Source organism: Streptomyces sp. AK010 (assembly GCF_014207295.1).
GTDB classification, from domain to species: domain Bacteria; phylum Actinomycetota; class Actinomycetes; order Streptomycetales; family Streptomycetaceae; genus Streptomyces; species Streptomyces massasporeus.
Genome location: NZ_JACHCX010000002.1, coordinates 260,169 through 316,127, shown reverse-complemented (window position 1 = coordinate 316,127; position 55,959 = coordinate 260,169). Strand labels below are relative to the sequence as shown.

Genomic DNA, 55,959 nt, shown 5'->3' with positions numbered 1-55,959 from the left:
TTCGGCGTGGACGGCAGCACAAAGCTCGGAAACTCCTTCTTCGAGATCGGCGTGAAGTTCAACACGCAGGAAATCAACATCAAGCGTGACGACACCGCGTCCTCCTTCACCTTCAGCAGGAGCGACACGGTGAAGCCGGATCACATCGCCTTCTTCATGTGGTCCCACAAGCGCACCGACGTGAGCGGATTCTTGCGTGCCACCTACAGGGAAGCGCAGGACGGCCAAACGGTGTTTTTCTCCCCGAGTGAGGGATCCACCGCAGTACACGTCTTCTATCCGCAACTGCTGAAGAACGGAACCCCGGACGGCCGACTGTGGCTGCGCAACGTCAAATGCGGCACGCCGCAGGCCGACGGAATTCTGAACAACCAGAACAGCGCCCGCGCCGAACCCGGATTCAACCAGGGCGGGGAAAACGTCACCGACGTGGAAGTCCCGCTGTCGGAGGTGCAGGTGTCGTAACCGACACCGCTTCGTTCTCAGACGCGAAGCACGGGCGCGGCACCCAGCCACCTGAGGACCGCGTCCGTCCTTCCCCTGGCGTCCAGCTTGGCGTAGATGTTGCTGAGGTTGTTGCGCACGGTCTTCTCGCTCAGCCCTAATCGCAGCCCGATCTCCTGGGCGCCCAGGCCGGTCGAGAGCAGTTCCATGATCTGCCGCTCACGCGGCGCGAGCCGGCCGCGCAGCCGCTCCGTCGCCACGTCCGGGGCGGCTGCCCGCCACTCCCGCTCGCGCAGGGCCGCGCACGCCGCCGGGGAGAGGTAGGTGTGCCCGGCCGGGGCCCCGACGAGGGCCGCGGAGAGCATGCAAGTGCAGTAGTCGCCCTCGACCAGGTATCCGGCGCCTCGCCGGAACACCTCCGCGACGGTCTCGGGGTCTTGGTACGGAGCCACCACGATCACCGGTGCCCCGCCCGTCCGCAACGCCCCCAGATCGTCGACCGGTTCCTTGGAGTACAGGACCACGGCGTCCACCCCCTCCGGTACACGGAAGGGCGATGGCGGGCGCAGCCTCACCGCCCGCTCGACGTACCGGTCGTCCGGGGCGGGCCAGTCGGGATGCGGCCAGGAGCCTCCCGGGCAGGCGAGGGCGACGGAGAGTTTCCGGGAAGTGCGCACGTCATTGTGTCCTTCCGGCGAAGCCGCGCGTGTCCGTACGTGTCCCTACGTCTGTACATACGTGGCCCTGCCGGAATGTGTTCAAGCTTTCAAAAACTCGCTCAGGACAGCAGCGGCGCGACCGAGTCTCCGAACTCCTGTATCTGAGCCATGAGTTCATGTCGCCCACGGCTGCGGAACCGCACCTGCACCTGGTCCACGCCCATCGCCCGGTAGGCCCGCAACGACTCGGCGATCATCTCGGGCGGTCCGCTGAGTGTCCGCCGTCCGACCTCCCAGCGCGCCGCACCGATGTACAGGGGCTCGGCGATGGCGCCGACGGTGAACGGCCCCTGGGCGCCGGCCTCGTCCCGCAGTCGCCGGATCCGCTCGATCTGCTCCGGCAGCCGATCTCGCGGGTCTCCCTGGGACAGCCATCCGTCGCCCTTGAGCGCGGCCCTGCGCAGAGCGGCCGCCGAGGATCCGCCGACCCACACCAAGACGCGTTCCTGCACCGGCCGGGGCCGCTGCCCGAGCCCCTCGAAGTCGTACAGCTTGCCGTGGTGCTCGGGGAACTCGTCGGGCCCGAGGGCGGCACGCAGGGCGTCGAGACACTCGTCGAGGACGGGACCGCGCTGCCGGAAGTCCACACCCAGGGCCTCGAACTCCTCCTGGACGTGCCCGGCGCCGACCCCGAGGATCAGCCGGCCTCCGCTGAGGTGGTCGAGGGTGGCGTACTGCTTGGCGGTGAGCAGGGGATGCCGCAGCCCGACGATCGCGACATGGCTGAGCAGCCGGACGCGTTCGGTGGCGGCGGCGAGGAAGGAGAGCGTGGCGACGGGGTCGTACCAGACGGTGCTCATGGCGGCGGCGAGGCGACGCGGGATGGCGACGTGGTCGCAGCCGGCCAGGTAGTCGAACCCGGCGCGGTCGGCGGCGCGGGCGGTCTCCAGCAGGTCGTCCGGCCCGGCCTCCGCCTCCCAGCCCTCCGCGTAGAGGGTGCTCTGCGACTGGACGGGAAGCTGCATCCCGTACCGCAGGCTCACCGCGCACCACCGCCGCTGCCCGGCCACAGCCCATCCTCTGTCAGCCCGAGCAGCTCGATGGCGTTCCCCCGTACGATCCGCTCGACCACGTCGGGTTCCAGGTGCCCCATCTGCGCCTCGCCGACCTCGCGGGACTTGGGCCAGGTGGAGTCGGAGTGGGGGTAGTCGGTCTCGTAGAGGACGTTGCCGACGCCGATGGAGTCGAGGTTGCGCAGCCCGAAGGCGTCGTCGAAGAAGCAGCCGTGGACGTGCTCGGCGAAGAGCTCGGACGGCGGCCGGTGCACCTTGTCGGCGACGCCGCCCCAGCCGCGGTTCTCCTCCCACACCACGTCGGCCCGCTCCAGGATGTAGGGGATCCAGCCGATCTGCCCCTCGGCGTACATGACCTTGAGGTTCGGGAACTGCTCGAACTTGCCGCTCATCAGCCAGTCGACCATGGAGAAGCAGCAGTTGGCGTACGTGATGGTGGAACCGACGGCGGGCGGGGCGTCGGCGGAGGTGGACGGCATCCGGCTGCTGGAGCCGATGTGCATGGCGACGACGGTCCCGGTCTCGTCGCAGGCCTGGAGGAAGGGGTCCCAGCCGTCGGTGTGGATCGAGGGCAGCCCGAGGAACGGCGGTATCTCGGAGAAGGCGACGGCACGGACCCCGCGGGCGGCGTTGCGCCGGACCTCGGCCGCCGCGAGTTCGGCGTCCCAGAGGGGGATGAGGGGCAGGGGGATGAGCCGCCCGTGCGCGTCCGGGCCGCACCACTCCTCCACCATCCAGTCGTTGTAGGCGCGCACGCAGAGCAGGCCGAGGTCGTGGTCCTTGGCCTCGGTGAAGGTCTGGCCGCAAAAGCGCGGGAAGGTCGGGAAGCACAGGGCGGACTGGACGTGGTTGACGTCCATGTCGGCGAGGCGGGAGGTGACGTCATAAGAACCCGGGCGCATCTGCTCGTACGTGATGACCTCGAGCTTGATCTCGTCCCTGTCGTACCCCACGGCGGTGTCGAGCCGGGTCAGGGGCCGCCGCAGCTCCTCGTAGACCCACCAGTCCCCGACCGGCCCGTCGTCCCCGGGCTGCCCCATCACCGGCTTGAAGCGGCCTCCGAGGAACGTCATTTCCTTCACGGGGGCCCGGACGATACGCGGTCCGACCTCCCGGTACTTGCCCGGAAGCCGGTCCTGCCAGACGCTCGCGGGCTCAACGGTGTGGTCGTCCACGGAGATGATCAGCGGAAACGTGCTGTCGTGGGTGTCCATGCCGCTCACGGTAGCGCTGATCTGACGGGGCGTCAGCTATGTGGTACTGGAGCGCTTGGGCTCCGGCCACCTCCCCGCACCCGGGCACACCCGCGCGGATCCGGCCCATCCGCTCCACTCCCGTCACCCCGAGGCGAGCAGCGCCGCGCGGATCTCCGAGATCATCCGGTCGGGGTGGTGGAAGACGTCCTGGGCGGTGAAGCGCAGCAGGCCGCGCACCTCGGGGCACTGGAGGACCTGGTTGAAACGGGAGATGTCCCGACGGTGCGCCTCGCGGGTGCCGTGGTAGGCGTACCCCTCGATCTCGACCGCCAGCCCCTCGCACCGGAAGAGGAAGTCGAGGACGACACGGCGGCCGGCCGGGGTGATCAGTTCGACCTGGCTCTCGGGCCGGAGCGCGGCGTCGGTCATGCGCAGGCGGGCGACGGTCTCCGCCGGCGAACCCGCCCGGGGGTCGCACAACCCGAGCCGGCGGCGGGCTCTTGCCGCTCCTTGCCCGGGGAGAGCCAGAGCGGCCCCGACGGTGTCCAGCGAGGTGAGCGGCGCCCTCCGCACCTGGCCGACTCTCCGGTAGCCCACCCCTGACTCCAGAGCCACGAGCGCGTCGTCCCTCGGCAGGGAACGCAGCAGGTCGGCGAGGGTCCGTGCCGGGCTCGTGAGCCGCAGACCGTGACGCAGCGCCGTGTCCCCGCGGTCGAGGCGGGCCCGGCGCACCCGCACACCCCGGGCCTTGCCACGGAAGGTGAGTGCGGGGTCGATGAACTCCAGCGGCACCTCGGTGGCCGGAGCAAGAGTCTCGATCCGCCACAAGGCGGCAGCGGAACGGTGACTCACGACGAGTCGGGGATTGAGGAGTTGCACGGCTCGAAGCCGTACGAACAGGTCCGCCTCCCGGCCCGGTTCCGCCCAGGCGCCCGCCTGCAGCCGGCCCCAGCCCTCCGCCCGAAGAGCACGCGTGAGACCCCGCGCGGGCCAGCCGGATTCCAGGGCGCGGCAGGTGAGCAGCACGCCCCCCTCTGCCAGCTCCCGCAGCGCCCTTCGTTCCCTCATGCCCTCAAGATCGCAGAATCCGCCCGGGCGCCTCCGTACCTGTGGACAACCTCCTCAGCCGACGGAATCCCGGTTCCGGACACACCTCGGCCGCGACGGCTCCCCCTCCGCGCCGCCGCGGCCGAACCCCGTGTAACAGTGGCTTACTTCGTCGGCTTGAACGGCTCCGACGTGGCGTGCAGGTCCTTGGTCTCCAGCGGCTCGTCCGTGGCGTGCAGGTCCTGCGTCTTGACGGCGCCCTCGTCCGTGGCGTGCAGATCCTTGGTCTCCAGCGGCTCGTCCGTGGCGTGCAGGTCCTGCGGCTTGAGCTGGTCACCCATGATCGTCAACTCCCCTTGGCGTGGATCAAGCAGTGAGGTCGGCGGGCCCGCCCGGTCACTCCCCCGAGTGTGGCCGGGCGGGACCCACCCGGGCCGCTCGCCCCGAACGTCCGGAGCGAGGCCCGTGCGGTGACCCGTCTGCCCCCCGACGCGACGGATCGACTGCGTCCATCATGGCGCGGGGGGATAAACGAATGATGAACGTCCCGTCCCGTCGCCTCAGGCAGCCTGCACCGGGGACAGCAGCGCACGCACCTCGGCGGCCTCGGGCGAGCCCAACTCCTCGTAGATCCCGGCCGCTTCCTGCCAGCAGACATGGGCCCGGCCGGTCTGGCCGAGGCCGCTCAGCGCGCGTCCGAGGACCGTGAGGACGTTGCCCCGCCGCCACTCCCCGCCGATCCCGCGGAGGACCGTGAGGGCCATCTCGGCGTTGGCGGCGGCCCGCGCCGCACGCCGGGCGGCGAGATCCACCTCGGCCAGCCGGAACAGGCTCATGCCCTCCCAGAGGCGCTGCCTGCTGTCCCGGAACACCTCCAGCGCCTCCTGGAGCCGCTCGGCGGCGCTGTGCAGCTCCCCGCTCTGGGTGAGGGCGAGCCCGAGGGCGTAGCGGGCGTTCGCCCCGCGCAGGGCGTTGCCCATGGCGTCGTAGATGTCGATGCCCTCCCGGGCCAGCGCGACCGCGCTCTGGGTGCGCCCGGTCGCGAGGTGGATCCGGGAGAGGTTGCAGAGCGCGGCGGCCACGCCGGGGCGGTCGCCCAGGGCCCGGAAGCCCTCGATGGCCCGGGAGAGGTGCTCCTCGCCGTCCGCGTGGCGGTTCTGGTAGAGCGCGATGATGCCGCGCGCGTTGCGCGCCCAGCAGACGGGGAGCAGGTCGTCGGACTCCTGCGCGAGGCGGATGGCCCGTTCCGCCTCCTCCTCGGCCCGTTCGAAACGGCCGCTCACGTGGTGGACGTTGACGAGCGTCATCAGTGCCCGGGCCTCCGCCCGGCCGAGGCCGTGCGACCGGGCCGCGCCGACGAGCGCCAGGGCGGTCGCCTCGTACTCCTTGGAGTTGGCCCCCGACTCGGAGAGGTCGTGCGCCGCCCACAGCATGTCGATCGCCCGGGGGAGCGTCTCCGGCCGCCCCGCGGCCTGCCGTACGCAGGCGAGGAGGCAGATGGCCTCCGCGTACAGCCAGTCCTGCGCCGCGTGCCGGTTGTCGAACCGCAGACCCGGGTACGACGTGGGCTCCAGGTGATCCACCAGCCGGTCCCCCGGCCGCTCGATCGCGTACACCCCGGCCGCGGACGCCAGGTAGAAGTCCAGCAGCCGGGACAGCGCCGAGCCCCGTTCGCTCGGGGGGAGTTCGTCCCTTTCCGCACAGGCACGCGCGTAGAGCCGCACCAGGTCGTGGAAGCGGTAGCGGCCGGGGGCCGCCGATTCGAGGAGGGAGGTGTCCACGAGGGACTCCAGCAGGTCCTCCGTGTCCTCCACCGGCAGGTCCAGGACCGCCGCCGCGGCGGCCAGGGAGATGTCGGGGCCGTCCGCGAGGCCCAGCAGGCGGAACGCGCGCGCCTGGGCGGGTTCCAGCTGGCCGTAGCCGAGCTCGAAGGTCGCCTTGACGGCCAGGTCACCGGCCTGGAGCTCGTCCAGGCGGCGGCGCTCGTCGGCGAGCTTCGCCGCGAGGACCGACACCGTCCAGGTACGGCGGGCCGCCAGCCGGGACGCCGCGATGCGGATCGCCAGCGGCAGGAAGCCGCAGGCCGCGACCACGTCGAGCGCGGCCTTCCGCTCGGACGCCACCCGCTCCTCGCCCACGATCTTCGTGAACAGCGCCAGCGCCTCGTCCGGGGACATCACGTCGAGGTCGATCAGGTGGGCGCCCGCCAGGTCCAGCATCCGCACCCGGGAGGTGACCAGCGCGGCGCAGCCGTCCGTGCCGGGCAGCAGGGGCCGCACCTGGGCGGCGTCCCGGGCGTTGTCCAGCAGGACCAGCACCCGGCGCCCGGCGAGGACCGAGCGGTAGAGGGCCGCGCGTTCCTCCAGGGAGTCGGGGATCGCCGAGTCGGCCGTGCCGAGGGCGCGCAGGAAGGAGCCCAGGACCGTCTCCGGCTCCGCCGCCCGGGCCCCCGCCCCCTGGAGGTCGACGTACAGCTGCCCGTCCGGGAAGGCCGCGCGCGCCTGGTGCGCCACGTGCACCGCCAGGGTCGTCTTGCCGACGCCGCCGATGCCGGCCAGGGCCGAGACCGCCATGACCCGGCCCTCGGCGGAGGCCAGGATGTCGCCGAGCTCCCGCACGAAACCGCAGCGGCCGGTGAAGTCCGGCACGGTCGCGGGCAGTTGTGCCGGCCGGACCGGGACGGCGGCCGGCTCGGGCGCCGGGGAGGAGGGCTCCGCCAGCCCGGGGTCCGCCTGGAGGATCCGCTGCTGCAGCTCGCTCAGGCCGGGGCGCGGGTCCACGCCGAGTTCGTCGGCGAGCAGGCGGCGGGTGTCGGCGTAGACGGCCAGTGCCTCGGCCTGGCGGCCGCTGCGGTAGAGCGCCAGCATCAGCAGCTCCCGCAGCCGCTCCCGGAGCGGATGGGCCGCGGTGAGGGCCGTGAGCTCCGAGACCGCTTCGGCGTGGCAGCCCTGCTCCAGGTCCATGTCCAAGCGCGATTCGACGAGTTGGAGCCGCCACTCCTCCAGCCGGACGCGCTGGGTCTCCGCGTACGGGCCCGGCACTGCGGCCAGGGTCTCCCCGTCCCACAGGGCGAGGGCGCGGCGCAGGGTCTCGCGGGCGTGGCAGAGGTCGCCCGCGGAGCGGGCCTTCTCCGCCTCGGTCGCCAGGTCCTGGGCGACGGTGAGATCCAGGGCCTCCTCGGCCAGGTCGCGGACCGCGTAGCCGCCGGACTCGCTGACCAGGACGGCGGTGGCCGCGGTGCCGCCGGACCGGCGGGCCTCGCCGCCCGGGTCCAGCACCTTGCGCAGGCGGGAGGCGTACGTCCGTACCGCCGCCAGCGCCTGCGAGGGCGGTTCCTCGCCCCACAGGGCGTCGATCAGCTCCGCGGCCGTGGCGGTGCGGCCCTCGCGCAGCAGCAGGGCGGCGAGCAGGGCACGTTGCTGGGGGGACCCGGTGGTGACCGGCTCGTCACCGCGCCAGGCGCGCACGGGCCCGAGCACGCTGAAGCGCAGAGCGGCGGTCTCCGCCGGCCGCTCCGCCCCGGGCGTCGCCGACGGCTCCGACGGCGCCGGCGTGGAGTCGGGACGCCGCTGCTCCGGTACGCGCGGCACACCGTCCGGTACACCGTCCATGCAGTCCCCCTAGACATCCTGAGCAACCACGCCAGTTTGCCTTGTTGACGGGGGATACGTCAGCCGTGGGAGACACCGATCACAGGGCGGCACACGGGAGTCCACCAAGTCTGCACACTCTCTCCTCACGTGAGTGGTCAGGGCCCGCTTACGAGGGGGGAGTTGGAGCGTTTGGGCGCATCGACGGGGCTCCGGCCCAGGTCAGGAAACGAGGGCACCGCCCAACTGCTCCAGTTGACTCCTGGTGTCGCGGGGTGCATCCGGGGGTGGCAAGCGATAGTAGGTGGCGGTTCAGGTTCCCGACCGAAGGCGGCCCCCCATGCCCGGCGAGCAGCCCCATCTCTACGAGACCCTCGACGAGCGGTTCCGGACGGGGCGGTGCCAGGCGGGGGACTCGCGGCTGGAGGCCCTTTACGAGGGGTGCCGGTGGGCCGAGGGGCCCGTGTACGTACCCGCCGGGCGGTACCTCGTGTGGAGCGACATCCCCAACGACCGGCTGCTGCGGTGGGACGAGACCACCGGGGCCGTCGGGGTCTTCCGCTCCCCCGCCGGGTACCCGAACGGCAGCACCCTGGACGTCCAGGGCCGTCTCGTCACCTGCGAGCAGGGCAATCGGCGGGTGACCAGGACCGAGCACGACGGCTCGGTCACCGTGCTCGCCGAGCGGTTCCGGGGCAGGCGGCTCAACAGCCCGAACGACGCCGTGGTGAGGTCGGACGGGTCGGTGTGGTTCTCCGACCCCGAGTTCGGGATCGCCACCGACTACGAGGGGCATCGCGCCGAGAGCGAGATCGGTGCCCGCAACGTCTACCGGGTCGACCCCGCGAGCGGCGAGGTGCGGCTGGTCGCCGACGGGTTCCAGGGGCCCAACGGGCTGGTCTTCTCGCCGGACGAGCGGCGGCTGTTCGTGTCCGACAGCGTGGCCAACCACATCCGCGTCTTCGACGTGGGCGAGGACGGGATCTCGCTCTCCGGGGGCGAGGTGTTCACCGCGTGCGCGCGGGGCACCTTCGACAACATCCGGTTCGACGACGAGGGGCGTCTCTGGGCCGCCGCCATGGACGGGGGCGTGCACTGCTACGACCCCGACGGCACGCTCCTGGGCCGCATCCTGGTGCCCGGCACCGTCGCCAACGTGCGGTTCGGCGGGCCCCGGCGCAACCGCCTGTTCATCGCCGCCGACACCACCCTGTACTCCCTGATGATGTCGGTCACCGGCACGCCGGCCCTGCCGCTCGGCCGGTGACCCGGTCCCGCAGGGCGCCCTTCACGACCTTCCCGCTCGCGTTGCGGGGCAGTTCGGCGACGAACTCGACGCTTCTCGGGACCTTGTAGTTCGCCATCTCCCTGCGGGACCAGGCGATCAGGTCGTCGGCGGTCAGCAGGGCGCCGGGGCGCCGTACGACGTAGGCCCGGCCGACCTCGCCGAGCCGGGCGTCCGGTACGCCGATCACCGCCACGTCGGCCACGTCCGGGTGCAGGCCCAGCAGCTGCTCTATCTCGGCGGGGTAGGCGTTGAAGCCGCCGACGATGAACATGTCCTTGAGGCGGTCGGTGATGCGCAGGTTTCCCGCCGCGTCCAGGACGCCGATGTCGCCGGTGCGCAGCCAGCCGTCGGGGGTCAGCACCTCGGCGGTGGCCTGCTCGTCCTCGTAGTAGCCGGACATGACGTTGAAGCCGCGCACCAGGACCTCGCCGGGCAGGCCGGGTTCCAGGGGCCGGTCCTCGGGGTCCACGACCCGGACCCGGGTGCCGGGGACGGCGCGGCCCGACGTGGACGCGATGACCGTCGGGTCGTCGCCGCGCCGGCACATCGTGACGATGCCGCTCGCCTCGGAGAGGCCGTAGGCGGTGAGGACCGTGCCGATGCCGAGTTCGGTGCGCAGGCGTTCCACCAGGCGCAGCGGCACGACCGCCGCTCCCGTCACCACGAGGCGGAGGGCCGAGAGGTCGTGGGCGTCGCGTGCGGGGTGGTCCAGGAGGGACTGGAGGAGGGTCGGGGGGCCGGGGAGTACGGAGACCCGCTCGGCGGCGATGTTGGCCAGGACCGTGTTCACGCTGAACACCGGCTGGGGGATCATCGTCGCGCCCCGCATGAGGCAGGCGATCACCCCGGCCTTGTAGCCGAAGGTGTGGAAGAAGGGGTTGACGATCAGATAGCGGTCGCCCCGGGTGAGGCCCGCGAGATCGCCCCAGATGTCGTAGGCGCGCAGCGTCTGGTCGTGGGTGATGACCGCGCCCTTGGGGCGGCCGGTGGTGCCCGAGGTGAAGATGATGTCCGAGGGCCAGGTCCCCCGTACGGCCGCGGACCTGTCGCGTACGTCCGCCGTTCCCACCCCCTCCCCGCCGGCCAGGAAGTCCTTCCAGGTCAGGAAGTCGGCCGGGGCGTCCTCCGAGAGGACGACCGCGTGCTTCAGGGCGGGCAGCCCGGGCAGGGGGCCGGTGCCCGGGCCGTCTCCGGCGGCCCTGCGCAGGGACGCCACGTACGACGTTCCGAGGAACGTGCCCGTCACGAACAGCAGTCGGGCGCCGCTGCGGCGCAGCACGTCCGCGGCTTCGGCGCCCTTGAACCGGGTGTTCAGCGGCACGAGCACCGCGCCCGCCGACACCGCGCCCAGGGCCGCGACGATCCAGTCGAGGGAGTTGGGGGCCCAGACGGCGACCCGGTCGCCCGGCTCGACGCCGGTGGCCAGGCAGGCCGCCGCCGCGCGCTCCACGCGTGCGCCGAGTTCCGCGTAGGTGACGCGGGTTCGGCCCTCGACGACCGCCTCTACGTCCGCGTAGCGCTCGGCCGCCGCCCTGACCAGGTCCGGAACGCTTTCCCATGCCGTATCCGCTCGCACAGCACGCCTCCCCACGCCATAGGAGCTGACTACCCGTCAGATTATCTGTAACCTGACGGCCTGTCAGCGACTGTTCGGCCCCGGAGGTGCGCGCAACATGGCAGCAGGATCGGGAGGCCTCAAGGACGCCACCGCTCTCGTCGGCATAGGCCAGACGCCCTTCGCCAAGCGGCTGCCGGAGGACGAACGCACCCTGGCCTGCCGGGCCGTCCTGGCCGCTCTCGACGACGCCGGGATCGCGCCCGGCGAGGTCGACGCCCTCGCCTCCTACACCATGGAGGAGACGGACGAGGTGGAGCTGGCCAAGGCCTGCGGCTTCGGCGACCTCACCTTCTTCAGCAAGGTCGGCTTCGGCGGCGGAGGTTCGTGCGCCACCGTCGCCCATCTCGCCGCCGCCATCACGGCCGGGCAGGCGAGCGTCGGGGTCGCCTGGCGGTCCCGCAAGCGGGGCAGCGGTCCGCGGCCCTGGACCAACACCGCCGTCCAGCTCCCGACCCCGGCCCAGTGGACCCGCCCCTACGGGCTGCTGAGGCCCGCCGACGAGATCGCGATGCTCACCCGCCGCTACATGCACGAGTACGGCGCCACCCGCGACCACCTGTTCAACGTCGCCCTGGCCTGCCGCAACCGGGCCAACCAGAACCCCGCCGCGATCATGTACGACCGTCCCCTGACCCGCGAGATGTACATGACCTCCCGCTGGATCAGCGAGCCGCTGTGCCTGTTCGACAACTGCCTGGAGACGGACGGGGCGCTGGCGTGCGTCGTGGTCTGTGCCGAGCGCGCCCGCGACTGCCGGCGCAGACCCGTCTACGTCCATTCCGTCGCCCAGTCGCTCCCCGCCCAGCACCACGGCATGGTCAACTACTGGAACGACGACCCCCTCACCGGCCCCGCCTGGAGCGCCGCCCGGCACCTGTGGAAACACTCCGACCTGGTCCCCGAGGACGTGGACGTCGCCCAGATCTACGACGCCTTCACGCCCCTGGTCCTGCTCTCCCTGGAGGGCTACGGCTTCTGCGGGCGCGGTGAGGGCGGGGCGTTCACCGAGGGCGGGGCGCTGGAGACCGGCGGACTGCTGCCGGTGAACACCGGCGGGGGCGGGCTGTCCGAGGCCTATGTGCACGGCTTCAACCTCATCAACGAAGGGGTCAGGCAGCTGCGCGGGACCAGTACCGCGCAGGTGCCGGGAGCCTCCGCCTGTCTGGTCACCGCCGGGGAAGGGGTCCCGACCTCCGCCCTGCTGCTCAGGAGTTGAGGAGCCGCTCATGCTGCGTCCCGTCCCCGACACCGACGGCGCGCCCTTCTGGGAGTACGCCGCGCAGGGTGAACTCCGCGTCCAGGCCTGCGGCGACTGCGGGGAGCTCCGCTTCCCGCCCCGGCCCTGCTGCCCGCACTGCCAGTCCTTCCAGAGCGAGTGGCGTGCGGTGTCGGGCCGGGGCCGGGTCTGGTCGTACGTCGTCGCCCATCCGCCGCTGCTGCCCGACTACGCGGCGCAGGCGCCGTACAACGTGATCGTCGTCGAACTGGACGAGGCGCCTCGCATCCGGCTGGTGGGCAACCTGGTCGCGGGGGCCGGGCAGCCGCTCGGCGCCTTCCCGCCGCAGAGCGTGCGCATCGGCGCCCGGGTGCGGGCCGTCTTCCACGACGGCCTTCCCCAGTGGGTTCCGGAGCGGCCATGAGCAGCGTGCTCGTGCGGGCCGAGAGGGACAGCGGGGTCGCCGTGGTGACGCTGAACCGGCCCGAGCGGCTCAACGCCGTCGACCTCGCCATGGCCGACGAACTGGCCGCCACCTGGCACGACTTGCGGTTCGACGACGCCGTGCGGGCGATCGTCCTCACCGGGGCCGGTGAACGTGCCTTCTGCACCGGCATCGACCGGGACGCCGTCGTCCCGCAGCCGAACTCGCCCTACGCGCAGGACGATCCGCTGCTCGGCATCGGCCCCAAGGCGAACGACCTGTGGAAACCGGTCGTCGCCGCCGTGCGCGGCATGGCCTGCGGCGGCGCCTTCTACCTGCTGGGCGAGGCCGAGTTCCTCGTCGCGGACACCACCGCCACCTTCTTCGACCCGCACACCACCTACGGCATGGTCAGCGCCTACGAGTCCGTCCTGATGGCACAGCGCATGCCGTACGGGGAGGTCGCGCGGATGGCGTTGATGGGGACGGCGGAACGCATCTCGGCCCGGCGGGCGTACGAGGTCGGGCTGGTGTCGGAACTCGTGGCGGAGGGCGAGGCCCTGGGCGCGGCGACCTCGTGCGCCGCGGTTCTCGCCGGGTATCCGACCGAGGCCGTGCAGGGAACCGTGCGGGCGCTGTGGGCCGCGAGCGAGGCGGGGCGCTCGCAGGGGGTCGCGCAGGCGCCGCACCTCATCGCACTCGGGAACGCGGCGGGCGAGCGGCAGGCCCGGTTGTTCGGGATGCGGTCACGGGAGTACCGGTTGCGCGAGTAAAGTCGTTTCCTCATACATGCGTATGCTCGGGGGGTGGTTGAGCATCGGATGATCGACGTCAATGGCATACAGCTGCACATCGCGGAGCAGGGCGAGGGCCCGCTCGTGGTGCTGCTGCACGGATTCCCGGAGTCCTGGCACTCCTGGCGGCACCAGTTCGGTCCGCTGGCCGAGGCCGGTTTCCGGGTGGTCGCGCCCGACCAGCGTGGGTACGGCGGCAGCGACCGCCCCGAGGACGTGACCGCCTACAGCATCCTCCACCTGGTGGGGGACGTGGTCGGGCTGATCCACGCGCTGGGCGAGGAGCGGGCGTTCGTCGTCGGGCACGACTGGGGGGCGCCGGTGGCCTGGCACACCGCGCTGCTGAGGCCGGACGTGGTGCGCGGGGTGGCGGGGCTGAGCGTGCCGCCGCCGTTCCGCGGGACCCGGCCCCCGCTTCGGACCATGCAGGAGCGGTTCGAGGGCCGCTTCTACTGGAACTACTTCAACCGGCCCGGCGTCGCGGAGGCCGAGTTCGCCGCCGACACCCGCACGACCCTGCGCAAGCTGCTGTACTCCGCCTCCGGTGACGCGCCGGACGCCGGGCGCCCCGAGCAGGCCCTGGTCGACCTGGAGCGCGGCTGGCTCACGGACGCGCCGAACCCCGAAGTGCTGCCGGAGTGGCTGACCGAGGGGGACCTCGACGTGCTCACCGAGAGCTTCGAGCCGGGCTTCACCGGCGCGCTCAACTGGTACCGCAACCTGGACCGCAACTGGGAGCTGACCGCCCCCTGGCAGGGCGCGGTCGTCTCCCCGCCCTCGCTGTACGTGTACGGCGACCGGGACCTGGTCCCGGCCTTCCCGGGCACGCCCGAACTGATCGAGCGGCTGCCGGAGTTGATGCCGGACCTGCGCCGCAAGCCGCTCGTGCTGCCGGGCTGCGGCCACTGGACGCAGCAGGAGCGGCCCGCCGAGGTGAACGAGGCGCTGATCGACTTCCTTACGGAGCTGCGGGGCTGAGCCCCGGTTCCGTCAGTCGTCGACCAGGGCCTGGCGGTCGACCTCGCAGTGGTCGACCGAGTCCACCAGGCCCGAGCCGCCCACCCGGACGTCGACGGTGGCCCTGCCGTTCGCGGGAACCGTGACGTCCCCGTAGCGGCTGACGACGGTGATGCCCTGGGCGTCCTCGAAGGTGACCGAGACGGAGAAGCCGGCCTTGCGGCCGTTGGGGTTGCTCACCTCGACGGTCGCGTACGGCCGGGCGGAGGTCGCGCAGCTCACCAGCCGCGCCGTGCCGTCCTCCAGCGCCTTGCGGCTGCCGGAGCCGGAGGAGGAGGAGGACGTCGGGGTGGAGCCGTAGTCCGGCCTGCGGGTGGAGGAGCTGCCGCCGCCGCTGCTGCCGTGGTCATCGTCGTCGGAGCCGTGGGACCCGCCGCTCGAACCGCCGGAGCCGTACGAGATGCCGCTCGACGTCGACGACCTCGAACGGTCGTGGTCCTGGCTGGAGCTGCTGCACCCGCCGCCGCCTCCACCGCCGTGACCGTGACTGCCGCCGCGGCCCCGGCCGGAGGAGAAACCGGTCAGTGCCAGCACCACCAGGACCAGCACCGCCGTGAACCTGACCCTGCGCCCCCGTGTCTGCATGGCGGAGAGCCTAGTGATCTCCTGTCACGGTCATGTCACTGCGTGGCGACCGGCACGTCCCCGGCGTAGCGTCGTGGGTGGAAGCGGTGAACAGACCGCTTCCCGGCAAGCGACGGCCGCCGTCTGGAGCCCCTTCCGCGGACCGGTACGACGGCCGTCCCGGGCCGGGTCAGGCGGTGCGCGCCGTGCCCGTGCCCTTCTCCGCGTCCAGTGCGTACACACAGCGGTCCTTGCTGCACGCGTACACCACCCCGTCCCGGACGACCGGGGAGCCGGTGATCTCGCCGCCGGTGGCGAGCTTCCAGCGCAGCCGGCCGTCGTCGGCCTTCAGGGTGTAGAGCAGGTGGTCGGTGGAACCGAAGTGGATCCGGCCCTCGGCCACCGAGGGGGCGCCCACGATGTCGCCGCCCGCCTGGAAGCGCCACTTGGGCGTGCCGGTGACCGCGTCGAGGGTGTAGAGGCCCTTGCCGCTGCCCACGTGGACATGTCCGGCCGCGACCAGCACAGGGTCGACGGAGGCACGGGACTCGGTGGCGATGCGCCAGCGGTCGCGGCCGTCGGTGGCGTCGAGGGCGTAGACCGTGCCGAGGTAGTCGGCGAGGTAGATGCCGCCGCCGGTGACGGCCGGGCCGGGGACGAAGGTGGGCGGGCAGAGGAACACGGCCGGGGCCTCGAAGTGCCACTTCACGTGCCCGGCGGCCACGTCCAGGGCGAGGACGCGGGTGCCGGCGCAGACGTAGACGTAGCCGTCGGTGGCCTGGGTGAGCCGGATCGGCACGCCGCCGCAGGAGGCCGCGTCGCCGATCGGGTACGACCAGCGCTCCTCGCCGGTGCGGGCGTCCAGGGCGCGCAGCCGGGCGTCCTGCCACACGTAGACCGTGCCGTCGCGCAGGGCGGGCCCGGCCTCGGGGGACTCGAAGTCGGACTGGCAGCCGGTGATCTCCCAGAGCTTCTGGCCGCCGGAGGCCTCCCAGCCCTGGACGCCGCCGCCGCGGGTGCCGGTGACGACGGTGCCGCGGGCGGCCTGGAGCGTGTAGACCCAGGCGTCCGTCTGCAGCCGCCACAGGTCGGCGCCCTCACGGGCGTCCAGGGCGAAGAGCGTGGGCCCGTCGGAGGCGTGGATACGGCCGTCCGCGACCGCCATGGACCACGCGACCTCCCGGGTCTTGAAGCGGCGGCGGCCGGTGGCGACGTCCAGGGCGTGCACCTCGAAGGAGGTGACGTAGACGAGGTCGTCGGCGACCGAGGGCGTGCCCCAGACGTCGTTGGACATGCGGAAGCGCCAGGGCCGCCAGCCCCCGGCCTGCTCCGGCGGCGCGGCCGGGGCCGGAGGGGTGGTGACCGCGGGGCCGACGGCGGGGTCCGTGCCGTTGACGCCGGGGCGGGGCTTGGACCAGGAGGCGGCGAGGGCGGCCTCCGGCCGGGGCGCCGCGACGGCGGCGGCCCGCACGTCGGCGACGCGCGGGCCCGGGCCGATGGGCACCGGGGCGCCGGCGAGGCGGACCGGGCCGGTGTCGGGGCCGATGGGGGCACCTCCCGGCTCGAGCGAAGCCGAGAGCCTGGGGGAGGGCGCGGGCACGGGGACGACGGGGTCGTGCGAGGGCGGGGGCGGGATGTTCGCGAGGCCGGGGGCGGGGCGTCCACCGCCGCTGCGGCCCGCGCCGGGGGCGGGCTTGCCGGCCGGGCGGCCGTTGCGGCGGGACTCGATCAGGCTCACGGCCCGCTCGGGCAGCCACGCGGAGGCCGTGCCGCTGTCGTCGGAGCCGGAGCCGAAGAGGTGGGGGGCCAGCTGGGACTGGAGGTCGGCCGGGTTGGGGCGGGCCGTCGCGTCCATCTGCATACAGGACTCGATGAGCGGACGCAGTTCGTCCGGGAGGCCTTCCAGGTCCGGGCCCTCGCGCAGCAGCATGAAGACCGTCTCGACCGGGTTGGCGCCGTGGAACGGCGGGTGCCCGGTGGCGGCGAAGACCAGCATCGAGCCGAGGGAGAAGACGTCGCTGGCGCCGGTGACGCTGCGGGAGTCCTTGGCCTGCTCGGGCGACATGTAGGCGGGGGTGCCGACGGCGACGTTCGTCATCGTCAAACGCGTGTTCGACACGCCCGACGCGATACCGAAGTCGATCACCCGGGGGCCGTCCTCGACGACGAGGACGTTCGACGGCTTGAGGTCCCGGTGCACCAGGCCCGCGCCGTGGATGGACTGGAGCGCCTCGGCCACGCCCGCCGCCAGCCAGCGCACCGCCTGGGCCGGCATCGGGCCGCAGTCGTTCACTATCTCCTCGAGGGAGGGCGCGGGGACGTACGCGGTGGCCAGCCACGGCACGGCGGCGCGCGGGTCGGCGTCCACGACCGCGGCCGTGTAGAAGCCGGAGACGGCGCGGGCCGCCTCCACCTCACGCGTGAAGCGGACCCGGAACAGCTGGTCCTCGGCGAGCTCCGTCCGGACGGTCTTGATCGCCACGCGCCGGCCGGACGCCGAACGCGCGAGATAGACCAGCCCCATGCCGCCGGCACCCAGCCGTCCCAGCACCTCGAACGGCCCGATCCGCCGCGGATCGTGCTGCGTCAGCTGATCCACCACTCTGCCTGCCACCTCCCCGTACGAGCCGCGCCAAGCCACATGTTCCACGCGACCTTCGTGCAGCGTCTCACCACCGCACCGCCATGGCGGCACGCACCCTGATTCTTCCTGGCCGGAGCCCCGGTTGCGAACCCGGTGACAATTGGGATGTCTCAATACAGAAGAGATCAAACGCTGATCAAATCATGCCTGGTCAGCGGTGCAGCAGCGCGAAGGACGCCCCCTGATTGTCCGTGACCACGGCGACCTCGCCGTACGACGTCTCGAAAGGCGGCACCTGGACCCGGCCGCCGAGCCGCGTCACGTCCTCCAGCGCGGCCGCCACGTCCTCGACGGCGAAATGCACGAGGAAGTGGGGCGGCATCTCGGCCGGGTACACGTCCAAGACGGGGGCGCGGCCGAAATCGGGTTCGGCGTCCGGCCCGAACAGGGCCTCCCGGAAGAGGTCACCGTAGAAGGTGTTGGCCGCCTCGGTGTCCCGGGCGTACAGCTCGGCCCAGGCGAAGGTGCCCGGTTCGTGCCGCTTGCCGAAGCCGGGGTGCTCCTCCGGCTGCCACAGGGCGAAGACGGCGCCCTCCGGGTCGGTGACGAGCGCGGTGACGCCCAGGTCCCCGGCCGGCACCGGCGCCGAGACGATCTGCCCGCCCGCGTCCCGGATGCGCCGGGCCAGGGCCGGGGCGTCCGGGGTCGCGAAGTACACCGTCCAGACGGTGGGCAGCCGCCCGTCCACCTTGCGGACCAGGGCGGCCACCGGTTCGCCGTCCTTCAGCGCCTCGGTGAAGGAGCCGAACCACTCGTCCTCGAAGGTCCACCCGAAAAGTTCACCGTAGAACCGCTTGCCCGCCTCGACGTCGCGAAGCTGGGCGTCCACCCAGCAGGGGACGCCCTCTACGTATACCGATGCCCTGTTTTCGGCCATGCCGCCAACGTAACCGCGACTGCCGCACCCCGCAGACCAGGCACACCAGCCTCGGAACTCTCCCGCACCCCATTTGCAGTCGGCCGAATCGCGCCCCGATCACGCCTCGGTAAGCTGACGGCATGACAGGACAAGTGCGTACCGTCGACGGCCGCGTGGCCGGCCGACGTGGGCAGGCGACCCGGCAGAAGCTGCTCGACTGCCTCAGCGAGATGCTCAGCTCCTCCCCGTACCGGGACGTCAAAGTCATCGATGTCGCCCGGAAAGCGGGCACTTCGCCCGCGACCTTCTACCAGTACTTCCCGGACGTCGAGGGCGCCGTCCTGGAGATCGCCGAGCAAATGGCCACCGAGGGCGCCGCGTTGACGGAGCTCCTGGAGGGCCGCTCCTGGGCCGGCAAGGCCGGCTGGCAGACGGCGCAGGAACTCGTCGACGGCTTCCTGGAGTTCTGGCGCAGGAACGACGCCATCCTCCGGGTCGTCGATCTCGGTGCCGCCGAGGGCGACAAGCGCTTCTACAAACTCCGGATGAAGATCCTCAACTCGGTGAACAACTCCCTGGCGGACGCCGTCGCCGAGCTCCAGGCCAAGGGCAGGGTCGACAAGGACGTGAACCCGGCGGCCGTCGCCGGTTCGCTGGTCGCGATGCTCGCGGCCGTCGCCTCCCACCAGAAGGGCTTCTCCTCCTGGGGCGTGAAGCAGGCCGAACTGAAACCGAACCTCGCCCTGTTGGTACACCTGGGCGTCACCGGCCGGAAGCCGACGAGATAGCGCGGCGCGACAGCCTCTTACCTCCCCACGTCCTGTCTGGCAGGCGGTGGTCCACCCGGGTGGACCACCGCCTGTCGCGCTCTCCGCGTCCGCGCTACCGCCGCACCAGCCGGAACACCCGGATCTCCCGCTCCACCCGCGCCTGGTACGCCGCGTACGGCGGCCAGAACCGCAGCAGCGCCTGCCAGGCCGCCGCCCGCTCCTCCCCGGCCAGCAGCCGGGCCGTGACCGGGACGTCCCGGCCCTTCCAGCTGATCTCCGCGTCGGGATGCGCGAACAGGTTGTGACTCCAGGCGGGGTGCCCGGGCCGCCCGAAGTTGGACCCGACGAGGATCCAGCCGCGCCCGCCGTCCTCGGGCATGCAGGCCAGGGGGGTACGGCGGGGCAGTCCGCTCCGCGCCCCGGTCGAGGTCAGCACCACCCCGGGGAGCAGTTGCGCGCTGAGCAGCACCTTTCCCCTGGTGAGCCGGTGGACGGCACGGTCCAGGGCGGGCACCACGTGCGGTGCCACGCGGGCGAAGCCCCTGGTCGACGACACCTTCTGCACCACACGCGCACCCCTCATGTGCCGGCCTCCTCGAAGACGTGTGCCGCGTCGGCCGCGTGCGCCCGCAGCCGGTGCACCGGCCCGAACAGCAGCTCGTCGCCCGCGGCACGCTTGAAATACAGGTGAGCCTCGTGCTCCCAGGTGAAGCCGATGCCGCCGTGCAGCTGGATCCCCTCGGCGGCGGCGCGGCGCAGCGCCTCGAGCGCCTGGGCGAGGGCGAGAGCGCCGGCCGTCTCCTCGCGGGCGGTCGCGGCCCCGCTTGCGGTTGTGGCGGCGGTCGCGCCCGTCGTTGCGGTGGTGGTGGCACTTGTGGGTGCGGTGGCTTCCGTGGCGGCCTCCCAGGCCGCGTAGTACGCCGCCGAGCGGGCCGCCTGGACCTGGACGTACGCGTCGGCCAGCCGGTGCTTGACCGCCTGGAAGGAGCCGACCGGACGCCCGAACTGCTCGCGCTGCCCGACGTACTCGACGGTCCGCTCCAGCACCCGGCCGGCCGCCCCCACGGCCTCGGTGGCGAGGCAGGCGGCAGCGGTGTCGCCGAGCCGCGCGAGGGCGGAGAGGGCGTCGGCGGTTTCGTCGCCCAGCAACTCGGCGGGTACGTGGCGCAGTTGGATCCGGCCCTGCGGGCGGGTGGCGTCCAGCGCGGTCTGCCGTACGCGGGTGAGCCCGGTGGCGTCACCGCGCACCAGGAAGAGCAGGACGCGGGAGCGGGCGTACCCCCCGGTGTGCGCAGCGACCACGAGCAACCGGGCGCTGTGCCCGTCGAGGACCTGGTCGACCTGCCCGTACAGCTGCCAGCCGCCCTCGGCCCGCCGGGCCTGGACGCCCCCGGCCCGCCCTCCGCCGGCCCACGCCCCGTGCCGGTCGTGGCCGGTGAGCGCGAGGGCGGTGGCGAGGGCGGGCCCCGGTACGGCGAGGGCGGCGGTGAGTCCGCCGGAGGCGATGCGGGGCAGGAGTGCGGCGCGCTGGGCGTCGGTGCCGAGGGCGAGCAGCAGCGGGGCGGCGAGGACGGCGGTGGCGAGCAGCGGGGTGGGGGCGAGGGTGCGGCCCGTCTCCTCGCAGGCCAGGGCCAGTTCGGTCACCGTACAGCCGACACCGCCGTAGGTCTCGGGGAGGGCCAGTCCGGGCAGGCCGAGTTGCTCGGCGAGGGTGGTCCACAGGGCGGGGTCGTGTCCGGCCGGGGTGTCGACGGCGGCCCGCAGCTCTTCCGGACCGCACCGCTTGCCGAGCAGCTCGCGCAGGGTGCGGCGGATCTCGTCCTGTTCGTCGGTGAAGCGGGCGTCCATGAGGCACCTCTCTCCGCATCTGACGGTGCGTCATATTAGGGCGGCGGAACAGGGAAGCCCAGAGCCCTGCCGCGTCCACAGAAATCTGATGTACCGTCAGATTTATGGTGGCGCGGAGGAAAGTGGCCGTCGTCGGCGTGGCCCTCTCGGACTGCGGCCGTGTGGACGACGCGACCCCGTACGCACTGCACGCCCAGGCGGCCCGCCGGGCCCTGGCGGACGCGGGCCTGGACCGGTCGCTGGTCGACGGCTTCGCCTCGGCGGGCCTCGGCACACTGGCGCCCGTCGAGGTCGCCGAGTACCTGGGTCTGCGCCCCACCTGGGTCGACTCCACCTCCGTGGGCGGCTCCACGTGGGAGGTCATGGCGGCGCACGCGGCGGACGCGATCGCGGCCGGGCACGCCCGCGCGGTGCTGCTCGTCTACGGTTCGACGGCCCGGGCGGACGTCAGGGCCGGCCGCCGCACCGGAACACTGTCCTTCGGCACACGGGGCCCGATGCAGTTCGAGGTCCCGTACGGCCACACCCTGATCGCCAAGTACGCCATGGCGGCCCGCCGCCACATGATCGAGTACGGCACGACGATCGAGCAGCTGGCGGAGGTGGCGGTGCAGGCCCGGGCCAACGCGGCCCTCAACCCGGAGGCGATGTTCCGCACACCGATCACGGTCGACGCGGTGCTGTCCGGGCCGATGATCGCGGACCCCTTCACCAAGCTGCACTGCTGCGTCCGTTCCGACGGCGGGGCCGCCGTGCTGCTGGTGGCCGAGGAGTACGTACGGGACTGCCGTACATCGCCGGTGTGGGTGCTGGGGAGCGGGGAGTCCGTGTCGCACGCGGCGATGTCCGAGTGGCCGGACTTCACGGTGTCACCGGCGGCGGTGAGCGGGCGGCTGGCGTTCGAGCGGGCGGGCGTGCGGCCGGCGGAGATCGAGGTCGCCGAGATCTACGACGCGTTCACCTACATGACGCTGGTGACGCTGGAGGACCTCGGCTTCTGCGGCAAGGGCGAGGGCGGGGCGTTCGTGGAGAAGGGGCGGCTGCGGGTCGAGGGCGGTGAGCTGCCGGTGAACACCGACGGGGGCGCTCTGTCGGCCCAGCATCCCGGGATGCGGGGGCTGTTCCTGCTGGTGGAGGCGGTACGGCAACTGCGCGGGGAGTGCGGGGAACGGCAGGTGCGGCGGCGCGACGACTCGCCGCCGCGACTGGCGGTGGCGTCGGGGACGGGGGGCTGGTTCTGCTCGTCGGGGACGGTGGTGCTGGGGGTGGGGTGAGGGGGCGGGGTGAGGGGGCGGGGCGGGGATCCGGAGCCGGGGCGCGGAGGTCCGCGCGGGCGAACGCGAGCACGAGGCCGCGGGGGCCGCGTAGGCCGCGGGGGCCGCGGAGGCCGCGCGGGCGAACGCGGAGGCGAGGCCGCGGGGGCCGCGGGGGCGAACGCGGGCGCGAGGCCGCGGGGGCCGCGGGGGCCGCACGGGCGAACGCGGGCGCGAGGCCGCGGAGGCCGCGGGGGCCGCACGGGCGAACGCGGGCGCGAGGCCGCGGAGGCCGCGGGGGCCGCACGGGCGAACGCGGGCGCGAGGCCGCGGAGGCCGCACGGGCCGCACGGGCCGCGCGGGCCGCACGGGCCGCACGGGCCGCACGGGCGAACGCGGAGGCGAGGCCGCGGGGGCCGCGGAGGCCGCACGGGCGAACGCGGAGGCGAGGCCGCGGGGGCCGCGGAGGCCGCACGGGCGAACGCGGAGGCGAGGCCGCGGGGGCGAACGCGGGGGCGGGGAAACCCGGGGAGGACGGAGCTGGGAGGCCCGCGCTCCGCGTCGCCGGGCGGAACCGGACACAATCGAGGCATGGCAACCGATCTTCACGAGCTGCTGAGGTCACTGCGGGTCTGGGACCCGAAGGTCACGGACCTGCCCTCCTTCGAGCCGACCACCGCCCCGGCCACTCCCCTGCCCTTGTTCGCCGAGTGGTTCGCGGCGGCGGTGGCGGCCGGCCAGACCGAGCCGCACACCATGTCGCTGGCGACCTCCGACGAGTCGGGCCTGCCCGACGTGCGGATCGTGATGCTGCACGGAGCGGACGCCGACGGCTGGTCCTTCGCGTCCCACGCCGGCAGCCGCAAGGGGCGGCACCTCGCCGGCCGCCCGTATGCCGCGCTCGGCTTCTACTGGCCGGTGCTGGGCCGCCAGGTCCGGGTGCGCGGCCCGGTGACGGCGGCGGCGTCCGAGGACGCCCAGGGCGACCTGCACGCCCGCTCGACGGGCGCGCTGGCGGCGGCGCTGACCGGGCGGCAGAGCGAGGTCCTGCCGTCCCTGGACGACCTGGCCCGGGCCTCGGAGTCGGCGTGGGAACGGGCGTCGCGGGAGCCGGAGGCACCGGTGCCGTCCTGGACGCTGTACCGGCTGCGGGCCGAGGAGGTCGAGTTCTTCCAGGGTGACGAGCGACGCCGACACGTCCGGCTCCGCTACCGGCGGGCCGTGCAGCGGGACGGGGAGGAGTGGTCGCGGGAGCTGCTGTGGCCGTGAGGGGCGGGGCCCAACGGCCGGGTGTGAGCGGCTACTTGGCTTCGGCCTGAGGGCGACTCACCCCACCTCCTTCCACGTGAAGTCGTGCACGTCTTCTACGTGAAGTCGTGCACGTCGAAGTCCGCCACCGGCCGGTAGCCGATGCGCTGGTAGAGGCCGTTGCTGGTCGGGTTGTCCAGGTCGGTGAAGAGGAGGACCTCGGCCGCGCCGGAGGCCAGGGCGGCGCGGCTGACTTCGGCCGTCGCGGCGCCCGCGTAGCCGCGGCGGCGGAAGTGGGGCGGGGTGTAGACCGAGGCGACGCGGACCTGGCCGGCGACTCGGGGGCTGGTGCCGGCCATGGCGACCGGTGTGCCGTCGGGGGTTTCCCACAAGGTGACGCCGCCGCTGTCGATGCGGGCGTCCGCCCACTCGGCGGAGTCGCGGACGGTGCCCAGGCCGACGGACGCGCTGAACTCGTCGTGCCAGCGCCAGAGGAGCTCGCGGTCGGCCTCGACGGCGATCCGGGGGCCGCCGGGCGGGAGGGGCCCCGGATCGGTCAGGGTGCCGAGCCGGTAGAGCCGCTGGCGCTGGCGGAGGACGGCCGGGGCGCCCGTGTGCCGCTGCCAGGCCTCGGCGAAGGCGGCCGCGGTGTCGCACTCCGCGTTGACCCCGGGCAGACGTCGGCCGAGGGCGGCCAGGAGCGCGGCGAGGGAGTCGGCGTCCTCGGGGGTGACGGCGGTGAGGTTCAGCCAGTGCGGCGGGGTGCGGAAGAAGGCCGCCCGGACCTCTCCCGCCCGCTCCAGTACACCGAACTCCGGTGCCCCGTCGCCGTACACGCACCGGCCGCGGGTCCGCAGGGTCTCCGTGACCGTCAGCGGCACGGTGTGCAGCGCCGGCCGGGAGCGGAGGAAGGCTCCCGCGCGGGTCAGGAAGCCGTCGAGGTCATGGCTGAGGTGCCAGCCGCCCGTAGCGGGGCGGGGATCGGTATCGGGGTCGATTCCGGTTCCGGTGTCCATGGTTCATGGTGCCGTGTGCCGCCGCCCGGGCACCCCTGATTTTCCGACGGTCCCCGCCGGCTGCTTGAGGCGGTCCACCGTCGGCTGACCTTGAGGCGGTCCCCCGTCGGCCGACCGTGAGCCGGTCCCCCGTCAGCCGATGCGGCGCCGGCCGCGGTCCCGTCCGCTCACTTGCCGCTGTCCTCGGCGAGCGTGTGCGCCACCAGCGCGTTGGCGTGGCCGTGTCCCAGACCGTGCTCGGTCTTGAGCCAGGTGACGAGCTCCATGTGCCGGGTCAGCGGCGAGGTGCGGATGAGCTCCTGCCAGTCGGCGATCGGTCGGCCGTACTTCTTCTCGATGGAGGGGAAGTAGGCGGCGGGGCCCTTCACGGGTGCGGTCATCTCGGCCGGTCCCTTCACTGCTCGGCGGTGCAGCTGCGGTCGCGCTGCGGTTGCCGGGTATGACCGGCGGGGCGGGTCGGACTGATCGCCCAGCCAATGTGAGGTGCGTCACTCTGACTCGTTCCGCCCTCCTCGCGGACCCGCCGGCTCCGGGTCCGTGGCCAGGCGGGCGTGCAGATGGGCGTCCCGGAACGCGTCGTGCCGCTCTTCCTGGAAGATCGCACCGCGCAGGGTGCCCTCGTACGAGAACCCGCATCGCTCGGCGATCCGGCACGACGCGTCGTGACCGACCGCGTGGTCCAGCTCCAGCCGGTGCATTCCGAGTTCCGTCAGCGCCCAGTGGGCGGTGAGCAACAGGGCCCGGGTGGCGACGCCCTGGTCGCGGGCCTCGGGCAGGACCCAGTAGCCGACCCGGGCGACCTTCAGGTGGTACTTGATCTCGTTGACCCCGATGTGCCCCAGCGGCGCGTCGGTGCGGGCGTCCGCGACCCGGAACGACACCGACGTCCCCTCCAGGGCACTCTGCGCCCGCGCCAGCAGCGACTCCCGCGCACCGGCCCGGTCCGTGACCAGCCGCAGCGGGGTGTTCCAGCGCCGGAACTCCGGATCGCGCAGCCCCCGCAGCCACGTGTCGACGTCGGCACCGGATCCGGCGTCCCAGGGGCGCAGGCGGAGACCGTGGCCGCGGAGAGCCGGGTGGGGGCCGGTCAGAGACTGGTCACGTATGGGGGCCATGGGTCCCATTCAAACCCGTGGTTCCCGGAAACCGGCCTCCCGTGCGCCGAGGACGGGGCAAGAAGCGGGTGGTTACACCGGCGTCCCCGGGAACGCCGGCATCCCGGGAGGACCGGAGCCCCCGGGGGCTCCGGCGCCCTCGTGAACACCGGCACCCCCTCCCGGAACGCCACCACCAGCTCCGCCCCACCCGACAGGCCCGCACCCCCGCTCGCGAGTGCCGCCGACGACGACTCCCCGGCCTCCACGATCTCCGTCATCATCCGCGGCCCCTCGGCGAGTTCGACCACGGCGGCGACATAGGGGACGCGGTCCGGGAACGGCGGAAGGTCGTTACGGTGGACGACGGACCAGGTGTAGAGCGTGGCGCGGCCGCTCGCCGTCTCCCAGGTGACGTCCTCGCTCCAGCAGTGGGGGCAGAACTCGCGCGGGTAGTGGTGGGCCCGGCCGCAGGCCCCGCAGCGGCGGATCAGCAGCCGGCCCTCGGCGGCGGCGTCCCAGTACGTCCGCGTGAAGGCGTCGACCTCGGGCCGGTCGAAGCGGTGGCCGGTCACAGGAACAGCCCGAACGCGCTGTCCAGCGACCACGCCTGCCAGGACATCCCGAACAGCGCGACCACCGACATCAGCGCCATCATCGTGTTCTGCCCCTGCTCGGCGACGTCGTGCACCATGAGCGTGAAGTACAGCGCGTTGAGGAGGAACCCGCCGACCAGGGCGATCGGGGTGAGGAAGCCGGTGATCAGGCCCAGTCCGAGCGCCAGTTCCGCGTAGACGACGACGTGCGCCATCACGCGCGGGTGCGGCGCCACCGCCGCCTCGAAGCCCGAACGCACGGCCTTCCAGCGGTGCCCGGCGGCTATGGAGGCCGCCCACGTGATGCCGGTGCCCCGCTCGAACCAGGCCTTGCGGTCCTTGTGCCGCCAGCTCTCCAGCCACCACAGCCCGAGCCCGATCCGCAGCACGGCCAGCCATTCCGCCCCGGTGAGCCAGATCGCGTCCATACAATCTGACGGTACGTCAGATCCGCGGATGCGCAAGGGCCGGCGAGAGGCCGACTCCGCGCCCCGGACAAGGACCGCCCCCGACCTTCGTTCGACCAGGAACGATCACCTCCCCGCCACAACCAGGCCCGCTACGCCACGAGCCCCACTCGCTCCTCCCACAGGCGTGATCAATCCGAAACCAATTCCGGTCTTGACCGAGACCCATCAAGCGGTCCCGTGATTACGCTCGCGCTCATGGCCGACTCCACACCCCCCACACATGCCTCCGCACAGCCCCCACCCGACCGCCCCGTCTACGTCATCGGCGGCGGCCCCGGCGGGCTCTCCGTGGCGTACGCGCTGCGCGCCCGGGGCATACGGGCCGTCGTCCTGGAGAAGTCCGACCGGGTCGGGGCGTCCTGGCGCCGTCACTACGACCGGCTGCACCTGCACACCACCCGCCGCCTCTCGGCCCTGCCCGGGCTGCCGATGCCGCGCCGGTTCGGGCGGTGGGTGTCCCGGGACGACGTGGTGCGGTACCTGGAGAAGTACGCCGAGCACCACCGCCTGGAGATCGTCACCGGCGTCGAGGTGTCCCGCGTCGAGCGCACCCCCGACGGTACGGGCTGGCTGCTGCACGCCACCGGCGGCCGGGAGCTGACCGGCGCGGCGGTGGTCGTCGCCACCGGCTACAACCACACCCCGCGGCTGCCGGACTGGCCCGGCCGCGCCGACTTCACGGGCGAGCTCCTGCACGCCGGCGAGTACCGCAGCGGCAAGCCCTACGCCGGCCGGGACGTCCTCGTCGTCGGGGTCGGCAACACCGGCGCCGAGATCGCCGTCGACCTGGTGGAGAGCGGCGCCTCGCGGGTCCGGCTCGCCGTGCGCACCGTCCCCCACATCGTGCGCCGTTCGACCGCCGGCTGGGCCGCCCAGTACAGCGGCGTCCTGGTCCGCCGGCTGCCGGTCGGCCTGGTCGACCGGATCTCCCGGCTGCAGGCCAAGGTGGCCGTGCCCGACCTGTCGGCCCACGGGCTGCCGCGCCCCGACACCGGGCTGTACACGCGGGTGAAGCAGGGGGCCATCCCGGTGCAGGACGTCGGCCTGATCGACGCCGTGCGCAAGGGCGGGGTGGAGGTCGTGGCGGCCGTGGAGGGCTTCGAGGACGGCGGCAAGATCGCCCTCGCCGACGGCACCCGGATCTCCCCGGACGTGGTGATCGCCGCCACGGGGTACGTCCGCGCCCTGGAGGACCTGGTCGGGCACCTCGACGTCCTCGACGACCGCGGCAGGCCCGTCACCCACGGCCCCCGCACCCCGAGGACCGCTCCCGGCCTGTACTTCACCGGCTTCACCAACCCGATCAGCGGCAACCTCCGCGAGATGGCGCTCGACGCGGTGAAGATCGCGAAGGCCGTCGCGAGGAGCGGCTCGGGGGGCGTGTCCCGCCTGCCGGGCTGAGCCGCCGCCCGACGGGGCGTGTCCCGCTGCCGGGCCGAGCCACCGCCCGACGGGCACGTCCCGCTGCCGGGCCGAGCCACCGCCCGACGGGCACGTCCCGCTGCCGGGCCGAGCCACCGCCCGACGGGCACGTCCCGCCTGCCGGGCCGAGCCACCGCCCGACGGGCACGTCCCGCCTGCCGGGCCGAGCCACCGCCCCACGGCGGGACAATGCGCGTCGGTCCAGTCGACAACTTGACCCGCCCACACCGTTCCTGACGTCGCATCAGTTCAGTAACCTGACAGAGCGTCAGTTAGCGGCTGTCTCACAGGAGCGGGCGGAAACGATGCTTGGATCGACCCACGGCACCCTCACCACCGACTCCCGCCGGGCCCGGGCCATCGCCTGTGGCGAGCGGTCCGGGCGGCCTGCTGTCCACGGCAGGCCCGCCCAGGCGGGCGACCTGGATGTCAGCGGACGGCCGCTGCACTCCGGCGTACCCGATCTGGACCGCTTCTTCCGCCCCCGGTCCGTCGCCGTGGTCGGCGCCTCGGACGCCGAGGGCCGCCCGAACACCGGCATCACACGGCAGCTGGCCGACTGGGCCGAGCGGGTCGGCGCCACGCTGTACCCGGTCCACCCCAGCCGGCCGTCGGTGTTCGGCATCCCCTGCTTCCCTTCCGTCGCCGGCCTGCCCGAGCAGGTCGACCTGGCCGTGGTGCTGGTCAAAGACCCCGTCCCGGTGATCGAGGAACTGGCCGAGGCCAAGGCGCGGTTCGCGGTCGCCTTCGCGTCCGGGTTCGCCGAGACCGGGCCGGAGGGCGAGGCCGCCCAGCGGCGACTGGCCGCCGCCGTGGAGCAGTCTGGGCTGCGGCTGCTCGGGCCCAACACCAACCTCAACGCCTTCGAGCGGTTCCGTGACGACCTGGAAGGGCCGGCGATCGCGTTGATCACCCAGTCCGGCCACCAGGGCCGCCCCGTCTTCGCCCTCCAGGAACTCGGCATCCGCCTCTCCCACTGGGCCCCCACCGGCAACGAGGCCGACCTGGAGAGCGCCGACTTCCTCTCCTACTTCGCCGAGCAGCCCGAGGTCGGCGCCATCGCCTGCTACCTCGAAGGGCTGAAGGACGGCCGCTCCTTCCTGCTCGCCGCCGACCGGGCCGCCCGGCGCGGTGTGCCGGTCGTCGCCGTCAAGGTGGGCCGCACCGAGACCGGCGCCCGCACGGCCGCCTCCCACACCGGCAAACTGACCGGCGCGGACGCCGTGGTGGACGCGGCGCTGCGCCAGTACGGCGTGATCCGGGTCGACGGGCTCGACGAACTCCAGGACACGGCGGCCCTGTTGGCCCGGGCCCGCCCGCCGCGCGCCGACGGGGTCGTCGTCTACTCCATCTCCGGCGGCACCGGCGCCCACGTCGCCGACCTGGCGACCGGGATGGGCCTGAGCCTGCCGGTCCTGTCCGAGGCCAGGCAGGCCGAGCTGCACCAGTGGATACCCGAGTACCTGAGCGTCGCCAACCCGGTCGACAACGGCGGGCATCCGGTCGGGGACGAGCGCGGCCGGAAGATCATCGACGCGATCCTCGCCGACCCCGCCGTGGGTGTACTGCTCTGCCCGGTCACCGGGCCGTTCCCCCCGCTCAGCGACCGGCTCGTGCGGGACCTGGTGGACGCGGCCGAGCAGACCGACAAGCTGGTCTGCGTGGTGTGGGGTTCGCCGGTCGGCACCGAGCCCGCCTACCGCGAGATCCTGCTCGGCTCCTCCCGCGTGGCCACCTTCCGCACGGTCGGCAACTGCCTCACCGCCGTCCGCGCCCACCTCGCCCACCACCGCTTCGCCGCCGCCTACCGCTCCCCCTTCGACGAGGCCCCGCGCACCCCCTCGCCGTCCTACCGCAAGGCGCAGGCCCTGATGCAGCCCGGCCGGCAGCTGAGCGAGCACGCGGCGAAGCAGCTGCTGCGGGCGTACGGCATCCGCGTACCGCGCGAGCAGTTGGTGACCAGTGCGGCGGCGGCCGTCCGCGCGGCCGGGCTCGTGGGCTACCCGGTGGTGATGAAGGCCTCCGGCGCCCGGATCGCCCACAAGACCGAACTGGGCCTGGTGAAGATCGGGCTGACCTCGGCCAGCCAGGTCCGCGACGCCTACCGCGAGCTGACCGACATCGCCCGCTACGAGGACGTCGCCCTGGACGGCGTCCTGGTCTGCCAGATGGTGGAGCAGGGCGTGGAGATGGTCGTCGGCGTCGCCCACGACGACCTGTTCGGTGCGACCGTGACCGTCGGGCTCGGCGGCGTGCTCGTCGAGGTGCTGCGCGACACGGCCGTAGGGGTGCCGCCCTTCGGGGAGGAGCAGGCGCGGGACATGCTCGCCGGGCTGCGCGGACGGGCCCTGCTCGACGGGGTCCGGGGGCGGCCGGCGGCGGATCTGGACGCGCTGGTGGAGGTCGTCCTGCGCGTGCAGCGCATGGCCCTGGAACTCGGGGACCAGCTCGCGGAACTGGACGTCAACCCGCTGATGGTGCTGCCGCAGGGGCAGGGTGCCGTGGCCCTGGACGCGCTGGCGGTGTGCCGCTGATGACCGGGGCCGCGGTTCTGCACACCACCGGCGACCACGTCCTCACCGTCACGCTCAACCGGCCCGAGAGCCTCAACGCCCTGACGCCCGGGCAGCGCGAGGACATCATCGGGCTGCTGTCGGAGGCCTCCGCGGCGGCGGAGGTGCGGGCCGTGGTGATCACGGGGACGGGCCGCGGCTTCTGCGCCGGGGCGGACCTCCGGGCGGCCGGCCCTCCCGGCGAACGCCTCGCGGGCGACGTGGCCCGCACCCTGCGCACCGGCGCCCAGCGGCTGATCGCCGCCGTGCTCGACTGCGAGAAGCCGGTGATCGCGGCCGTGAACGGCACGGCGGCCGGACTCGGCGCGCATCTGGCGTTCGCCTGCGATCTGGTCCTCGCGGCCGAATCCGCCCGGTTCATCGAGGTGTTCGTACGGCGCGGGCTGGTCCCCGACGGGGGCGGCGCCTATCTCCTCCCGCGGCTCGTCGGCCCGCAGCGCGCGAAGGAGCTGATGTTCTTCGGCGACGCGCTCGGCGCGGCGGACGCCGAACGCCTCGGGCTGGTCAACCGGGTCGTCAGGGACGAGGAGCTGGAGAAGACGGCGCGCGCCTGGGCCGAGCGTCTCACCTCCGGCCCGACCCGCGCCCTCGCCCTGACCAAGCAGCTCGTGAACGCCTCCCTCGACACCGACCGCACCGCCGCCTTCGCCGCCGAGGCCGCCGCACAGGAGATCAACATGACGACAGCGGACGCGCGGGAGGGCGTACGGAGCTTCGTGGAGCGGCGGAGCCCGGAGTACCGGGGCCACTGACCGTTCCCGGCCTCTTCCCGCCTCTTCCCGCTCTGTTCCTACCCCTGCCCCTCTTCCCGCCCTGTTCCTGCTCCTCCCCCCTCTTCCCGCCCTGTTCCTGCTCCTCCCCCCTCTTCCCGCCCTGTTCCTGCCCCTCCCCGCCCCTTCCTATCTGACGCTGCGTCAGTTTCAATGCTGGATGTGATGGCACAAGCAGGGATGGCGGAAGCCGCCGTCCGCTACCTCAGGTCGGTCCGCGCCACCGCCCCGGAGCCCGTCGACGCCCTGCCGCGCCCCGAACTGCGGTGCGTCGGCGCCGACGAGCGTGCCCCCCTCGACCCCCGGGAGTTCCGCCGGGTCCTGGGGAACTTCGCGACGGGCGTGGCCGTCGTCACGGCACCCGCCGCCATGGCCGGAGAACCTCCCGCCGGCTTCGCCTGCCAGTCCTTCAGCTCCCTCTCCCTCGACCCTCCCCTGGTCGCCTTCATGGTCGGCCGGACCTCGACGACCTGGCCGCGGATCGCCCGCGCCGGGGTGTTCTGTGTGAACGTTTTGGGCTCCGGCCAGGGCGAGTTGTGCCGCGCCTTCGCGGTGAGCGGCGCGGACAAGTTCGCGGGCGTGGCGTACGACGCGGCGCCGGTGTCGGGCTCGCCGCGGCTGACGGGCGCGGTGGCATGGATCGACTGCGCGATCCACGCCGTGCACACCGGCGGGGACCACCTCATCGTGGTGGGCCGGGTGAACGCCCTCGGCACGGAGGACGCCGACGGCCCGGAAGGTCCGCTGCTCTTCCACCGGGGACGTTTCGCCCGGCTGGCGCCACCGTAGGGCTCACACCGCCGTCAGCCGCCACAGCGAGGTGACTTCGCCGGCCCGCGCGGCGTGGAACGGATCGCCCGTGTTCCGTACGCGGGAGTGGCGCGGACGGGTCTCCAGCCGGTCGGCGACGCGCAGGCCCGCCGCCGGGGTGCGCCAGGGCCAGGTCTCCCGGGTCCGTAACACCGCGCACCACATCCGCACGCACCGGGCTTGCTGAGCGTCGCCGAGCGCTCACACTCAAGTGGCCCTGCCCCATACCCTGACAGTGGACGCCGAACAGAGAAGGGGCGAGACCGTGCCATCTGACGCTACCCCGGACCCCTACGCCGACCCGCTTGTCTTCGGGCCACGGCTCCAGATCCTGCGCACCCGCAAGGGCCTCACCCGTGAGCAACTCGGAGGCCTCGTCGGCCGCTCCGGTTCCTGGGTCAAGGGCATCGAGACGGGCCGTCTCAAGACACCCAGACTCGAAGTGATCCTCCGCATCGCCGAGATTCTCCGCCTACGGGACCTCTCCGACCTCACAGGAGACCAGTCCGTACGCGTCGGCCTCTTCACCGGACCCGGACACCCACGCCTCCCCGACGTGAAGTCGGCTGTCGATGCCTTTCCACTCACCACCGAGCGCGAGGCACCCCCCGCCGAGCACCTCCGCGCTCGCCTCGCACGTGCTTGGGCCGCCCGACACTCGGCCCCGAACCACCGTGAGGTCATCGGCGGATTGCTGCCGGACCTGATCCGCGACGCGCAGGCTGCGGCGCGCCAGGCCGACTCCGGACCGGAACGGCGTGCGGCACAGGCGGTCCTCGCGGAGGTGTACTCCCTCGCGCAGTTCTTTTGCGCCTATCAGCCCGACCCGGCGTTGCTGTGGCGTGTCGCCGACCGCGCCCTGATCGCTGCTCAGGAGTCCGAGGACCCGCACACGATCGGCGTCGCCGCGTGGCTCGCCGCTCAGGCACACCGTGACAGTGGGCCCGCTCACTTCGACGCTGCCGACGCCGTGAACCTGGGTGCGCTGGCCTACCTCGAACCGCTGCTGCCGAACGCCGGCGACGATGTCCTCGCGATCACGGGCGCCCTCACCTTTGAAGCCGGTTACACGGCAGCCCGCCGGGGTGAGGCGGGGACAGCCTGGCGGTACTGGGACCTGGCCCGGGATATGGCGGCCCGTCTGCCCGCCGCCTATTACCACTCGGTGACGTCGTTCTCACCCGGCATCATGGGTGCGCACGCAGTGACCATCGCCGTCGAGTTGCACGCCGGCGGGGAATCCGTACGGCAGGTCGCGGCTGCCGACGCGGCAACCATCCCGTCGCGACCGCGACGAGCGCGCCATCGCATCGAAAGCGCTCGCGGCTACCAGCTCGACGGGCAGCCGGACGTGGCACTCGCCACGCTCGACCAGGCCTACGAAGCGGCACCGGAAACGATCAAGTACAACGGCTATGCCAAGCGCATCATCCTGGAAGAGACCGAGGCCAAGTCTCCGGCGCGCAGGCGCCGTGCCTCGGGGCTCGCTGTAAAGCTCGGTCTTCTCGCAGCGTAATCAAGGGGGCACAAACTGTGCCCCTGCCGCTGCACCGGCGCTTCTACGGTCACGTGGTGAAACGGAACGCACATGACCGGGGAGGCCCGAGCATGCCCAGTAACCACAGCCACTCAGCCTTACGGCCCGACGTCGCTGCGCGCGGCATGCGCGTACACGGCACAGCAGACCGGCGGTCAGCAGCGGAGCATTGGCTATTGGCATCACTGCCTGCCCCCGGCCGTGCCCGGGCCCGGCTCGAATGGCGGCAGCACGACGTGGCCATGCTCCCACTCGGCACCCTTTTCTCCGCCGTACGGGTCCCCGGCCGCCTCGTGGTCGCCCTGACGGAAAGCACCGAGACTTCCGAACTCGACGAGTTCATGCGCCACGCCCTCGACGGCGGCCCCGTCATCTGCGATCCACGTTACTTGCGGTACTACGCCCTGGTACCCGCGAGCGTGCCGAGAACCTGGCATCAGGCCATCGACGACTGGAAACCTCTGGACGTGGAATGCCTCGGCCACGGCAGCTACCTCGGAGTTCCCAGGGCGGACACCGTGGAATGCACCCCCGCTCGTGCCCCTTACTGGTCAGTGCCGATCGACTCGGCCGCGACCCTGTGCAGGCCGTTGAAAGTCGCCCGGCTGATCGCCGCCGGCCGTCACTGCCTGCCCACGGAGCGGGAAGAGTGAGTGACGCGGCGCGGATCCGGCAGCGGTGCGAGGACGTGCTGGGGGTTCCGATCCCGCAGGGGGACGAGTTGTCTCTCCTGGTTGAGGAGTTGGAGGCGTACGTCGGGCTGCTCGCTCCGAAGTTGGAGGAGCTGGTGCCGCGTATGCGCGAGGGCACGCAGGACACGGCGCGCATCGTACTGAGGCACTCGGGCGAAGTCCTCGACGACACCGGTACGACGGCAGCCGAGCTCGGGACACGGCCGTACAACGCCGGAGTGAACGCGCGCGCACTACTCGGCCTCCTTGAGCGACCGGGCGAAGTCGATCCGTCTCCGGGTCCGAGCCGTCCTCGCCCTTGGGGCACGGCGGCTCGCCCGGAAGAATGACAGCGGGTTCCTCTCAAACCGTCGCCGCCACATCCCCCGCCCTCCGCCGGATCACCAGCGCCATCAGCGCCGCCGCCGCGCACAGCGCCCCGGAGGCGTACCAGACCACGTCGTACGTGCCGAAGGTGTCCCGCGCGACACCGCCCAGGAAGGCGACGACGGCCGCCCCGACCTGGTGGGAGGCGAGGACCCAGCCGAAGACGATCGCGCTGTCCTCGCCGTAGTGCTCGCGGCACAGGGCGAGGGTGGGCGGGACGGTGGCGACCCAGTCGAGGCCGTAGAAGACGATGAAGAAGATCATCGGGGGGTGGACCGCGGGGCCGAGCAGCAGCGGCAGGAACATCAGGGACACGCCCCGCAGCGCGTAGTACACCGCCAGCAGGCGGCGCGGCTCGAAGCGGTCCGTGAACCAGCCGGAGGCGATCGTGCCGACGACGTCGAAGACGCCGATGACGGCGAGCAGGGACGCGGCGGCCTGGAGGGGCATGTGGTGGTCGTGGGCCGCGGGGATGAAGTGGGTCTGGATGAGGCCGTTGGTGGAGGCGCCGCAGATCGCGAAGGTGCCGGCGAGCAGCCAGAACGGGCCGGTGCGCACGGCGGACAGCAGCACGCTCACGGCCCGGCGGGCGGCTCCGGGGACGGGAGGCGGCTTCGGCACGAACTCGGCGGCGCCGTACGGCTTCTGGCCCACGTCCGCCGGGTGGTCGTGCAGCAGGAGCCACACGAACGGGACGACCGCGAGCGCGGCGAGCGCGACCGTCACGGCCGCCGGGCGCCAGTCGTACCGGTCGATGATCCAGGACAGCAGGGGCAGGAAGATCAGCTGGCCGGACGCGGAGGCGGCGGTGAGGATGCCGCTGACCAGGCCGCGCCGTGCGGTGAACCAGCGGTTGGTGACGGTCGCGGCGAAGGCCAGCGCCATGGAGCCGGAACCGAGCCCGACGAGCAGACCCCAGTACAGCATCAGCTGCCAGGCGGCGGTCATCCACACGGTGAGCCAGGAGCCGGCCGCGATCACGGTCAGGGCGACCGCGACGACCTTTCGGATGCCGAAGCGGTCCATCAGGGCCGCCGCGAACGGGGCCGTCAGACCGTACAGCGCCAGGTTCACCGAGACGGCGGCGCCGATCGTGCCGCGTGACCAGCCGAACTCGTCGTGCAGCGGATCGATGAGCAGGCCCGGAACGGACCGGAAGGCGGCGGCGCCGATGATCGTCACGAAGGTGACGGCGGCGACGAACCAGGCGCGGTGCACCCGCACACGGGTCGGCTGCGGCGGCTGCTGGACGGCCGCTGCTTCGGTTGTCTGGGTCACGACATAGAGCTTCCGATCCGCGGCGCACTCCATCGAGTGGCCCGAAGGACAGCATTCGTTAGGATCGGGCCATGAGCCGTGAGCCGGGGTTCCGCCCGCACCGGGTCGTCGTCCTCGCCCGCGACGGCCTGCTCCCCTTCGAGCTGGGCATCCCGCACCGCATCTTCGGCCGCCCCCGGGACGCCCGGGGACGCCCGCTGTACGACGTCGTCACCTGCTCGATCCGTCCGCCGGGCCCGGTGCGGACCGACGCCGACTTCGCCATCCAGGTCGAGCACGGCCCCGAGACCCTGGCCACCGCCGACACGGTGATCGTCCCGGCGTCGTACGAACAGGGCCCGGTCTTCGAGCAGGGCGTGCTCACCGGCGAACTGGCCGCCGCCCTCGGCCACATCCGCCCCGGCACCCGGCTCGCCTCCATCTGCACCGGCGTCTACGTCCTCGCCGCCGCCGGTCTCCTCGACGGCCGTCCCGCCACCACGCACTGGGCCGACGCCGACCGTTTCCAGCGGCTGTTCCCGCGGATCGAGGTCGACGCCGACGTCCTGTTCATCGACGACGGCGACATCCTGACCTCCGCCGGCGTCGCGGCGGGCATCGACCTGTGCCTGCACATGGTGCGCCGCGACCACGGCACGGCGGTCGCCAACGACGTGGCCCGCCGCACGGTCGTACCGCCGCACCGCGACGGCGGTCAGGCGCAGTACATCCACCGGCCGGTACCCGACCCGCAGCAGGCGACGACGACCTCGGCCCGCGCCTGGGCCCTGGGCCGCCTCCACGAGCCGATCCAGCTGCGCGACATGGCCGCCCGGGAGTCCATGTCGGTGCGCACCTTCACCCGCCGCTTCCGCGAGGAGACCGGCGTCAGCCCCGGCCAGTGGCTCACCCAGCAGCGCGTGGAACGGGCCCGCCACCTCCTGGAGTCCACCGACCGCTCCGTCGACCGGGTCGCCCGGGACGCGGGCTTCGGCACGGCCCAGTCGATGCGTCAGCACCTCCAGTCGGCCCTCGGTGTCACACCCACCGCCTACCGGCGCACGTTCCGGGCGGAGAACGACACCGCGGCCGCCGTCAGAAGGTGAGCACCGCCCGCGCCACCCGGCCCGCCTCGGCGTCCGCCGCCGCCTCTTCGAAGTCCTCGGCCGGGTAGGTCCGGGTGACCAGTTCGTCGAGCAGGAGGCGCCCCTGGCGGTACAGGCCGGCGTACAGGGCGATGTCCCGCTGAGGGCGGGAGGAGCCGTAGCGGCAGCCCAGGATGGACTTGTCGAGGTACATCGAGGAGACGCGGAAGGACGCCTCGGCCGTGGCGGGCGGGACCCCGAGCAGGATCGCCTGCCCGTGCCGGTCCAGGGCGTCGATCGCCTGCCGGATCAGCTCCACGCGGCCGACGCACTCGAAGGCGTGGTCCACGCCCGTGGGCAGCAGGTCGCGCACGCCGCCGGCCGAGGTGAGGAAGTCGGTCGCGCCGAACCGGCGTGCCATCTCCTCCTTCGCCGGGTTGGCGTCGACGGCCACGATCCGCCCGGCGCCCGCGAGCCGCGCCCCCTGGAGCACGTTCAGGCCGATGCCGCCCGCCCCGATGACCAGGACGCTGTCGCCCCGGTCCACCCGTGCCCGGTTCAGCACGGCGCCCACCCCGGTCAGCACCCCGCATCCGATGAGCGCCGCCGAGGCCATCGGTATGTCGTCGGGGATCCGGACCGCCTGGACGGCCTTGACGACCGTGCGCTCCGCGAACGCCGAGCTGGACGCGAACTGGTGCACCGGCGAGCCCTCGTGGCCGAACGGCCGGCCCGGGCGTCCGATGGCCTGCCGGCACATGGTCGGCCGGCCCCGGTCGCACTCGGCGCACGTACCGCAGTTCGCCAGGGTGGACAGCGCCACATGGTCACCGGGCGCGACATGGGTGACGCCCCCACCCACCGCCTCCACGACCCCGGCCCCCTCATGGCCCAGCACCACGGGCACGGGGAAGGGGATGGTCCCGTCCACCACCGACAGATCGCTGTGGCACAGCCCGGCCGCCGAGATCGCCACCCGCACCTCGCCCGGCCCCGGCTCCCGCACCTCCAGGTCCGTCACGACCCGGACCTGCTTCCCGTCGAAGATCACGCCTCGCATCACACGGCCCCCTTGGGCTCCCTGGGCAGGCCGAGCACACGCTCGGCGATGATCGTGCGCTGGATCTGGTCCGAGCCGCCGTAGATCGTGTCGGCCCGCGAGAAGAGGAACAGGTGCTGCGCGGCGTCCAGTTCGTACGGCGCCGACGCCGACCAGTCGACGGGGCCCACTCCGGCCGCCGCGCCCCGCACCAGCACCGCCAGCTCGCCGAGCCGCTGGTGCCAGCCGGCCCACAGCAGCTTGGCCACGCTCGGGGCACCCGCGTCACCACAACCCCCCAGCGTGCGCAGGGCGTTCCAGCGCATCGTCCGCAGCTCGGCCCACTGCCGCACGAGCCGCTCCCGTACGACGGGGTCGTGCACCGCGCCCGACTCCTCTGCGGTCCGCACCACAGCGCCCAGTTCCTCGGCGAACCCGATCTGCTGGGCCAGCGTGGACACCCCGCGTTCGAAGCCGAGCAGGCTCATGGCGACGCGCCAGCCGTCGCCCTCGCCGCCGACGACGTGCTCGGCGTGCGCGCCGTCGAAGATGACCTCGTTGAAGTCGCTGGTGCCGGTCATCTGACGGATGGGGCGGACCTCGATCCGGCCGGGCTGGTCCATGGGGACGAGCAGGAAGGTCAGCCCGTGGTGCCGCACCGAGCCGGGCTCGGTCCTGGCCAGCACGAAACACCAGTCCGCCTCGCGGGCGAGCGACGTCCAGATCTTCTGCCCGGTCACCCGGTACGTACGGCCGTCCGGCTCGCGCACGGCCGCGGTACGGACACCGGCCAGGTCCGAACCGGCGCCGGGTTCGCTGTAGCCCTGGCACCAGAGTTCCGCACCGGCGGCGATCGGCGGCAGGAACCGCGCCTTCTGCTCGTCGGTGCCGTGGGCGAGGAGCGTGGGCGCGAGCAGGTTCTCCCCGATGTGCCCGGACCGCGGCGGCGCCCCCGACCGCGCGTACTCCTCGGCCCAGACGACCTGTTGGGTGAGGGTGGCCCTGCGATTGCCGTAGCCGTCCTCACCCCACCCGAGCCCGATCCACCCGGCAGCCCCGAGGGTGCGCTCCCAGGTGCGGCGGTCGGCAGCGCCGCTGACGTGCGAAGCCAGCCAGTCACGCGCTTCGCTGCGGAACGCGTCGTGCTCCGGGCCGAAGCCGAAGTCCATCAGGGTTCTCCTCTCGATGCCGCAGGGGCGGATCGCCCAGCGGCGCGGGGAACTGCGCGACCGGCCACGACGAGACCCGCACCCGCCGTGGAGCCCGAACCCCCGAGCTACTGGGCGTTCGGCCGTTCCCCCCGAGCCGCCGCCCTCTCCATCTCCCGCACCCGTTCCAGCGACGGCATCGGATCCACCCCCACCGAGCCGGGCAGAAACTCCGCGATCCGTTCCACCGTCCACCCGCCGGAGGCATACGCCGCACGCAGCTCCCGCGGCTGCGCCCACACCGCGATCTTCTCCCCGGCCACCGTGTACACCTGCCCGGTGATCCCCTCCCGCGAGGCCGCGTCGGACAGCAGATACACCACCAGCGCGGCGACGTCCTCCGGCTCCCCGATCTCCGCCAGTTCCATCGGCACCCCCGCCGACATCCGCGTCCGTGCGACCGGCGCCACCGCGTTCGCGGTCACCCCGTACTTGTGCAGCCCGAGCGCCGCGCTGCGCACCAGCGAGATGATCCCGCCCTTCGCCGCGCTGTAGTTGGCCTGCGACACCGACCCCTGGTGGTTGCCGCTGGTGAAGCCGATCAGCGTCCCGGCCCGCTGCCCGCGCATCACCGCGGAGGCCGCCCGGAACACCGTGAACGTGCCCTTCAGATGCGTCGCGACGACCGGGTCCCACTCCTCCTCGGTCATGTTGAACAGCATCCGCTCGCGCAGGATCCCTGCCACGCAGACGACCCCGTCCAGCCGCCCGTACGACTCCAGCGCCAGGTCCACGACCCGCCGCCCGCCCGCCATCGTGGAGATGTCGTCGGCGACGGCCACCGCTTCCCCGCCCGCCGCCTCGATCTCCTTGACGACGGCCTGGGCGATCTCGCTCGTCGGTGAGGCGCCGTCGACCGCGACGCCGTAGTCGTTGACCACGACCTTCGCGCCCTCGGCCGCCGCCGCGAGTGCGACCGCCCGGCCGATGCCCCGCCCCGCCCCCGTGACGGCGACGACCTTGCCTGCCAAGAAGTTCCCCACGCCCGGCCCCTTCCCGTCCCACGGTTTCTGACGGACCGTTAGATTTTCGACTCCCGAATTCTACGACCCGTCAGATACGGGAACACAAGCCCCGGGGAGGACTCATGTCGCTGCCGGACGCGTTCCACGACATCGCCAAGCGCGTGAACAACTGGGGGCGTTGGGGAGCCGACGACGAGATCGGCACCCTGAACCTGATCACCGACGAGGTCGTCAGACAGGCCGCGGCCACCGTCCGCACCGGCCATCGCGTCCCGCTGGCCCTGCCGCTCCAGCAGGACGGCGTGCAGACCGGCGTGATCCCCGGCCGGGTCGATCCCCTGCACACCATGGTGCAGATCAACCAGGAGATCTTCGGCCCGGGCACGGTCGCGTGCAGCGACGACGTCGTGACCATGGGACTCCAGGCGGCCACCCACTGGGACGCCCTGTCCCATGTCTCGCACTCGGGCCGGCTCTACAACGGCCGCCCGGCGCACACCGTCACCCCGCACGGCGGCGCCGGGTTCAGCGGTATCGGCACGGTCCGGCACGTCGTCTCGCGCGGGGTGCTGCTGGACGTCGCCCGGGCCCGGGGCACGGACCGGCTCGACGGCGGGTACGCCGTCACGCCCGAGGACCTGGACGCCGCCGAGGAACTGGCCGGCACACGGGTGCGGGCCGGTGACATCGTGCTCGTACGGACCGGACAGATCCAGGCCTGCCTGGCCGGGGACCGGCACGGCTACGCGTATCCGTCACCGGGGCTGTCGATCCGCACGCCGGAGTGGTTCCACGCGCACGATGTGGCGGCGGTCGCCAACGACACCCTGACCTTCGAGGTGTTCCCGCCCGAGGTGGCGGATCTCTGGCTGCCCGTGCACGCCCTCCACCTCGTGGAGATGGGCATGCCACAGGGGCAGAACTGGAATCTCGAAAAGTTGTCCACAGCCTGTGGAGAAGCGGGCCGTCATGCGTTCCTGCTGACGGCGACCCCCGAGCCGTTCACCGGGGCGACCGGCTCTCCGGTGGCGCCCGTCGCCGTCCTGTAGGCCGGGCCGGGCCGCCACCCCGCTGAAGCTGGATGGCGGCGCCGCGCTGCTCGCCCCGAGCACGACAGCGCGCGCCGCCACCCGACTCCGGCGCTCCCGCCCCGACTCCCTCGCCCTGGAGGAAGCCGACGCCGAATCACGACTCACACTCGCCGAGGGCTGCCGTCCACCGAAGCCCTCGTCGTCCCCTCGCGGCGAATCGCTGACCACAAGCGTGAGCAACCGGTCACGACGCGTCAACACCCATTCGGCGATATGTCACTCATATGGCTTTTGCCGTAGGCGCGCACGGAAGCACGTCCCGGCGCATCGCCGCATCCCCCGAGGGAACCTGCCGACCCGCCGTGCATCCGTGCCCCGGCCCGGCCGCACACACCCGCGGCATGCGCCGTCGCCCTCCGCACCCGGCAGGCGCGGGCGGCGGCCGGCGGCGCTAGACCGCCTCGTACGCCAGCCCCTCGAAAGCCGCCCCGCCGCCGTACGCCTCCGCGCCGCTCCCGCACGACGTCGTGAGGTCGCGGGACTTCTCACACCGGTCCAGTTCGCACCAGATGCGCTTGCCGGTGGCCTCGACGCTCCAGCCCCAGCGGTCGGCGAGCCCGTCGACGAGCGCCAGCCCCCGGCCGCCGGTCGCTTCGTCGCCGACGCACCGGGGCACCGGGGCCCGGCCGCTGCGGTCCGCGACCTCGAGACGGACCGTGGCCTCCTCCGTCACCACGTGCGGCAGCGACAGCCGCAGGACCGCGGGACGGCCGGTGTGCACCACGGCGTTGGTGACGAGCTCGGAGACGAGCAGGATCAGCGTCTCGGCGAGGGGTTCATCGGCCTGTATGCCGGACCCGGCCAGGCGGGAGCGGGCCCACCGCCGGGCACGCCCCACTTCTGCGGGGTCGGGCCGGATCTCCAGCTGCACTTGAAGCACCTGCACCGCTCACACCATCCGAACCGGCGGACACTTAGGCTCGCGCCTCACGAGGGCCACGATCGTAGCCATTTTCTGCATGGCCAGAACAACGGCCGGGACAAGGATCACGGAACGTGAATCCCTTGTGGGACAGCATGGTTGACGTACAGTCACGCCAACAAGCGCTTCGGGCATATTCCAGCGCGAAGGAGTACCCGTGCGGCATACTGTGCGACGCTCGCCGCGGGCAGTCGAACAGGTGGCGACACGGGGTCGCACTGCGCTCGGAGCCACTCGCATTTGACACAAGGTACCGGAGCGCGCAATCGACTCCAGGCCGTAACGAGTCACACTGAGGACACAAGCCGATATCAACGCTCCGTGATTCCGGTATGCCACGATCCATGACATCTCCGGGAGCGCGTACGGCGACAGCGCAGCCAGACGGCCCGTCAGACCGATTCGGCCGGCAAAGCCGCCGCGAGAGCTTCCTCACTCTCCGTGACACCACCCGCACGCTGAGTTCGAACCCATGCGCGTTTCACATGCAGATGGACCTCGGACTCCCAGGTGAAGCCCATGCCGCCGTGCACCTGGAGGCAGTCGCGGGCGCCGCGCACGGCGGCCTCGTCGGCGAGGATCCGGGCCGCCGCGATGTCGGCCGGGTCGGCCGTGACGGCGGCCGCGTAGACCGCGGCGCGGGCCGTCTCCGTCCCGACCAAGATCCCCGCGCACAGGTGCGCCACCGCCTGGAAGGCCCCGACGGGCCGGCCGAACTGTTCGCGCGCCCGGGCGTGTTGCGCCGCGAGTTCGCAGACGCGGCCGGCCGTGCCGAGTTGCTCGGCGGCGGTGAGGAGGACGGCGACGGGGTCGGGGGCGGCCCGCCCCGCAGGCACCCGGTGCAGGGGCGTCAGCGGGTCGATCGAACGCAGCGGCACCGCCCCGGAGGTGTCTCCGCGTACGACGTCCGCCTCGTCCAGCCACTCCACGAGCCCGCCGTCCACGGCCGCCACCACCGTCTCCCCGGCGGCAGCGCCCGGTACGGCACCGGCCGCGAGGTGGGTGGCGACGAGCGGGCCGGGCACCAGCGCCCTCCCCGTCTCCTCGAACAGCAACACCGCCTCCGGCAGCCCGAGTCCGACCCCGCCGTCCGCCTCCGGCATCCGCAGCGCGAAGAACCCGAGGTCTCCGAGGGCCCGCCACACCGCCCGGTCGAGCCGCGGCGACCCGGCCGTACGACGGGCCCCCGCGGCGCCCCCGTCCGCCTCGGCACCGCGTACCGGCCGGCCACCGGACCCGGCACGGCCCAACCGCTCGCCGCCGACGCCGGACACACCCGCCCGCTCCCCGGCTGACGCGGAATTACTCGCCATGCCTGCGCCGTTCACGGAACGGACCGTCCCGCCACCTCCGTTTCCGCAAGAGCCGGCCCCCGCCCCGCGACGGCCCGTCCCCTCACCCTCCGTGCCGCCCTTCACCCCGGCAGCACCCTCCACGGCCGCCCGCAGCGCGTCCGCGTCGAAGCGCCGGGCCAGCGCCTCGCGCAACCCGTCCCGCAGGGCCCGCTGGTCGTCCGTCAGCCGGAACCGCACGGTGACTCACCGTCCCTTCGGCAGGCCGAGGATGCGCTCGGCGATGATGCTGTGCTGCACCTGCGAGGTGCCGGCCGCGATGGTGTACGACAGGGAGTTCAGTCGTTCGAGGGCCCAGGGCCGGTCCAGGTCGAGGCAGTCGGGGCCCAGCACCTGCGCGGCGGCGTCGTAGAGATCCTGGCGGGCGTGCGAGTAGCGGAGCTTGAAGACCGAACCGCCGGCGCCCGGTACCCTTCCCGATGCCTCCGCCGCGCTGACGTTCCACTGGGTGAGCCGCCACAGCGCCCGGAACTCGGCGTCGAGTCCGCCCAGCCGGCGTCTGAGGGCCGGGTCGTCCCACCGGCCGTTCTTGCGGGCCTCGACGGCCAGTTCGCCCAGCACACGTCGGCAGGCGACGACCTCGCCGGCGAAGGCCGTGCCCCGCTCGAAGGACAGCGTCACCATGGTCACGCGCCAGCCGTCGTTCTCGTCCCCGACCCGGTTCGCCACCGGCACCCGCACCTCGTCGAGGAACACCTCGGCGAACTCGGCCGACCCGGCGAGGGTGCGCAGCGGCCGTACGGTGACGCCGGGCGCGTCCATGGGCATCGCGAGCCAGGTGATACCCCCGTGCTTGGGCGCCCCGGGGTCGGTGCGCACCAACAGCTCGCACCAGTCGGCGACTTCCGCGTGGGAGGTCCAGATCTTGGTGCCGGTCACCACGTAGGCGTCGCCGTCGCGCTGCGCGCGTGTGCGCAGGGCCGCGAGGTCGGATCCGGCGCCCGGTTCGCTGAAGCCCTGGCACCAGACCTCCTCGCCGCGCAGGATCGGCGGCAGCCAGCGTGCCCGCTGGTCCGCCGTGCCCTCGGCGGCGATGGTCGGACCGGCGTGCAGCAGGCCCACGAAGTTGGCACCCACGTAGGGCGCGCCCGCCCTCTCGGTCTCCTCCAGGAAGATCAGCCGCAGGGTCGGGGAGGCGTCCCAGTGGACGTCGGCGTATCCGGCGTCGTGCAGCCGCCGCTGCCAGCCGAGGTCGTAGGCCCGCCGCCCCGGCCAGTCGTCGGGGGACGGCTGGGGCGGGAGGGCGGGGAGCACCCTCGCGAGCCAGTCCCGCAGCCGGGCCCGGAAGTCCTCCTCCTCGGGCGTGTACGACAGGTCCATCGGCGGGCCTCAGCGGTCCCGGTCCAGGCCGAGGTCGAGCATCCGGATGGCGTTGCCCCGCATCAGCTTGTACACCGTCTCGTCGTCGAGGCCCTTGACGTGATCGAGGGCGACCTCCTTGGTGTGCGGGAAGGTCGAGTCGACGTGCGGGTAGTCGGTCTCGAAGGTGGCGTTGTCCCGGCCGACCACGTCCAGCGAGGCCACGCCGTGCTTGTCGCGGAAGAAGCAGCAGAACATCTGCCGGTAGTAGTACGTCGACGGCGGCTCGGGGACCGTGTCGCGCACCCCGCCCCAGGCACGGTGCTCCTCCCACACGTCGTCGGCGCGCTCCAGGGCGTACGGGACCCAGCCCATCTGCCCTTCGGAGTAGGCGAGTCTGAGGCGCGGGAAGCGCACCAGGACGCCGCTGAAGAGGAAGTCCATCATCGAGGCCATGGCGTTGTTGAAGCTGAGGGAGGCCTGGACGGCGGGCGGGGCGTCCGGTGAGGCGGCGGGCATCTGGGAGCTGCTGCCGATGTGCATGTTGACGACCGTCCCGGTCTCCTGGCAGACCGCGAAGAACGGGTCCCAGTAGCCGGAGTGGATGGACGGCAGCCCGAGGTGGGTGGGGATCTCGGAGAAGGTCACGGCCTTCACCCCGCGCGCGGCGTTGCGGCGGATCTCCTCGACGGCCAGGCCGACGTCCCAGAGCGGGATCAGGCACAGCGGGATGAGCCGCCCGCCGCTGCCGCCGCACCACTCCTCGACCATCCAGTCGTTGTAGGCGCGTACGCAGGCGAGGGCGACCTCCTTGTCGTGCGCCTCGGCGAAGGTCTGCCCGCAGAAGCGGGGGAAGGACGGGAAGCAGAGGGACGCCTCGACATGGTTGAGGTCCATGTCCTCCAGGCGGGCCTTCGGGTCCCAGCAGCCGCGTCGCATCTCCTCGCGGGTGATGCCCTCCAGGGTCATCTGGTCGCGGTCGAAGCCGACGGCGGCGATGTTGCGCTTGTACGGGAACTGCAGGTCCTCGTAGATCCACCAGTCGGTGGGCTGGCCGTCCGGGTCCATGGTGATCCGGTACTTGCCGCCGATGTAGGCGAGTTCACCGATCCCGGCGGTCAGCGCCCTCGGGCCGCGCTCGCGGTACTTGGCCGGCAGCCAGGTGTCGAAGAGGTGGGCGGGCTCGATCACGTGGTCGTCGACGCTGATGATGCGGGGCAGTTCGGTCGCCATGGGTCCCCTCCGCCGGACGGTACTTATCTGATGCAGCGTCAGCTAGCATCTCACCTGACGACCCGTCAGCCAAGCAGCACGCCGAGGAGCAGGGGGCAGCCGTGAACGGCACTGCGCACGCCCTGAGTTCGTCCCGCACCCTGTGGGAGCTGGTCACCCGCCGTGCCGCCCTCACGCCCGACCGCCCGCTCTTCCTCCAGGACGACCGGACGCTGACCTTCGAGGCGCTGCGCGCGCGTGCCGAGCGGGTCGCGGCCGGGCTGTACGGCATGGGCGTACGCCCCGGCACGGTGGTCGCCTGGCAGTTGCCCACCCGCATCGAGACCGCCGTGCTGTCCTTCGCCCTGGCCCGGCTCGGCGTCGTGCAGACCCCGGTGATCCCCTTCTACCGGGACCGCGAGGTCGGCTTCGCGCTGCGCGAGTCGAGGGCCGAGTTCTTCGCGGTGCCGGGCACCTGGCGCGGTTTCGACCACACGGAGATGGCCCGGCGGCTCGGCGCGAAGGGCGTCTTCCAGGCCTACGACGACCTGCCCGAGGGCGATCCGTCCGTGCTGCCTCCCCCGCCCTGCGACGGCGGGGCCGTCCGCTGGATCTACTGGACGTCCGGCACGACCTCCGACCCCAAGGGCGTGCTGCACACGGACCGTTCCCTGCTCGCGGGCGGCTCCTGCCTGGCGCACGCGCTGCGCCCCTCGGCGCGGGACGTGGGCTCGATCGCCTTCCCCTACGCCCACATCGGCGGGCCCGACTACACGGTGATGCTGCTGCTCTACGGCTTCCCGGCGGTGCTGTTCGAGCAGTTCGCGCTGCCGGAGGCGCTGGCCGCGTACCGCGCGCACGGGGTGACCATGGCGGGCGGGTCGACGGCGTTCTACTCGATGTTCCTGGCGGAGCAGCGCAAGGCGCCGGGAGAGCCCGTGGTGCCGACGCTCCGGCTGCTGGCGGGCGGCGGAGCGCCCAAGCCGCCGGAGCTGTACCACGCCGTCGTGCGCGAGATGGGTGTGCAACTCACCCACGGGTACGGCATGACCGAGGTGCCGATGATCACCATGGGGGATCCGGACGACGGCCCCGAGCTGCTGGCGACGACGGAGGGGCGTCCGCCGCGGGGCATGCGGATCCGGATCGTGGACGGGGAGGTGCGGCTGCGCGGGGAGGCGGTGTGCCGCGGGTACCTGGATCCGGGGCAGACGGCGGAGGCCTTCGACGAGGACGGGTTCCTGCGCACCGGTGACCTCGGGCGGCTCACGGAGACCGGGCACCTGGTCCTCACCGGGCGGCTGAAGGACGTGATCATCCGCAAGGGCGAGAACATCTCGGCCCAGGAGATCGAGGACCTGCTGCACCGGCATCCGGCGGTCGGGGACGTGGCGGTGATCGGCCTGCCGGACGCGGCGCGCGGCGAGCTGGTGTGCGCGGTGGTGGAACAGCCGCCGGGGGCCGAGGCCTTGACGCTCGCGGACGTCACCGCCTTCCTGCGCACCGAGGGACTGTCGGTGCACAAGCTGCCGGAGCGGCTGGAGGTGGTGGACGCCCTTCCGCGGGGCGAGACCCTGCGGAAGGTACTGAAGTACAAGCTCCGCGAGCGCTACGCGGGTATGTGACCCGCTGCGGGCAGGCTCTTCAGGGGCGCGGGGAACTGCGCGAGCGACCACCGACAGCCCGCAGCCACCCGCCCGGAACAACCCCCACGGCGAAGGCGCGCCGACCTCCCACGACGCGGACACATGCCCCGCAGCGGACGCCCCCCCAGGGGCGCGGGGAACTGCGCGAGCGACCACCGACAGCCCGCAGCCACCCGCCCGTGAACCACTCTGCGGCGAAGGCGCGCCGACCTCCCACGACGCGGACACATGCCCCGCAGCGGACGCCCCCCCCCCCAGGGGCGCGGGGAACTGCGCGAGCGACCACCGACAGCCCGCAGCCGCCCGCCCGTGAACCACCCCTGCGGCGAAGGCGCGCCGACATCCCGCGACGCGGACGCGTGTCCCTACTCGGGCACGGTGAAGTAGCGGGCGAAGGCCGGGACGACCTCGGACTCGCCGACCTTGCCGTCGCCGTCCTCGTCGAGCGCGGCGGCGGCCCGGCCCGCGAGGTCCTCGGGGACGCCGAGGCACTTCAGGACGCGGGCGGCCTCCTCGGTCGTCGCCGCGCCGTCACCGTCGGTGTCGGCGATGTCCAGGGCCGCGTGCAGGAAGGGGCGGGCGATCTCGGCGAACCGGTCGGGGTTGTCACGCAGGCGCTTGACCGCGCCGTTGACGAACTCCTCGCGCGTGATGCGCTGGTCGCCGTCGCGGTCCGCTATCCCGGCCATGCCCTGCCAGAAGGCCTCGGCGCCGCCGTACAGGGCCTGTCCCATGTCGGAGCGGGCCGCCACCGCGAACTCCGTGAGCAGCGCCTTGGCCGCGCCGTAGAAGTCCTCGCGGTCGATGTAGCCGTTGCCGTCCTGGTCGAAGGTGGCGAACCGGGCGGCGATCCTGCGCTCGTACTCGCTGCTGACCATGTCTTCTTCAGGCCGCCTTACGTCGGGTGGGGTGCGTTTCGGTCGGAGCGTACGACGGAGGGCGCCGTTCGGGCGCGGGAAAACGTCACTTGTGCCAAGACCGGGGGAATTCCGGGACAACGGCGTGTCGAACGGCGACACTCGGTCCACCGTGCGTCGTCGGACCGTCACGCGGACAGGGGTTCGCCCTCGTCGCCGAGGGCCGCGTCCACGTCGCCGTACACGTCGAACAGCCTGCGCACGCCCAGCGCGCCGAGGACCCGGTTGACATGGGAGCCGTCTGCCGCGCCGCGGGCGGGCAGCACGAGGCGCAGCCGGCCCTGGCAGGAGCGGATCAGCCGACGGGCCGCGATGAGCACGCCGACGCCGCTGGAGTCGCAGAAGAACACCTCGGACAGATCCAGGACGAGACAGTGATGCCCCTCGGCCACCACGTCGTGCACGCGCTGACGCAGCACTGGTGACGTCACCAGATCCAGTTCGCCGGACACCTGGAGCACGGCCCATTCGCCCTGCTCGCCGCCGGTCACTTTGAAGGTCACCACCACGCCCTTCGATCGCCAAACCGGAAGCAGACCCTACGCTTCCTTGCAGCGCGGCTGCCCAGCGGCCGTTCCCCGAAACACAACCCGAAAAACGGATCCCCCGCGGAAGAGGCTTGTTTCAGTCGACTTCGATCCTGTTCGATCCTCTTCAGTCAGGCCTGATCCTAGGGCCATGGGGTAGGCGCGAGCCCAAAGGCAACCGGTGCGAGGGCCGCTGGCCCTCTACCACCTACGGCCGGTCAGGGGGCGCACATTGCCACAAAGGGGCGTGCGCTACCGGACGTGCCGACTACATTCGAGGAGACGTCGGGCACAGGCTGGACGGAGCAGGGGCGCGGGACACGAGCAGGGGGTGAGGGGACCGCATGGCGAAAAAGGACGTACCGCCTCGCTGGGACCGCAAGATGCAGCAGCGGCTCGCCCGCGGGGAGGCCGCCGCCCTCGGTGAGCTCTACGACCGGTTCGCCTCCCTCGTGCACGGCCTCGCCCACCGCGTCCTCGGCGACGAGCGCGCCGCCGACGGCATCACCCGCGAGGTCTTCATCCACGTCTGGGAACACCCCGACTCCTACGACCCCCGGCAGGGCCCGCTGCGCACCTGGGTCGCCACGCTGACGCACCGGCTCGCCGTGCAGCGGCTGCGCGCCACCGAGACCGCCGCCCTCGCCCGCGAAGGCTCCGGCACCACCGAGGAACTGGAGCACAAGGTGCGCCGCGCCTCGGTCGCCGCCCGCGCCGACTACATCGTGCAGTCCATGCCCGTCCCGCTGCGCTCGGCCCTGGAACGGGCCTACTTCCAGCGCCGCGACTACCGCCAGACCGCCGCCGACCTCGGCATCACCGCGGACGAGGCCCGCCGCCGCCTGCGCCTGGGCCTGCAACTGCTGTCCACCGCCCACGACACCGAGGCACCGGGCGCACCGCCCGGGTACGGGGGTGCGGTGTGAACGGGCCGGACCGGTTCGAGGAGGGCGACGGCGACGAGGGGGAGAACGACCACGAGGGGAAGGGCAACGCCCGGGACGAAAGCAGCATTCGGGATGAAGGTGGCCAGGGTGGGTGCGGTACCGGCACGCCCCGTGACGTCCCGGAGCGCGGGCGCCCGCCGCGGATACCCATGCCCCGGGCCTCGGTCGAGGACAGCGGACAGCCGCTGCCCGCGCCGGCGGACCCCGGCGGCACCGCACCGCCGCCCGCCCCGCCCGTCTTCGAACACCCCGTGCTGAAGGCCCTGCTCGGCGCCTGGGCGCTGGCCGCGTGCTCGGCCGAGGAGGCCACGGCGGTCGAAGAGCACCTCGGCGCGTGCGGCTCCTGCGCCGACGAGGCCCGGCGGCTGCGCGAGGCGGTCGGACTGCTGCAACGCCCCGAGAGCCTCGACCTGGACCCGGGGCTGCGCACCCGCGTCCTGGACACCTGCCTGGAGCGGCGCCCGCCGCGCATCCCGGTACCGGACTGGGCCGCCGCCTACGACGCCGAGACCGCGCGCCTGGACGCCCTGCTGCAGGACTTCGGCGACGCCGAGTGGCACGCGCCGGTACGGCTGCGCTGGTTCCGGTCCGACGCGTCGACGAGCCGCCGCACCACCGTCGCCGGGGTCATCGCGCATCTGCTCGGCGTCGACGGCCTGGTGGCGGTCGCGCTCGGCCTGGACGACCCGCTGGGCGACGTCCCGTCCCGGCAGCCGACGCCGGCGGCCCGCACCGAGGCCCTCTGGCGCGCCTCCCACTTCCCGCCGACCCGGTTCGTGCGCGCGCCCTGGCGCGAGCAGAGCCACAGCCTCGTGCGCACGGTGTCCTTCACGGGCGGCGGCGCCGGGAAGATGCAGGTGCCGTACGGCGACTTCGAGCTGCCCCTGCACGACGCGATGCTCGACCGCGCCTTCGAGACCTGGGTGCACGCGGAGGACATCGCCGACGCGGTCGACTACCCCTACGACCCACCCTCGCCGCGCCATCTGCACCGCATGATCGACCTCGCGGCCCGGATGCTGCCGACGGCCCTGGCCCACCGCCGCCGGGTCGGCCTCGCGTCCCCCGCCCACCACCGGCATCTGGTCGCGGCGGGCGAACCGGGCCGCAGCCTCCGGCTGGAGATCGAAGGCTCGGGCGGCGGCGAGTGGCTGATCCCGCTGGACTCCCCGGCGGCGAAGGGCTCCGCCGAGCACGAGGTGGCCCACGTGGCCCTGGACGGCGTCGAGTTCTGCCGCCTGGCCGCAGGCCATGTCCCTCCGCAGGAGGCGGCGGCGGGCCAGGTGGGAGACAGAGAGGCGATCAGAGACGTCCTGTTCGCGGCGGCTTCACTGAGCAGGATGTAGACCGACCTCAGGGGCACGCCCGAAGGGGCGCGGGGAACTGCGCGACAAGTCACGGACAACCCGCACCGGCCACGAAACGGGACCCCCGAGCTCCTAGGCGAAGATCACAGTCCGCCGCCCGTTGAGCAGAATCCTCCGCTCGGCATGCCACTTCACACCCCGGGCCAACGCCTGGCACTCCACGTCCCGCCCGATCGCGACAAGCCCCTCGGGCGTCACGTCGTGCCCGACCCGCTCGACCTCCTGCTCGATGATCGGCCCCTCGTCGAGATCGGCCGTCACATAGTGCGCGGTGGCCCCGATCAGCTTCACGCCCCGCGCATGAGCCTGGTGATACGGCTTGGCGCCCTTGAAGCTCGGCAGGAACGAGTGGTGGATGTTGATGATCCGCCCGGACAGCGCCTTGCAGAGGTCGTCCGACAGCACCTGCATGTAGCGCGCGAGCACGACCAGTTCGACGTCCTCCTCGCGCACGATGTCGAGCAGCCGCCCCTCCGCCTCGGACTTCGTGTCCTTCGTCACCGGAATGTGGTGGAAGGGAATGTTGTAGGACTTCACCAGCTCGGCGAAGTCCGTGTGGTTCGACACCACTGCGGCGATCTCCACCGGCAGCGCCCCGGTGCGCGCCCGGAACAGCAGGTCGTTCAGGCAGTGCCCGAACTTGCTGACCATGAGCAGGATGCGCATCTTCTGGTCGGCCCGGTTGATGTGCCAGTCCATCTGGAACGAGTCACCGATCGCCGCGAAGCTGGCCCGCAGCTTCTCCACGGTCACCGGGGCGTCCGCGGAGAAGTGGACCCGCATGAAGAACAGTCCCGTGTCGTGGTCGCCGAACTGCTGGCTGTCCTCGATGTTGCAACCGGTCATGAACAGATAGCTCGACACGGCGTGCACGATGCCCTTCCTGTCCGGGCAGGAAAGGGTGAGGACGTACTGGTCGGCCGGGGCCACGGCGCTGGAGGACTGCTCGTTCATGCAGGACAGGTTCCCACAAGGAGCGACACCCCCGGCAATCGTCCCGCAGGGCGGACCGCACCGCGAAGCCGCTAGGCGGACCTGGTCATGATCCGCAGCACGTCCAGGCTGCGCGGCGCCGTGTCCGGCTCCTCGCCGTCACTCGTCGCGAGCTGCACGTGCGCGACCCGGGCCGCCTGGACCGCCTCCGGCCATGCCTCGTGCTCGAGGTACGCGGCGACCGGCGCGTCCGGCCCGACCTGGTGCATGATCCGCAGCACCCGCAGCACCGCGCTGTCGACCAGGGCGGCCTCCTGCGCGTCGCGGAAGATCGTGCCCACGTACTTCTCGGCGGACCAGTGGTCCAGCCATGTGTCCTCCACCAGCCGGTACACCGCGTCGGTCACGTCGCCGAAGCCGTCCACACCGGCCAGCCAGACGTCCCGCTGGAACCCGGGATCGGAGAGCATGTGCAGCGCCGAGCGCACGTTGCTGCGCCAGCGCCACCACGGCATGTCGTTGACAGGCATGCCGCCCATGGTGGATGAGCGACGGCCACGACGGGAAGAGTTCTCCGAAGCTTGCACGGTCATCGATCGTACGTTCCCCTCCACATCGGTGACATCAGCCCCCGTAATTCACCCGTGCGTCACCAAGTGTTGACCCGAGATCACTCACGGGTTAGCCATGTGACGGAATCGTGCGGACCATGACCGGCAGGCGACGCACCCGCAGCACATTCCTCCCCGGCCTCCTCACCCGTCACGCCAGAAACGGCGTCCTCTCCGCGAGCACGGCGGTCGCGTGCGCGTCCCTCCTCGCCGGCTGCGGGGTCGTCCCCGGCACCACGGGGGATGTCGGGGACGACACCATCACCGTGATGACCTGGGCCCCGCAGGGCACCAAGGCCACGAACAAGCCCGGCATGCCCGCCTTCGCCCAGGCCTACGCCCGCTGGATCAACGCCGCGGGCGGGATCAACGGCCGCAAGCTCAACGTGCTGACCTGCAATGACCACAACGACAGCGTGGACGCCGCGAAGTGCGCCCGGCGGGCCGCCAAGGAGAACGCGGTCGCGGTCGTCGGATCCTACAGCCAGTACGCGGACTCCTTCTTCCCGTCGCTGGAGGGGGCCGGCATCCCGTACATAGGCGGCTACGGCATCACCAACGCCGAGTTCACCAGCCCGCTGTCCTACCCCGTCAACGGCGGCCAGCCCGCGCTGCTCGCCGGTCTCGGCAGCGCACTCGCCGGTTGCGGGCCCGTCGCGCTGATCCGGCCCGACACCATCGCGGGCGACCAGCTGCCCCCGCTGCTCGACTCCGGGCTGAAGGCCGGGGGGCACCGCGCCTCGACCGACCAGCGGGCGGCGGAGGACGCCACCGAGTACGACGGCCAGGCCGAGCGGGCGCTGAGCACGACGACCCGCGGCGCGGCCGACGACGGGTGTGTGGTGCCTGCGCTGGGAGACCGCAACGGCACCTTCATGGACTCCTTCCGGCGGGCCCGCGAGGACTACCCCGAGGTGCGGACGGCCACCGTGCTGGGCAGCGTCGACCAGACGGTGATCGACGCGACCGGCGGCGCGTCGGGCCCCTACGAGGGCTCGTACATCACCGGCTGGTACCCGGTGGTGAGCGATCCGCGCTGGGACGGCATGAAGCGGGTGATCCGGGAGCAGGCCTTCGGCGACAACCGCATCGACCCCGCGGACGCCGGAGTGCAGACCACGTGGATCGCCTACACGGTGTTCCGGCAGGTCGTCGAGTCGCTCGGGGACGGCGAGGTGAGCGCCGACACGGTGGCGGAGGCCCTGGACGACGGCCTGGAGGTCGGCACGGGCGGGCTCACGCCGACGCTGCGCTGGCGGTTCCAGGACAAGCTCGCCGCGGTGGGCTTCCCGCGCCTGGTCAACGCGAACGTGACCCTTCAGGTGGTGCGGGACGGGCGGCTGGTGTCGGCGCGCAAGGGCTTCGTCGACACGACGAAGACGCTGCAGGACGCCGACGTGAACTACTGAGCGTCCCCGTCCGCCGGCTCATCCCTCCCGGGTGAGGCCACGGCCCGCTCGGGCCGTCCCGTCACAGCTGGGTCGGCTGGCGCTCGGTCAGGCCGTACTTCTTCGCGATCCCGTTCCACAGCCCGGCCGCCTTCGCCTTCTCGGTGCTGGCGACGCCGCTGGCCCGGTTGCCGGCCTGGGTCTGGTTGGTGGCGCGGGCCTGGCCCTTCTTGCAGCCCTTCTTGCCGGCGGTCTGGTCGGCCCAGGCCGCGTAGTGGTTGTCGGCCGAGGCGGAGGCCTGCCAGGCCTTGGTGAGGGCGGTGGTCAGCGCGGCGTGGTCGGGCAGCTGGTCGACCTCGATGCCGGAGAGCCGGGTGACCAGCTGGCTGCGCTGCGTGGCCGCGTCGCGCAGGTCCTTGGCGGCCTGGGGGAGGTTGTCGCAGCCCTTGACGTCGGCGACCGCGTTGATCACGGTGGTGCGGCTGTTGCCGCTGTCGGCGAGCAGCTTGTCCAGCTCGACCGCCTGGGCCCGGGCGGGGTCGGCGGACGGGGAGGCGGAGCCGTCCGTCGCGGGTGCGGAGGCGGCCACGGTCTTCTTGTCGCCGCTGTCGTCGTCACCGCCGCCCCCGCCGCCCGCGAGCAGCGCGCCCGCGCCGACGCCGAGGACGGCGATGCCGATGCCCACGGCGGCGATGACGGGCACGCGCGAGCCGGTAGGGCCGCCGCGCGACCGGCCGCCGCCGGCGGGCGGGGCGTGGGAGGGCTGGGGAGCGCCGTACGAGGCCTGGGAGTGCGGCTGGGGCTGCTCGATGCGGGGCATCTGCTGGGTGGCCCCGGCCGGGCTCTCGGCGCCCTGGTCGCTGCGGAAGAGGTTGTCGAACTCGGCGGGCGGCTGCTTGTCCCCGCCGGGCACCGGCGGTATGTACTGCGTCGCCTCGGCGTCCGGGTGCGCGGCGGGCGGCAGCGATCCGGCTCCCGCCCCGGCGCGGGGCCCGGTCCCGAGGAACCGCGTCGCCTCGGAGTCCTCCCCCGCGGGCATCTCGGGCGGCAGGGCCCCCGGGGTCACCGGGGGTATGTACTGGGTCGCGCCCTCGTCGGCGGACCGCGCGACGGGCGGCAGATACTGCGTGGCCGCTGCGGCCGCGTCCCCCGTGACCGGCGGTATGTACTGAGTCGCCCCCTCGTCGGCGGCCGGGGGCAGGGGGGCACCTCCGGCGGGCCCGTAGCCGGCCGAGGCCGACGGCAGCCCACCGCCGTACGCACCGGAAGCAGGCGGCAGGCCGCCCCCGTACGCA

51 protein-coding genes and 1 pseudogene (1 of these 52 cut by a window edge) are annotated in these 55,959 nt (G+C 72.7%); 21 read left to right on the top strand and 31 right to left on the bottom strand.

Annotation, left to right across the window (positions count from 1 at the left end):
- Positions 1-465, top strand: partial view of a hypothetical protein gene (locus HDC93_RS04705; RefSeq protein ID WP_185007431.1) — the 3' portion only. Its footprint begins 327 nt before the window's first position; 465 of the gene's 792 nt are visible here — the last part of the coding sequence; its start codon lies beyond the left edge, outside the window; its stop codon occupies positions 463-465.
- 17 nt (positions 466-482) lie between these two features.
- Here the strand turns inward: HDC93_RS04705 and HDC93_RS04700 are convergent, their stop codons facing one another.
- From HDC93_RS04700 to HDC93_RS04675, 6 genes are all read right to left on the bottom strand, one after another.
- Entirely contained in the window at positions 483-1,121 is a 639-nt protein-coding gene (locus HDC93_RS04700) for a response regulator transcription factor (protein ID WP_185007429.1), read from the bottom strand.
- Positions 1,122-1,222: 101 nt separating this feature from the next.
- Positions 1,223-2,128: a TIGR03619 family F420-dependent LLM class oxidoreductase gene (locus HDC93_RS04695; RefSeq protein ID WP_185007938.1), complete on the bottom strand. Its 906-nt coding sequence runs from the start codon at positions 2,126-2,128 to the stop codon at positions 1,223-1,225.
- A 14-nt stretch (positions 2,129-2,142) separates the two neighbouring features.
- Complete coding sequence (locus tag HDC93_RS04690; protein ID WP_185007427.1) at positions 2,143-3,390, bottom strand: amidohydrolase family protein; 1,248 nt, start codon at positions 3,388-3,390, stop codon at positions 2,143-2,145.
- 123 nt (positions 3,391-3,513) lie between these two features.
- A complete protein-coding gene (locus HDC93_RS04685) occupies positions 3,514-4,440 on the bottom strand; it encodes a hypothetical protein (protein ID WP_185007425.1) in 927 nt (308 codons plus the stop codon).
- 143 nt (positions 4,441-4,583) lie between these two features.
- The gene (locus HDC93_RS04680) at positions 4,584-4,760 is read right to left on the bottom strand and encodes a hypothetical protein (RefSeq protein ID WP_185007423.1); all 177 of its coding nucleotides are present in this window, start codon (positions 4,758-4,760) and stop codon (positions 4,584-4,586) included.
- 219 nt (positions 4,761-4,979) lie between these two features.
- Positions 4,980-8,030 (bottom strand): BTAD domain-containing putative transcriptional regulator, encoded by a 3,051-nt coding sequence (locus HDC93_RS04675; protein WP_185007421.1) that lies wholly within the window; start codon positions 8,028-8,030, stop codon positions 4,980-4,982.
- Positions 8,031-8,349: 319 nt separating this feature from the next.
- Here HDC93_RS04675 and HDC93_RS04670 point away from each other — a divergent pair, with 319 nt between their 5' ends.
- On the top strand, positions 8,350-9,276 hold the full coding sequence (locus tag HDC93_RS04670; RefSeq protein WP_185007419.1) for an SMP-30/gluconolactonase/LRE family protein: 927 nt from the start codon (positions 8,350-8,352) through the stop codon (positions 9,274-9,276).
- Here the strand turns inward: HDC93_RS04670 and HDC93_RS04665 are convergent.
- Positions 9,242-10,873 carry a FadD3 family acyl-CoA ligase gene (locus tag HDC93_RS04665; protein WP_185007416.1) on the bottom strand — a complete coding sequence of 544 codons (1,632 nt, stop codon included), beginning with the start codon at positions 10,871-10,873 and terminating at the stop codon, positions 9,242-9,244. The genes HDC93_RS04670 and HDC93_RS04665 overlap by 35 nt on opposite strands.
- A 97-nt stretch (positions 10,874-10,970) precedes the next feature.
- On the opposite strand from HDC93_RS04665, the gene HDC93_RS04660 reads away from it, so the two are divergent.
- Genes HDC93_RS04660 through HDC93_RS04645 form a run of 4 tightly spaced genes read left to right on the top strand, consistent with a single transcriptional unit; the run spans position 10,971 to position 14,327 of the window.
- Positions 10,971-12,131, top strand: a complete 1,161-nt coding sequence (locus HDC93_RS04660; RefSeq protein ID WP_185007415.1) for a lipid-transfer protein — start codon at positions 10,971-10,973, stop codon at positions 12,129-12,131.
- A gap of 10 nt (positions 12,132-12,141) precedes the next feature.
- Positions 12,142-12,555 carry a Zn-ribbon domain-containing OB-fold protein gene (locus HDC93_RS04655; RefSeq protein ID WP_185007413.1) on the top strand — a complete coding sequence of 138 codons (414 nt, stop codon included), beginning with the start codon at positions 12,142-12,144 and terminating at the stop codon, positions 12,553-12,555.
- Positions 12,552-13,328, top strand: a complete 777-nt coding sequence (locus tag HDC93_RS04650; protein WP_185007411.1) for an enoyl-CoA hydratase/isomerase family protein — start codon at positions 12,552-12,554, stop codon at positions 13,326-13,328. Before HDC93_RS04655 ends, HDC93_RS04650 begins: the two co-directional genes overlap by 4 nt.
- Positions 13,329-13,376: 48 nt before the next feature.
- Complete coding sequence (locus HDC93_RS04645; RefSeq protein WP_185007409.1) at positions 13,377-14,327, top strand: alpha/beta fold hydrolase; 951 nt, start codon at positions 13,377-13,379, stop codon at positions 14,325-14,327.
- A gap of 12 nt (positions 14,328-14,339) precedes the next feature.
- On the opposite strand, the gene HDC93_RS04640 is transcribed toward HDC93_RS04645, so the two are convergent.
- The 3 genes from HDC93_RS04640 to HDC93_RS04630 all read right to left on the bottom strand — a co-directional run bounded on the left by HDC93_RS04640 (position 14,340) and on the right by HDC93_RS04630 (position 18,451).
- A complete protein-coding gene (locus HDC93_RS04640) occupies positions 14,340-14,951 on the bottom strand; it encodes a hypothetical protein (RefSeq protein ID WP_185007407.1) in 612 nt (203 codons plus the stop codon).
- 169 nt (positions 14,952-15,120) lie between these two features.
- Complete coding sequence (locus HDC93_RS04635; protein WP_311774486.1) at positions 15,121-17,532, bottom strand: serine/threonine-protein kinase; 2,412 nt, start codon at positions 17,530-17,532, stop codon at positions 15,121-15,123.
- Positions 17,533-17,725: 193 nt separating this feature from the next.
- Positions 17,726-18,451 carry a VOC family protein gene (locus HDC93_RS04630; RefSeq protein WP_185007405.1) on the bottom strand — a complete coding sequence of 242 codons (726 nt, stop codon included), beginning with the start codon at positions 18,449-18,451 and terminating at the stop codon, positions 17,726-17,728.
- A gap of 134 nt (positions 18,452-18,585) precedes the next feature.
- Here HDC93_RS04630 and HDC93_RS04625 point away from each other — a divergent pair, with 134 nt between their 5' ends.
- Entirely contained in the window at positions 18,586-19,221 is a 636-nt protein-coding gene (locus tag HDC93_RS04625) for a TetR family transcriptional regulator (protein ID WP_185007934.1), read from the top strand.
- Positions 19,222-19,315: 94 nt separating this feature from the next.
- Here the strand turns inward: HDC93_RS04625 and HDC93_RS04620 are convergent, their stop codons facing one another.
- Both HDC93_RS04620 and HDC93_RS04615 read right to left on the bottom strand, forming a co-directional pair.
- Complete coding sequence (locus HDC93_RS04620) at positions 19,316-19,786, bottom strand: nitroreductase family deazaflavin-dependent oxidoreductase (RefSeq protein ID WP_185007403.1); 471 nt, start codon at positions 19,784-19,786, stop codon at positions 19,316-19,318.
- On the bottom strand, positions 19,783-21,051 hold the full coding sequence (locus tag HDC93_RS04615) for an acyl-CoA dehydrogenase family protein (RefSeq protein WP_185007401.1): 1,269 nt from the start codon (positions 21,049-21,051) through the stop codon (positions 19,783-19,785). Before HDC93_RS04615 ends, HDC93_RS04620 begins: the two co-directional genes overlap by 4 nt.
- Positions 21,052-21,155: 104 nt before the next feature.
- Here HDC93_RS04615 and HDC93_RS04610 point away from each other — a divergent pair, with 104 nt between their 5' ends.
- Positions 21,156-22,325, top strand: coding sequence for a thiolase C-terminal domain-containing protein (locus HDC93_RS04610; protein WP_185007399.1), 1,170 nt, complete (start codon positions 21,156-21,158; stop codon positions 22,323-22,325).
- A gap of 570 nt (positions 22,326-22,895) precedes the next feature.
- The gene (locus HDC93_RS04605; protein ID WP_185007398.1) at positions 22,896-23,573 is read left to right on the top strand and encodes a pyridoxal 5'-phosphate synthase; all 678 of its coding nucleotides are present in this window, start codon (positions 22,896-22,898) and stop codon (positions 23,571-23,573) included.
- 95 nt (positions 23,574-23,668) lie between these two features.
- Here HDC93_RS04605 and HDC93_RS04600 read toward each other — a convergent pair whose 3' ends face one another.
- The 5 genes and pseudogenes from HDC93_RS04600 to HDC93_RS04580 all read right to left on the bottom strand — a co-directional run bounded on the left by HDC93_RS04600 (position 23,669) and on the right by HDC93_RS04580 (position 26,686).
- Positions 23,669-24,568 (bottom strand): GNAT family N-acetyltransferase, encoded by a 900-nt coding sequence (locus HDC93_RS04600; RefSeq protein WP_185007396.1) that lies wholly within the window; start codon positions 24,566-24,568, stop codon positions 23,669-23,671.
- A 167-nt stretch (positions 24,569-24,735) separates the two neighbouring features.
- Entirely contained in the window at positions 24,736-24,948 is a 213-nt protein-coding gene (locus HDC93_RS04595; RefSeq protein ID WP_185007394.1) for a DUF4287 domain-containing protein, read from the bottom strand.
- A 108-nt stretch (positions 24,949-25,056) separates the two neighbouring features.
- A complete protein-coding gene (locus HDC93_RS04590) occupies positions 25,057-25,683 on the bottom strand; it encodes a GNAT family N-acetyltransferase (protein WP_185007391.1) in 627 nt (208 codons plus the stop codon).
- Positions 25,684-25,814: 131 nt separating this feature from the next.
- Positions 25,815-26,237 (bottom strand): annotated as a pseudogene (locus HDC93_RS38130) (Zn-ribbon domain-containing OB-fold protein); the annotation flags it as partial.
- Positions 26,234-26,686 (bottom strand): DoxX family protein, encoded by a 453-nt coding sequence (locus tag HDC93_RS04580; protein WP_185007389.1) that lies wholly within the window; start codon positions 26,684-26,686, stop codon positions 26,234-26,236. The gene HDC93_RS04580 and the pseudogene HDC93_RS38130, both read right to left, overlap by 4 nt.
- A 237-nt stretch (positions 26,687-26,923) precedes the next feature.
- Here HDC93_RS04580 and HDC93_RS04575 point away from each other — a divergent pair, with 237 nt between their 5' ends.
- From HDC93_RS04575 to HDC93_RS04560, 4 genes are all read left to right on the top strand, one after another.
- On the top strand, positions 26,924-28,129 hold the full coding sequence (locus HDC93_RS04575; RefSeq protein ID WP_185007388.1) for an NAD(P)/FAD-dependent oxidoreductase: 1,206 nt from the start codon (positions 26,924-26,926) through the stop codon (positions 28,127-28,129).
- A 326-nt stretch (positions 28,130-28,455) separates the two neighbouring features.
- Positions 28,456-30,684 carry an acetate--CoA ligase family protein gene (locus tag HDC93_RS04570; protein ID WP_185007387.1) on the top strand — a complete coding sequence of 743 codons (2,229 nt, stop codon included), beginning with the start codon at positions 28,456-28,458 and terminating at the stop codon, positions 30,682-30,684.
- A complete protein-coding gene (locus HDC93_RS04565; protein WP_185007386.1) occupies positions 30,684-31,475 on the top strand; it encodes an enoyl-CoA hydratase/isomerase family protein in 792 nt (263 codons plus the stop codon). The genes HDC93_RS04570 and HDC93_RS04565 overlap by 1 nt, the downstream gene beginning before the upstream one ends.
- Before the next feature lie 183 nt (positions 31,476-31,658).
- A complete protein-coding gene (locus tag HDC93_RS04560) occupies positions 31,659-32,282 on the top strand; it encodes a flavin reductase family protein (RefSeq protein ID WP_260419407.1) in 624 nt (207 codons plus the stop codon).
- A gap of 3 nt (positions 32,283-32,285) precedes the next feature.
- Here HDC93_RS04560 and HDC93_RS04555 read toward each other — a convergent pair whose 3' ends face one another.
- A complete protein-coding gene (locus HDC93_RS04555; protein WP_398983774.1) occupies positions 32,286-32,456 on the bottom strand; it encodes a hypothetical protein in 171 nt (56 codons plus the stop codon).
- A 112-nt stretch (positions 32,457-32,568) separates the two neighbouring features.
- Between HDC93_RS04555 and HDC93_RS04550 the strand changes: the two genes are divergently transcribed.
- Entirely contained in the window at positions 32,569-33,819 is a 1,251-nt protein-coding gene (locus HDC93_RS04550; protein WP_185007931.1) for a helix-turn-helix domain-containing protein, read from the top strand.
- Positions 33,820-34,016: 197 nt separating this feature from the next.
- Positions 34,017-34,493 carry a hypothetical protein gene (locus HDC93_RS04545; protein ID WP_260419406.1) on the top strand — a complete coding sequence of 159 codons (477 nt, stop codon included), beginning with the start codon at positions 34,017-34,019 and terminating at the stop codon, positions 34,491-34,493.
- 381 nt (positions 34,494-34,874) lie between these two features.
- On the opposite strand, the gene HDC93_RS04540 is transcribed toward HDC93_RS04545, so the two are convergent.
- Positions 34,875-36,176 (bottom strand): MFS transporter, encoded by a 1,302-nt coding sequence (locus tag HDC93_RS04540; protein ID WP_185007384.1) that lies wholly within the window; start codon positions 36,174-36,176, stop codon positions 34,875-34,877.
- Between the two features lie 71 nt (positions 36,177-36,247).
- Between HDC93_RS04540 and HDC93_RS04535 the strand changes: the two genes are divergently transcribed.
- The gene (locus HDC93_RS04535) at positions 36,248-37,261 is read left to right on the top strand and encodes a GlxA family transcriptional regulator (protein ID WP_185007383.1); all 1,014 of its coding nucleotides are present in this window, start codon (positions 36,248-36,250) and stop codon (positions 37,259-37,261) included.
- On the opposite strand, the gene HDC93_RS04530 is transcribed toward HDC93_RS04535, so the two are convergent.
- The 3 genes from HDC93_RS04530 to HDC93_RS04520 all read right to left on the bottom strand — a co-directional run bounded on the left by HDC93_RS04530 (position 37,251) and on the right by HDC93_RS04520 (position 40,470).
- Positions 37,251-38,300, bottom strand: coding sequence for an alcohol dehydrogenase catalytic domain-containing protein (locus HDC93_RS04530; protein ID WP_185007382.1), 1,050 nt, complete (start codon positions 38,298-38,300; stop codon positions 37,251-37,253). The two genes, HDC93_RS04535 and HDC93_RS04530, sit on opposite strands and share 11 nt — an antisense overlap.
- On the bottom strand, positions 38,300-39,448 hold the full coding sequence (locus HDC93_RS04525) for an acyl-CoA dehydrogenase family protein (RefSeq protein WP_185007381.1): 1,149 nt from the start codon (positions 39,446-39,448) through the stop codon (positions 38,300-38,302). Before HDC93_RS04525 ends, HDC93_RS04530 begins: the two co-directional genes overlap by 1 nt.
- A 107-nt stretch (positions 39,449-39,555) precedes the next feature.
- Positions 39,556-40,470 (bottom strand): SDR family oxidoreductase, encoded by a 915-nt coding sequence (locus HDC93_RS04520; protein ID WP_185007380.1) that lies wholly within the window; start codon positions 40,468-40,470, stop codon positions 39,556-39,558.
- Positions 40,471-40,574: 104 nt separating this feature from the next.
- On the opposite strand from HDC93_RS04520, the gene HDC93_RS04515 reads away from it, so the two are divergent.
- Complete coding sequence (locus HDC93_RS04515; RefSeq protein ID WP_185007379.1) at positions 40,575-41,501, top strand: cyclase family protein; 927 nt, start codon at positions 40,575-40,577, stop codon at positions 41,499-41,501.
- 433 nt (positions 41,502-41,934) lie between these two features.
- On the opposite strand, the gene HDC93_RS04510 is transcribed toward HDC93_RS04515, so the two are convergent.
- From HDC93_RS04510 to HDC93_RS04490, 4 genes are all read right to left on the bottom strand, one after another.
- Complete coding sequence (locus tag HDC93_RS04510) at positions 41,935-42,414, bottom strand: ATP-binding protein (RefSeq protein ID WP_185007929.1); 480 nt, start codon at positions 42,412-42,414, stop codon at positions 41,935-41,937.
- A 443-nt stretch (positions 42,415-42,857) separates the two neighbouring features.
- Positions 42,858-43,778, bottom strand: a complete 921-nt coding sequence (locus HDC93_RS04505; RefSeq protein WP_185007927.1) for an acyl-CoA dehydrogenase family protein — start codon at positions 43,776-43,778, stop codon at positions 42,858-42,860.
- Positions 43,779-44,003: 225 nt separating this feature from the next.
- A complete protein-coding gene (locus HDC93_RS04495) occupies positions 44,004-45,137 on the bottom strand; it encodes an acyl-CoA dehydrogenase family protein (RefSeq protein ID WP_185007378.1) in 1,134 nt (377 codons plus the stop codon).
- A gap of 9 nt (positions 45,138-45,146) precedes the next feature.
- Positions 45,147-46,349, bottom strand: a complete 1,203-nt coding sequence (locus HDC93_RS04490) for an amidohydrolase family protein (RefSeq protein WP_185007377.1) — start codon at positions 46,347-46,349, stop codon at positions 45,147-45,149.
- A gap of 101 nt (positions 46,350-46,450) precedes the next feature.
- On the opposite strand from HDC93_RS04490, the gene HDC93_RS04485 reads away from it, so the two are divergent.
- On the top strand, positions 46,451-47,953 hold the full coding sequence (locus HDC93_RS04485) for an AMP-binding protein (protein ID WP_185007376.1): 1,503 nt from the start codon (positions 46,451-46,453) through the stop codon (positions 47,951-47,953).
- Positions 47,954-48,339: 386 nt separating this feature from the next.
- Here the strand turns inward: HDC93_RS04485 and HDC93_RS04480 are convergent, their stop codons facing one another.
- Together HDC93_RS04480 and HDC93_RS04475 are read right to left on the bottom strand one after the other, a co-directional pair.
- Positions 48,340-48,852, bottom strand: coding sequence for an EF-hand domain-containing protein (locus HDC93_RS04480; RefSeq protein WP_185007375.1), 513 nt, complete (start codon positions 48,850-48,852; stop codon positions 48,340-48,342).
- 167 nt (positions 48,853-49,019) lie between these two features.
- Complete coding sequence (locus HDC93_RS04475; protein WP_030849533.1) at positions 49,020-49,400, bottom strand: STAS domain-containing protein; 381 nt, start codon at positions 49,398-49,400, stop codon at positions 49,020-49,022.
- 362 nt (positions 49,401-49,762) lie between these two features.
- Between HDC93_RS04475 and HDC93_RS04470 the strand changes: the two genes are divergently transcribed.
- Positions 49,763-50,344: a sigma-70 family RNA polymerase sigma factor gene (locus HDC93_RS04470; protein ID WP_185007374.1), complete on the top strand. Its 582-nt coding sequence runs from the start codon at positions 49,763-49,765 to the stop codon at positions 50,342-50,344.
- A complete protein-coding gene (locus HDC93_RS04465) occupies positions 50,341-51,711 on the top strand; it encodes a zf-HC2 domain-containing protein (protein ID WP_185007371.1) in 1,371 nt (456 codons plus the stop codon). Before HDC93_RS04470 ends, HDC93_RS04465 begins: the two co-directional genes overlap by 4 nt.
- A 93-nt stretch (positions 51,712-51,804) precedes the next feature.
- On the opposite strand, the gene purU is transcribed toward HDC93_RS04465, so the two are convergent.
- Positions 51,805-52,686: a formyltetrahydrofolate deformylase gene (gene purU, locus HDC93_RS04460; RefSeq protein ID WP_185007369.1), complete on the bottom strand. Its 882-nt coding sequence runs from the start codon at positions 52,684-52,686 to the stop codon at positions 51,805-51,807.
- Between the two features lie 71 nt (positions 52,687-52,757).
- On the bottom strand, positions 52,758-53,258 hold the full coding sequence (locus HDC93_RS04455; protein ID WP_185007367.1) for an SCO4402 family protein: 501 nt from the start codon (positions 53,256-53,258) through the stop codon (positions 52,758-52,760).
- Between the two features lie 116 nt (positions 53,259-53,374).
- Here HDC93_RS04455 and HDC93_RS04450 point away from each other — a divergent pair, with 116 nt between their 5' ends.
- Complete coding sequence (locus HDC93_RS04450) at positions 53,375-54,685, top strand: ABC transporter substrate-binding protein (RefSeq protein WP_185007364.1); 1,311 nt, start codon at positions 53,375-53,377, stop codon at positions 54,683-54,685.
- Positions 54,686-54,746: 61 nt separating this feature from the next.
- Here the strand turns inward: HDC93_RS04450 and HDC93_RS04445 are convergent.
- Positions 54,747-55,959, bottom strand: a 1,213-nt coding sequence (locus HDC93_RS04445; RefSeq protein ID WP_260419405.1) for a hypothetical protein, incomplete at its 5' end; no start/stop codon positions are given.

What these genes read in the sequence shown, in the direction of transcription:
- HDC93_RS04530 (WP_185007382.1), bottom strand. Translation starts at nt 38,300, where the DNA reads ATGCGAGGCGTGATCTTCGACGGGAAGCAGGTCCGGGTCGTGACGGAC.
- HDC93_RS04590 (WP_185007391.1), bottom strand. Translation starts at nt 25,683, where the DNA reads ATGGCCCCCATACGTGACCAGTCTCTGACCGGCCCCCACCCGGCTCTC.
- HDC93_RS04670 (WP_185007419.1), top strand. Translation starts at nt 8,350, where the DNA reads ATGCCCGGCGAGCAGCCCCATCTCTACGAGACCCTCGACGAGCGGTTC.
- HDC93_RS04495 (WP_185007378.1), bottom strand. Translation starts at nt 45,137, where the DNA reads ATGGACCTGTCGTACACGCCCGAGGAGGAGGACTTCCGGGCCCGGCTG.
- HDC93_RS04640 (WP_185007407.1), bottom strand. Translation starts at nt 14,951, where the DNA reads ATGCAGACACGGGGGCGCAGGGTCAGGTTCACGGCGGTGCTGGTCCTG.
- HDC93_RS04505 (WP_185007927.1), bottom strand. Translation starts at nt 43,778, where the DNA reads ATGGCGAGTAATTCCGCGTCAGCCGGGGAGCGGGCGGGTGTGTCCGGC.
- HDC93_RS04630 (WP_185007405.1), bottom strand. Translation starts at nt 18,451, where the DNA reads ATGGCCGAAAACAGGGCATCGGTATACGTAGAGGGCGTCCCCTGCTGG.
- HDC93_RS04490 (WP_185007377.1), bottom strand. Translation starts at nt 46,349, where the DNA reads ATGGCGACCGAACTGCCCCGCATCATCAGCGTCGACGACCACGTGATC.
- HDC93_RS04660 (WP_185007415.1), top strand. Translation starts at nt 10,971, where the DNA reads ATGGCAGCAGGATCGGGAGGCCTCAAGGACGCCACCGCTCTCGTCGGC.
- HDC93_RS04560 (WP_260419407.1), top strand. Translation starts at nt 31,659, where the DNA reads ATGGCACAAGCAGGGATGGCGGAAGCCGCCGTCCGCTACCTCAGGTCG.
- HDC93_RS04685 (WP_185007425.1), bottom strand. Translation starts at nt 4,440, where the DNA reads ATGAGGGAACGAAGGGCGCTGCGGGAGCTGGCAGAGGGGGGCGTGCTG.
- HDC93_RS04605 (WP_185007398.1), top strand. Translation starts at nt 22,896, where the DNA reads ATGGCAACCGATCTTCACGAGCTGCTGAGGTCACTGCGGGTCTGGGAC.
- HDC93_RS04535 (WP_185007383.1), top strand. Translation starts at nt 36,248, where the DNA reads ATGAGCCGTGAGCCGGGGTTCCGCCCGCACCGGGTCGTCGTCCTCGCC.
- HDC93_RS04600 (WP_185007396.1), bottom strand. Translation starts at nt 24,568, where the DNA reads ATGGACACCGGAACCGGAATCGACCCCGATACCGATCCCCGCCCCGCT.
- HDC93_RS04675 (WP_185007421.1), bottom strand. Translation starts at nt 8,030, where the DNA reads ATGGACGGTGTACCGGACGGTGTGCCGCGCGTACCGGAGCAGCGGCGT.
- HDC93_RS04650 (WP_185007411.1), top strand. Translation starts at nt 12,552, where the DNA reads ATGAGCAGCGTGCTCGTGCGGGCCGAGAGGGACAGCGGGGTCGCCGTG.
- HDC93_RS04690 (WP_185007427.1), bottom strand. Translation starts at nt 3,390, where the DNA reads ATGGACACCCACGACAGCACGTTTCCGCTGATCATCTCCGTGGACGAC.
- HDC93_RS04565 (WP_185007386.1), top strand. Translation starts at nt 30,684, where the DNA reads ATGACCGGGGCCGCGGTTCTGCACACCACCGGCGACCACGTCCTCACC.
- HDC93_RS04580 (WP_185007389.1), bottom strand. Translation starts at nt 26,686, where the DNA reads ATGGACGCGATCTGGCTCACCGGGGCGGAATGGCTGGCCGTGCTGCGG.
- HDC93_RS04480 (WP_185007375.1), bottom strand. Translation starts at nt 48,852, where the DNA reads ATGGTCAGCAGCGAGTACGAGCGCAGGATCGCCGCCCGGTTCGCCACC.
- HDC93_RS04525 (WP_185007381.1), bottom strand. Translation starts at nt 39,448, where the DNA reads ATGGACTTCGGCTTCGGCCCGGAGCACGACGCGTTCCGCAGCGAAGCG.
- HDC93_RS04455 (WP_185007367.1), bottom strand. Translation starts at nt 53,258, where the DNA reads ATGACCGTGCAAGCTTCGGAGAACTCTTCCCGTCGTGGCCGTCGCTCA.
- HDC93_RS04620 (WP_185007403.1), bottom strand. Translation starts at nt 19,786, where the DNA reads ATGAGGGGTGCGCGTGTGGTGCAGAAGGTGTCGTCGACCAGGGGCTTC.
- HDC93_RS04680 (WP_185007423.1), bottom strand. Translation starts at nt 4,760, where the DNA reads ATGGGTGACCAGCTCAAGCCGCAGGACCTGCACGCCACGGACGAGCCG.
- HDC93_RS04575 (WP_185007388.1), top strand. Translation starts at nt 26,924, where the DNA reads ATGGCCGACTCCACACCCCCCACACATGCCTCCGCACAGCCCCCACCC.
- HDC93_RS04450 (WP_185007364.1), top strand. Translation starts at nt 53,375, where the DNA reads ATGACCGGCAGGCGACGCACCCGCAGCACATTCCTCCCCGGCCTCCTC.
- HDC93_RS04470 (WP_185007374.1), top strand. Translation starts at nt 49,763, where the DNA reads ATGGCGAAAAAGGACGTACCGCCTCGCTGGGACCGCAAGATGCAGCAG.
- HDC93_RS04615 (WP_185007401.1), bottom strand. Translation starts at nt 21,051, where the DNA reads ATGGACGCCCGCTTCACCGACGAACAGGACGAGATCCGCCGCACCCTG.
- HDC93_RS04655 (WP_185007413.1), top strand. Translation starts at nt 12,142, where the DNA reads ATGCTGCGTCCCGTCCCCGACACCGACGGCGCGCCCTTCTGGGAGTAC.
- HDC93_RS04695 (WP_185007938.1), bottom strand. Translation starts at nt 2,128, where the DNA reads ATGCAGCTTCCCGTCCAGTCGCAGAGCACCCTCTACGCGGAGGGCTGG.
- HDC93_RS04570 (WP_185007387.1), top strand. Translation starts at nt 28,456, where the DNA reads ATGCTTGGATCGACCCACGGCACCCTCACCACCGACTCCCGCCGGGCC.
- HDC93_RS04610 (WP_185007399.1), top strand. Translation starts at nt 21,156, where the DNA reads ATGGTGGCGCGGAGGAAAGTGGCCGTCGTCGGCGTGGCCCTCTCGGAC.
- purU (WP_185007369.1), bottom strand. Translation starts at nt 52,686, where the DNA reads ATGAACGAGCAGTCCTCCAGCGCCGTGGCCCCGGCCGACCAGTACGTC.
- HDC93_RS04515 (WP_185007379.1), top strand. Translation starts at nt 40,575, where the DNA reads ATGTCGCTGCCGGACGCGTTCCACGACATCGCCAAGCGCGTGAACAAC.
- HDC93_RS04645 (WP_185007409.1), top strand. Translation starts at nt 13,377, where the DNA reads ATGATCGACGTCAATGGCATACAGCTGCACATCGCGGAGCAGGGCGAG.
- HDC93_RS04595 (WP_185007394.1), bottom strand. Translation starts at nt 24,948, where the DNA reads ATGACCGCACCCGTGAAGGGCCCCGCCGCCTACTTCCCCTCCATCGAG.